This is a genomic window from Winogradskyella sp. A2 (assembly GCF_046762865.1).
Classification (GTDB): Bacteria; Bacteroidota; Bacteroidia; order Flavobacteriales; family Flavobacteriaceae; genus Winogradskyella.
Genome location: NZ_JBKQXM010000005.1, coordinates 173,015 through 230,685 on the forward strand (window position 1 = coordinate 173,015; position 57,671 = coordinate 230,685).

The 57,671-nt window shown below is 33.9% G+C and carries 55 protein-coding genes (2 of these 55 running past the window's edge); 13 read left to right on the forward strand and 42 right to left on the reverse strand.

Translation table 11 applies throughout. From position 1 onward, the window contains the following. From ACFWV9_RS11460 to ACFWV9_RS11520, 13 genes are all read right to left on the reverse strand, one after another. Positions 1-135: the 5' end (the start) of a hypothetical protein gene (locus ACFWV9_RS11460; RefSeq protein ID WP_411895357.1), read on the reverse strand. 270 nt of this gene lie to the left of the window's left edge; the window shows 135 of its 405 coding nt (coding positions 1-135); the start codon lies at positions 133-135; its stop codon lies beyond the left edge, outside the window. A gap of 14 nt (positions 136-149) precedes the next feature. Then, a complete protein-coding gene (locus tag ACFWV9_RS11465) occupies positions 150-1,319 on the reverse strand; it encodes a glycoside hydrolase family 130 protein (protein ID WP_411895358.1) in 1,170 nt (389 codons plus the stop codon). Positions 1,320-1,390: 71 nt separating this feature from the next. Further along, complete coding sequence (locus tag ACFWV9_RS11470) at positions 1,391-1,786, reverse strand: hypothetical protein (RefSeq protein WP_411895359.1); 396 nt, start codon at positions 1,784-1,786, stop codon at positions 1,391-1,393. Positions 1,787-1,937: 151 nt separating this feature from the next. Continuing rightward, complete coding sequence (locus ACFWV9_RS11475) at positions 1,938-2,366, reverse strand: VOC family protein (protein WP_411895360.1); 429 nt, start codon at positions 2,364-2,366, stop codon at positions 1,938-1,940. A 4-nt stretch (positions 2,367-2,370) separates the two neighbouring features. Continuing rightward, the gene (locus ACFWV9_RS11480) at positions 2,371-2,748 is read right to left on the reverse strand and encodes a DUF2200 domain-containing protein (RefSeq protein WP_411895361.1); all 378 of its coding nucleotides are present in this window, start codon (positions 2,746-2,748) and stop codon (positions 2,371-2,373) included. A 58-nt stretch (positions 2,749-2,806) separates the two neighbouring features. Then, a complete protein-coding gene (locus ACFWV9_RS11485) occupies positions 2,807-3,253 on the reverse strand; it encodes a hypothetical protein (RefSeq protein WP_411895362.1) in 447 nt (148 codons plus the stop codon). 183 nt (positions 3,254-3,436) lie between these two features. Further along, complete coding sequence (locus tag ACFWV9_RS11490) at positions 3,437-5,806, reverse strand: restriction endonuclease (protein ID WP_411895363.1); 2,370 nt, start codon at positions 5,804-5,806, stop codon at positions 3,437-3,439. A 136-nt stretch (positions 5,807-5,942) separates the two neighbouring features. Further along, complete coding sequence (locus ACFWV9_RS11495; RefSeq protein ID WP_411895364.1) at positions 5,943-6,515, reverse strand: NADAR family protein; 573 nt, start codon at positions 6,513-6,515, stop codon at positions 5,943-5,945. Between the two features lie 7 nt (positions 6,516-6,522). Further along, entirely contained in the window at positions 6,523-7,581 is a 1,059-nt protein-coding gene (locus tag ACFWV9_RS11500; protein ID WP_411895365.1) for a hypothetical protein, read from the reverse strand. Between the two features lie 472 nt (positions 7,582-8,053). Next, the gene (locus ACFWV9_RS11505) at positions 8,054-9,229 is read right to left on the reverse strand and encodes a tetratricopeptide repeat protein (RefSeq protein ID WP_411895366.1); all 1,176 of its coding nucleotides are present in this window, start codon (positions 9,227-9,229) and stop codon (positions 8,054-8,056) included. Between the two features lie 217 nt (positions 9,230-9,446). Beyond that, the gene (locus tag ACFWV9_RS11510; RefSeq protein ID WP_411895367.1) at positions 9,447-10,292 is read right to left on the reverse strand and encodes a T9SS type A sorting domain-containing protein; all 846 of its coding nucleotides are present in this window, start codon (positions 10,290-10,292) and stop codon (positions 9,447-9,449) included. A gap of 189 nt (positions 10,293-10,481) precedes the next feature. Continuing rightward, entirely contained in the window at positions 10,482-10,988 is a 507-nt protein-coding gene (locus ACFWV9_RS11515; protein ID WP_411895368.1) for a hypothetical protein, read from the reverse strand. Then, complete coding sequence (locus ACFWV9_RS11520; RefSeq protein ID WP_411895369.1) at positions 10,989-12,074, reverse strand: LytR/AlgR family response regulator transcription factor; 1,086 nt, start codon at positions 12,072-12,074, stop codon at positions 10,989-10,991. It abuts the gene before it with no gap. Between the two features lie 222 nt (positions 12,075-12,296). Here ACFWV9_RS11520 and ACFWV9_RS11525 point away from each other — a divergent pair, with 222 nt between their 5' ends. The 4 genes from ACFWV9_RS11525 to ACFWV9_RS11540 all read left to right on the forward strand — a co-directional run bounded on the left by ACFWV9_RS11525 (position 12,297) and on the right by ACFWV9_RS11540 (position 15,456). Continuing rightward, entirely contained in the window at positions 12,297-13,487 is a 1,191-nt protein-coding gene (locus ACFWV9_RS11525; protein ID WP_411895370.1) for a CHRD domain-containing protein, read from the forward strand. An 89-nt stretch (positions 13,488-13,576) separates the two neighbouring features. Then, complete coding sequence (locus tag ACFWV9_RS11530; protein WP_411895371.1) at positions 13,577-14,029, forward strand: OB-fold protein; 453 nt, start codon at positions 13,577-13,579, stop codon at positions 14,027-14,029. Beyond that, complete coding sequence (locus ACFWV9_RS11535; RefSeq protein WP_411895372.1) at positions 14,022-14,573, forward strand: YceI family protein; 552 nt, start codon at positions 14,022-14,024, stop codon at positions 14,571-14,573. Before ACFWV9_RS11530 ends, ACFWV9_RS11535 begins: the two co-directional genes overlap by 8 nt. Beyond that, positions 14,560-15,456, forward strand: a complete 897-nt coding sequence (locus ACFWV9_RS11540; RefSeq protein WP_411895373.1) for a DUF5777 family beta-barrel protein — start codon at positions 14,560-14,562, stop codon at positions 15,454-15,456. The genes ACFWV9_RS11535 and ACFWV9_RS11540 overlap by 14 nt, the downstream gene beginning before the upstream one ends. Before the next feature lie 45 nt (positions 15,457-15,501). On the opposite strand, the gene ACFWV9_RS11545 is transcribed toward ACFWV9_RS11540, so the two are convergent. The 6 genes from ACFWV9_RS11545 to ACFWV9_RS11570 form a co-directional block, all read right to left on the reverse strand. Further along, positions 15,502-17,586 (reverse strand): adenylate/guanylate cyclase domain-containing protein, encoded by a 2,085-nt coding sequence (locus ACFWV9_RS11545; RefSeq protein ID WP_411895374.1) that lies wholly within the window; start codon positions 17,584-17,586, stop codon positions 15,502-15,504. Positions 17,587-17,723: 137 nt separating this feature from the next. Then, positions 17,724-18,665 (reverse strand): NAD(P)H-dependent flavin oxidoreductase, encoded by a 942-nt coding sequence (locus ACFWV9_RS11550; protein WP_411895375.1) that lies wholly within the window; start codon positions 18,663-18,665, stop codon positions 17,724-17,726. Between the two features lie 229 nt (positions 18,666-18,894). Then, the gene (locus ACFWV9_RS11555; RefSeq protein ID WP_411895376.1) at positions 18,895-20,511 is read right to left on the reverse strand and encodes a S8 family serine peptidase; all 1,617 of its coding nucleotides are present in this window, start codon (positions 20,509-20,511) and stop codon (positions 18,895-18,897) included. Between the two features lie 21 nt (positions 20,512-20,532). Continuing rightward, entirely contained in the window at positions 20,533-21,720 is a 1,188-nt protein-coding gene (mnmA, locus tag ACFWV9_RS11560; RefSeq protein WP_411895377.1) for a tRNA 2-thiouridine(34) synthase MnmA, read from the reverse strand. Between the two features lie 142 nt (positions 21,721-21,862). Then, positions 21,863-22,828: a DUF6438 domain-containing protein gene (locus ACFWV9_RS11565; protein ID WP_411895378.1), complete on the reverse strand. Its 966-nt coding sequence runs from the start codon at positions 22,826-22,828 to the stop codon at positions 21,863-21,865. A gap of 8 nt (positions 22,829-22,836) precedes the next feature. Continuing rightward, positions 22,837-23,547 (reverse strand): toxin-antitoxin system YwqK family antitoxin, encoded by a 711-nt coding sequence (locus ACFWV9_RS11570; RefSeq protein ID WP_411895379.1) that lies wholly within the window; start codon positions 23,545-23,547, stop codon positions 22,837-22,839. Between the two features lie 67 nt (positions 23,548-23,614). Between ACFWV9_RS11570 and ACFWV9_RS11575 the strand changes: the two genes are divergently transcribed. Further along, positions 23,615-24,613, forward strand: coding sequence for a fasciclin domain-containing protein (locus ACFWV9_RS11575; RefSeq protein ID WP_411895380.1), 999 nt, complete (start codon positions 23,615-23,617; stop codon positions 24,611-24,613). Positions 24,614-24,735: 122 nt separating this feature from the next. On the opposite strand, the gene ACFWV9_RS11580 is transcribed toward ACFWV9_RS11575, so the two are convergent. The 9 genes from ACFWV9_RS11580 to bshC all read right to left on the reverse strand — a co-directional run bounded on the left by ACFWV9_RS11580 (position 24,736) and on the right by bshC (position 35,623). Next, positions 24,736-25,494 carry a flavodoxin family protein gene (locus ACFWV9_RS11580; RefSeq protein WP_411895381.1) on the reverse strand — a complete coding sequence of 253 codons (759 nt, stop codon included), beginning with the start codon at positions 25,492-25,494 and terminating at the stop codon, positions 24,736-24,738. A gap of 99 nt (positions 25,495-25,593) precedes the next feature. Then, positions 25,594-27,501 carry a membrane protein insertase YidC gene (yidC, locus tag ACFWV9_RS11585; RefSeq protein ID WP_411895382.1) on the reverse strand — a complete coding sequence of 636 codons (1,908 nt, stop codon included), beginning with the start codon at positions 27,499-27,501 and terminating at the stop codon, positions 25,594-25,596. Positions 27,502-27,590: 89 nt separating this feature from the next. Further along, positions 27,591-29,207 carry a CTP synthase gene (locus ACFWV9_RS11590; RefSeq protein WP_411895383.1) on the reverse strand — a complete coding sequence of 539 codons (1,617 nt, stop codon included), beginning with the start codon at positions 29,205-29,207 and terminating at the stop codon, positions 27,591-27,593. A 93-nt stretch (positions 29,208-29,300) separates the two neighbouring features. Further along, on the reverse strand, positions 29,301-29,528 hold the full coding sequence (locus tag ACFWV9_RS11595; protein ID WP_411895384.1) for a DUF3820 family protein: 228 nt from the start codon (positions 29,526-29,528) through the stop codon (positions 29,301-29,303). A gap of 2 nt (positions 29,529-29,530) precedes the next feature. Continuing rightward, on the reverse strand, positions 29,531-30,076 hold the full coding sequence (locus tag ACFWV9_RS11600; RefSeq protein WP_411895385.1) for a DUF922 domain-containing protein: 546 nt from the start codon (positions 30,074-30,076) through the stop codon (positions 29,531-29,533). Further along, a complete protein-coding gene (locus ACFWV9_RS11605) occupies positions 30,077-30,478 on the reverse strand; it encodes an OsmC family protein (protein ID WP_411895386.1) in 402 nt (133 codons plus the stop codon). Continuing rightward, a complete protein-coding gene (locus tag ACFWV9_RS11610; protein ID WP_411895387.1) occupies positions 30,478-32,382 on the reverse strand; it encodes a LysM peptidoglycan-binding domain-containing protein in 1,905 nt (634 codons plus the stop codon). The genes ACFWV9_RS11605 and ACFWV9_RS11610 overlap by 1 nt, the downstream gene beginning before the upstream one ends. 54 nt (positions 32,383-32,436) lie before the next feature. Continuing rightward, a complete protein-coding gene (gene guaA, locus ACFWV9_RS11615; protein WP_411895388.1) occupies positions 32,437-33,972 on the reverse strand; it encodes a glutamine-hydrolyzing GMP synthase in 1,536 nt (511 codons plus the stop codon). Between the two features lie 55 nt (positions 33,973-34,027). Next, entirely contained in the window at positions 34,028-35,623 is a 1,596-nt protein-coding gene (gene bshC / locus ACFWV9_RS11620) for a bacillithiol biosynthesis cysteine-adding enzyme BshC (protein WP_411895389.1), read from the reverse strand. A 137-nt stretch (positions 35,624-35,760) separates the two neighbouring features. Here bshC and ACFWV9_RS11625 point away from each other — a divergent pair, with 137 nt between their 5' ends. From ACFWV9_RS11625 to ACFWV9_RS11645, 5 genes are all read left to right on the forward strand, one after another. Then, positions 35,761-38,241: a M14 metallopeptidase family protein gene (locus tag ACFWV9_RS11625; RefSeq protein WP_411895390.1), complete on the forward strand. Its 2,481-nt coding sequence runs from the start codon at positions 35,761-35,763 to the stop codon at positions 38,239-38,241. A 21-nt stretch (positions 38,242-38,262) separates the two neighbouring features. Beyond that, positions 38,263-41,082 (forward strand): M16 family metallopeptidase, encoded by a 2,820-nt coding sequence (locus tag ACFWV9_RS11630; RefSeq protein ID WP_411895391.1) that lies wholly within the window; start codon positions 38,263-38,265, stop codon positions 41,080-41,082. Between the two features lie 69 nt (positions 41,083-41,151). Next, complete coding sequence (locus tag ACFWV9_RS11635; protein ID WP_411895392.1) at positions 41,152-41,523, forward strand: VOC family protein; 372 nt, start codon at positions 41,152-41,154, stop codon at positions 41,521-41,523. 2 nt (positions 41,524-41,525) lie between these two features. Beyond that, positions 41,526-41,852, forward strand: coding sequence for a hypothetical protein (locus ACFWV9_RS11640; RefSeq protein WP_411895393.1), 327 nt, complete (start codon positions 41,526-41,528; stop codon positions 41,850-41,852). Between the two features lie 254 nt (positions 41,853-42,106). After that, on the forward strand, positions 42,107-42,793 hold the full coding sequence (locus tag ACFWV9_RS11645; protein WP_411895394.1) for a hypothetical protein: 687 nt from the start codon (positions 42,107-42,109) through the stop codon (positions 42,791-42,793). Here the strand turns inward: ACFWV9_RS11645 and rimO are convergent. Further along, positions 42,790-44,091, reverse strand: coding sequence for a 30S ribosomal protein S12 methylthiotransferase RimO (rimO, locus tag ACFWV9_RS11650; RefSeq protein ID WP_411895456.1), 1,302 nt, complete (start codon positions 44,089-44,091; stop codon positions 42,790-42,792). The genes ACFWV9_RS11645 and rimO overlap by 4 nt on opposite strands. 163 nt (positions 44,092-44,254) lie before the next feature. On the opposite strand from rimO, the gene ACFWV9_RS11655 reads away from it, so the two are divergent. After that, positions 44,255-45,298 carry a serine hydrolase domain-containing protein gene (locus tag ACFWV9_RS11655; RefSeq protein WP_411895395.1) on the forward strand — a complete coding sequence of 348 codons (1,044 nt, stop codon included), beginning with the start codon at positions 44,255-44,257 and terminating at the stop codon, positions 45,296-45,298. On the opposite strand, the gene ACFWV9_RS11660 is transcribed toward ACFWV9_RS11655, so the two are convergent. From ACFWV9_RS11660 to ACFWV9_RS11685, 6 genes are all read right to left on the reverse strand, one after another. Continuing rightward, the gene (locus tag ACFWV9_RS11660; protein ID WP_411895396.1) at positions 45,299-46,963 is read right to left on the reverse strand and encodes an amidase family protein; all 1,665 of its coding nucleotides are present in this window, start codon (positions 46,961-46,963) and stop codon (positions 45,299-45,301) included. A gap of 106 nt (positions 46,964-47,069) precedes the next feature. After that, positions 47,070-48,023 carry a signal recognition particle-docking protein FtsY gene (gene ftsY, locus ACFWV9_RS11665; protein WP_411895397.1) on the reverse strand — a complete coding sequence of 318 codons (954 nt, stop codon included), beginning with the start codon at positions 48,021-48,023 and terminating at the stop codon, positions 47,070-47,072. A gap of 139 nt (positions 48,024-48,162) precedes the next feature. Beyond that, a complete protein-coding gene (locus tag ACFWV9_RS11670) occupies positions 48,163-48,315 on the reverse strand; it encodes a DUF4295 domain-containing protein (protein WP_411895398.1) in 153 nt (50 codons plus the stop codon). A gap of 7 nt (positions 48,316-48,322) precedes the next feature. Next, positions 48,323-48,505 (reverse strand): 50S ribosomal protein L33, encoded by a 183-nt coding sequence (gene rpmG / locus ACFWV9_RS11675; protein WP_076616981.1) that lies wholly within the window; start codon positions 48,503-48,505, stop codon positions 48,323-48,325. A gap of 25 nt (positions 48,506-48,530) precedes the next feature. Beyond that, entirely contained in the window at positions 48,531-48,767 is a 237-nt protein-coding gene (gene rpmB, locus ACFWV9_RS11680) for a 50S ribosomal protein L28 (protein WP_411895399.1), read from the reverse strand. Positions 48,768-48,846: 79 nt separating this feature from the next. Next, on the reverse strand, positions 48,847-50,094 hold the full coding sequence (locus ACFWV9_RS11685) for a competence/damage-inducible protein A (RefSeq protein WP_411895400.1): 1,248 nt from the start codon (positions 50,092-50,094) through the stop codon (positions 48,847-48,849). A 112-nt stretch (positions 50,095-50,206) separates the two neighbouring features. Here ACFWV9_RS11685 and ACFWV9_RS11690 point away from each other — a divergent pair, with 112 nt between their 5' ends. Next, on the forward strand, positions 50,207-51,220 hold the full coding sequence (locus tag ACFWV9_RS11690) for an acetamidase/formamidase family protein (protein WP_411895401.1): 1,014 nt from the start codon (positions 50,207-50,209) through the stop codon (positions 51,218-51,220). Here ACFWV9_RS11690 and ACFWV9_RS11695 read toward each other — a convergent pair whose 3' ends face one another. Genes ACFWV9_RS11695 through ACFWV9_RS11705 form a run of 3 tightly spaced genes read right to left on the reverse strand, consistent with a single transcriptional unit; the run spans position 51,221 to position 52,950 of the window. After that, positions 51,221-51,562, reverse strand: coding sequence for an Hpt domain-containing protein (locus ACFWV9_RS11695; RefSeq protein WP_411895402.1), 342 nt, complete (start codon positions 51,560-51,562; stop codon positions 51,221-51,223). Further along, entirely contained in the window at positions 51,563-52,174 is a 612-nt protein-coding gene (locus ACFWV9_RS11700) for a fumarylacetoacetate hydrolase family protein (RefSeq protein ID WP_411895403.1), read from the reverse strand. After that, the gene (locus tag ACFWV9_RS11705; protein ID WP_411895404.1) at positions 52,174-52,950 is read right to left on the reverse strand and encodes an exonuclease domain-containing protein; all 777 of its coding nucleotides are present in this window, start codon (positions 52,948-52,950) and stop codon (positions 52,174-52,176) included. The genes ACFWV9_RS11700 and ACFWV9_RS11705 overlap by 1 nt, the downstream gene beginning before the upstream one ends. Before the next feature lie 109 nt (positions 52,951-53,059). Here ACFWV9_RS11705 and ACFWV9_RS11710 point away from each other — a divergent pair, with 109 nt between their 5' ends. After that, a complete protein-coding gene (locus tag ACFWV9_RS11710; protein ID WP_411895405.1) occupies positions 53,060-54,136 on the forward strand; it encodes an NADH:flavin oxidoreductase in 1,077 nt (358 codons plus the stop codon). 54 nt (positions 54,137-54,190) lie between these two features. Here ACFWV9_RS11710 and ACFWV9_RS11715 read toward each other — a convergent pair whose 3' ends face one another. From ACFWV9_RS11715 to ACFWV9_RS11730, 4 genes are all read right to left on the reverse strand, one after another. Further along, positions 54,191-55,531 carry a dihydrolipoamide acetyltransferase family protein gene (locus tag ACFWV9_RS11715; protein WP_411895406.1) on the reverse strand — a complete coding sequence of 447 codons (1,341 nt, stop codon included), beginning with the start codon at positions 55,529-55,531 and terminating at the stop codon, positions 54,191-54,193. Between the two features lie 92 nt (positions 55,532-55,623). Continuing rightward, positions 55,624-56,724 (reverse strand): glycosyltransferase family 2 protein, encoded by a 1,101-nt coding sequence (locus ACFWV9_RS11720; protein WP_411895407.1) that lies wholly within the window; start codon positions 56,722-56,724, stop codon positions 55,624-55,626. Between the two features lie 6 nt (positions 56,725-56,730). Next, positions 56,731-57,348, reverse strand: coding sequence for a recombination mediator RecR (gene recR / locus ACFWV9_RS11725; protein WP_411895408.1), 618 nt, complete (start codon positions 57,346-57,348; stop codon positions 56,731-56,733). 96 nt (positions 57,349-57,444) lie between these two features. Next, positions 57,445-57,671: the 3' end of a VPS10 domain-containing protein gene (locus ACFWV9_RS11730; RefSeq protein WP_411895409.1), read on the reverse strand. It continues 2,767 nt past the right edge of the window; the window shows 227 of its 2,994 coding nt (coding positions 2,768-2,994); the start codon falls outside the window, past its right edge — the gene reads right to left on this strand; the stop codon is at positions 57,445-57,447.

Consider the following 57,671-nt stretch of genomic DNA (forward strand, 5'->3'; position numbering starts at 1 on the left):
AATATCAGCTTCAGATTTATTTTGGTCACCAATAATAAAAATCTCATTACTAATTGAATCTAGATTTTCAATAGTTAGTTCTTCTTGAATCGTTTTTTCTTGTGTCTTTAAATTAATAAATCGAAAAAATTCCATACTGTAATTTATTGTTATTTAGCGTTAGCTGAGTCATCGTAGACCGCAACAGCAATTTTAGAATCTGCTGTACCATAATACAAAAACCATTGGTCCTTAAAATAAACCAAGCCTTCAACAAAGCAAACTTCGTTGACCTCACCTACCTTTTCATAGTCCTTATCTGGATGGATAAAGTAACTCTCTGTTCTGTCAATTAACTTATAGGGTTTGTCCTTATCAAATAAGGCTTGTCCGGCTGCATAGGTAAAATCTGGTAAGGCGCTGTCATTATTGCTATTGGCATTACTGGCATTGTAGATTAGCAAAATACCACTATCCTTGTAAAGTGCAAACGGTCCTGGTTCTACCAATCTGCTATCAAAATATCCAGGTCTTGGGTGTAACACCGAAATCCGTTTTTTGTATTCTTCATTCTCCACCACTTCCCAGTTAATGAGGTCATCAGAATTGGCCATAAAAATACTAGTATCGCCAAAGTACATCCAATACTTTCCATTAATTTTTTTAGCGACTATTTTGTTGCCTTTAAGTTCACCGATTATGGCTCCGGCTTTAGACCACACATCTTTGTATGTATCTGATTTCATTACCAAACCGTGTTTGGTCCAGGTTTTTAAATCTTTGGAGGACGCTATAGATAATCTTGCCGTTTTACCATCATAAGACGTGTAGGTCATAAAATAGGTACCATCCTCGCTTTCTACAATTCTTGGATCTTCTACACCATCAAAATAACAGAAATAGCAGTCTTCTGTATTGGTTTGTTGGCTAGCGTCCTTTTTGTAATTCCACTCATAGACTTTCATATCATCCTTGTCTGGGTAAAACACAGGTTCTGGCATTTTTGTAAAGTTGAGACCATCTGTACTCACTGCCATGCCTATTCTTGAAGTACCTTGCTTGTCTTGGGCTCTATACATTAAAAACACCGTGTCATTTTTAACTACAGCAGTAGGATTAAGCACATTGCGCTCTTCCCAATTTACGGTTTCCAAGCTTATTGGGTCTTTAAATTGTAAGGATTCCGTAGGTTTTAAAATGGGATTTAAGCTATCTACTTTTTTAAAATAGGGAAATGCCCAGCTATCAGACTTTTCAGAAGGCAAGGCCTTTGAGGATTCCTTGGGTTGGCATCCTAAAACTAAAAGTAGTATAATACTCAGTGATATAAAAAGTCTCATTTTGTTTAGGTTTTAATTAATAATTATAGCCATTATTAGCATTTCTTTTTTTCTTTCATTGTGTACCGCTGTCACTTAGTTAATTTATAGCCTAAGTAACTTCCAAGAAATTTTGCTGTATTGGCAATAGCAAATATTAAAATGAAGTCAGACCATTTCACGCCTGCTGCTGTTATTATGACAATGTCTAACAGAACATAAACGAGTGGAAAAAGAATAGCTAATTTCAATACATTAGGATATTTTTTTTTCTTCCAATATCGTACAATTAAAAAGAAAACGATAAACCCAAAGATACCTGAAATATATGGTGCAGAAGAATTTGCATGTGCTTCATATACACTTTGTTCTTGTCCTGGGTTTATGAGATAAGAATACACTGCAACTTCAAGAAATGAAATAATAACTAAGGTTATCATTGTCAGTATTGCAAGTCCAATTAATTTTAAGATGACATATTTTTTCATGGTCTATTTTTTTAAGTTGGTTTCATATATAGTTATCAATTTTTTCATGTTCATTTTTTCATTAATTCACCAATAGTTGCGTGATGGTTTTCAAGAAACATTCTGCTATTGGCAGTAGTAATTTTAATAAGCTTATATGGAGCCTCAACATCTATTCTGTAACAACAAATTGCCACGATATGCCATATTTATCCTCACACCATCCAAATTTCTTACCAAAGCCATAGTCCCCTTCTCCTTTGTAGTCCTCTAATGGAACCATTATCTGGCCACCATTTGCAGAAAGCTTATCAAAAAGAATTTGTATGAAACTATCAGAATTGTCGCTTACAAAAATTGAGACTCCTGGTGTAAATGACCAACTATGATTATAATTACTTTCAGAACACATATAGTCAGTGCCATTCAAGGTGAATATTCCATATTTAATTAGTTCAGGTGTACCTCCAGCTTCTCCTTCCGAATACTTTGTAATACTTTTTATTTCTGAATTTGGAAATATAGAAGTATAAAATTTTATGGCTTCTTCTGCCTTACCGCATTGATCGCCTACGAATGTTAAAAATATTGTTGTACTCATATTTTCACTTTTTTTCAGCCCTTAATATTTTTTCCATTTTACGACCCCTTGCCAATTCATCAATCAGCTTTTCCATTTGTCTACATTGCTTATACAATTCAAATTCATCCTCTATTTCTTCAATGCGATAACCACAAACAACGCCTTTAATCATGTGTGCATTGGGATGTATTTTTGCTTTTTGAAAAAAAGTTCTAAAAGTTACTTTCTCGTCAATCAGCGATTGTAATTTTTCTTCATCAAAACCGGTGAACCATTCTATTACCTTGTGGAATTCTTCTCTAGTTCTCCCATTTTTCTCTAGTCTATTCCAGTAAAGTGGATATATGGTTGCAAATATCATATTGGCAACCTTTTCTTCCTTTTCAGTTGTAACTTTCATATCTGATCTTTTTATAATTACTGCCGTAATGCACTATAGCGATTGTTGGCAACTAGTTTTATTGATTTGCGCGCTGTTCTACTACATTCCATGTTTCAAAGATTTCATTTAATCTCGATTTAAATTCTATAGAATCTTTGCTTTTTTCGATGGTAGAAAAAATATCATGCAATTCGCCGCGAAGCGATGGGTATTTATCTGATAGATTCCTAAAATCTAACCAAGCGTCTATATGCTTATGAAATGCCAATTCAAAATCTTCAGGGCAATTAGAAAAATCTAATGACTTTAAGTTCTTCGCGTAATTATTAATTGCGTCACTTAATGACGCTTTTTCAGAAGCGTGATTTCTGATATCACCAAAGATGCTGTCTTTTTCAAATATGTGCTTTACACAATTGACATTTTTTTGTTTCATATTTGATGCGGCACTATGTTCTTTTTTATTGGCACCATTACAGCCCAAAAGCAGAAGCGTTAATATGAAGAAGACTGGTTTTATCATATCTTATTGAAATTGTATTCTAGCTTATTGCCAACGTGTTCGTGTATGGTTTCGTTGCATTAGCACTAAGTTAGCAAATAAAGAGAAATCCATTGTTGAGAAGCGACAGAAATTCCTAATAGGAATTTCCGAGCACACAGATTAAGCTATTAAATATACACGTTGTTGTACACTGTGAATTTTTCAATTAGACCACCATCCTTTATCTACGTTAAAAATGTGTCTGTTTTTAGCGTAATCAGAAATCTGTTTAATTTCATCATATGGAAGAATAAGAGGGTTCAGAATTTTAAATCCAATTTTCAAACCTTTGATTTCTTTCAAAACACTTATTCTATCGTTAACGTTGATATATCTTGGATACCATGAATTGTTAGGTTTTGATTTCCTTTTTTGAGGATTTTTTTTCTCCAATACTTCAGCTTTATATTTATTGAATTCAGGAAAATCATTGCCAAATAATTCATAGCCCAATTCAAAAATATCATCTTTTAATTTTTTGTAGAAATCATTTAACCAAATTTTTCCGACCTCTTTCAAAATCACTTCTTCAGTTGTATAATTTGCAAGTCGAAAAACTAATTTCCAATAATATTTCTCTTCTCTTTTATATTTCAAGATTTCACTTATGTATTCAATATTATTTTCATCGATATTATATCCATAATACATAGAATTGGATTTAACTGTTAAGAATAAATCTGCCCAATTAGAAGATGGATTATCTTTATGATAGAAGTAGAACTCTTTTTTATGTATTGATTTGTAAATCTCATGGACAATTCCCTTTATGGAATTGAATAAAGGTGCATCATTAATTCTTAAATCTAGAGTATGATTCCTATGTTCAAACCATTTAAAAATATATACTGCGTTATTAATTGATAAATCAGAATTGTTAATTAATCTTTTGATTCCTATTTCTAGTTTTGAAACATCATGTTTATTTAACTCAATAATTTTTCCTACATCAGTTACAAACATCGAATTTTCAGCAGGTTTAAATAAGCTCATTTCCAAGAGTTGCTGATTTGGGTTTTTAATTACAATCTCTCTTAACTTCCCCGTATCATTAGCAATTAATTGACTAATTAAAAAATCCTGCATAGATGGATGATAAAAGCTTATTTCTTGAATCTTATCAGTTTTAAGTACTCTTAACATACTATCTTCAAGTTCATCAAATTCTATCTTAGAATCTAAAATTTGATTTATACTTAAGTCTGAACAAATAGTTGAGAACTTTGTAATTATCGAATTTTCATCGTTCTTAGGTGAGCACAAGACTGATAGTAAAGCAGCTTGTTTAATTTCATTTAGTTTTGAAAATACTACAGACAAGTATGCATCGGGTTTTTTAATGTGTTCTCGAAGTAGCTCTAACTGTTCATCATTATTATTTGTGTCAATATTTGCAAAAAAAGCTCTTACCGTTTCTGGAGAAAAGTTCTTGTGACTAGTAATTTCTTTTTCCCAGTTTTTTATACTGGCTTTGTCAAATTCTGAAATTTTAGAGGTTTCAGTATATCTATGTAGAATAGATAATTTTTCTTGTGTAGAATAATTGTGTGATTCTACAATAATTTTTTCTAGTAGTTTTTTTGCATCTTCATTTCCAAAGTTTATAAACGCACGAAAAATATACTCTCTACTCGTAAATATAAAAAGATGTGAACTATCTGCTAAACTAAAAATTCTCTCAAGCTTTTGAAACCAATCTTCTATTCTATACGATAATGAATGTTTTCCAAAGGCGTCATCACAGATAAAAATTTGTTTTCTATCCTTTTCATGTGCTACTTCAATATCCTCAGCATTGTCAATAAGAATAGGTTGGTAGCCTTTAAAAATGCTATAATTTAATGCAAGAATCTCTGCGTTGAATGTTTTTCCACTTTTTGGTGGTCCTGATAGAATAATTGCAGGATAATCATAAAGCTTATCATATGCTTGTTGAAAAAAGTTGGTGTAAACAAACTTTTCTCTATGCTTTTCGATATTATTTAACCAAGCTCTTTTCCTTGTTTCTAGGTTATAATTTGTTGCTTCTCTGATTAGAACTTCAAAATCGGGATGGCTTATAATATTGGGATATGTCCATTTTAATTCATTACTATTATCGATACAGGATTCTAGTTGGCGATAACTTAAAATGCCAAAATTATTACATGGAATTTCATTTTCAGATTTAAATTCTTGAAATGTAATATTCAATTGATCAAATAAATTTCCATCAATGGTCTTATTTGTTACTAAAACATAATTGTTGTAATCAAGTTCATTTTTTATAAAAACCTTTTCAAGTTCATTCCTTAAGTCTGAAACTAATGAATTTGCAAACTTATTTTTCTTTGACTTATGTTTTGCTTGGAATATCCATTTTCCAGCCCAATCACTTTTAAAATCAATTGATGAACCTTCATGGACAAAGTCTCTACCTTTGTCACTTCCTCCTTCAATAAATTGGACATCAGATGAAACCATTTTCTGAACAACTTTAAATGATAACACTTCAAATTCTTGCCAATGTAATTCATCTAAGTTATATCTCATTGTAGTTGGTTATCATTGTGCATAACGGTAATGTCTTGGAATAGTAGCGAATTTCTATACACCTTCTTTTCGGATTGTTACTGTCTTTCGATTTATATATTTTACTTTCGTCTAAGCAATTAAACCGCTATTATTTTTATACAATGTTAGGCACTGAATATTTGTCGATAGTTTTGTCTAAAAATTTAAAGTTCTCAATTTGTGGTATGGTAAATTCAAAAGTTTCTGACTTGACTTTTTCTCTTAATTCCATAAGCAATCTTCCTAACGCATTTGTTCCTACATAATAGTCTCCTTCTAAAGATGCTCCCCAAACTTTATCCTTATCTGTAAATTCAACAATTGGTAAATCTTTAGTGGCTAATAACATTTGAGAAAATTTGTCATAATTCTGATGAAGTTTAATTTCAATGCAGAATTTCATAACTATAAATCTAATTTTATTCCAATCTGGTCTTGTTTTATGAATATGAGTTCGTCCATATTTTTTAGCTGAAATAGGACTGGCATATTGAATAATTTCTTTTTGAATATCCGGATTGCTTGGGAATCTCAAAGCTTGATAAAGAGCCTCTGTAGTGCGAAGTCTTGTCCCATTAATTGTAATAGGAAAATTTGGTGCCATATTAGACAAAGAGCCGTGATGTCCTTTCGTACTTTTGAAAGTAATACATTTACCCTTTTCATATTTTCTAATACTTAACGCCATATTTTTATTAATGTTTTCTTGGCAATAAAGGTATCCAGCCATTTGTTTCCCACCAAAAAACTAATGGACAAGTATTAGAAATATTTCTCCAACTAAAAAAATGACTACCTGTACCCAAGGTTTTATGAGATGGTGGTGCTAACCCTAAAGGTCTTATACTTGGAACAGTTAATTTATCGATATCATTAATAATATCAATTCCTTTTTTTAATAAAATATTCTCGTATCGTATTCTATTTTCTTTACTTGAATAAAACATTTCTTCTCTTGGATATTCTGAATTTCTAAAAGCGTGCTTTTCGTTTTTCATATCATATTCTCTATCAAAAGCATTCTCAATAAAATCTAAAAACTCTTTTCCAATATCAGATTCTATTGGATAAACATGGTTAAATTCTGGGTTTTGATGATACCAATTTATATGTGGGTTATTATCAATAGTTTTTACTCTGTAATAGTGTATTCTATTTTCTACTGAATATCCTAACCTTTGTCTTAAAACATATGTTGCGTTATTTTTTCCCCAGTTATGTAAGATAAAAGATGTTGAAATTATTCTAATTGATGACTCTTTAAACTTATCGATGCCAAAGTTTTCAATTTCGTTATAAATTTCATTTCTAAATGTACCACCTGAAGCAATAACATCATCTACGTACATCCAATTTTGTATTTCATCTTTACCGCAATCATCTAATGACATTCCATAAAGCTCTTGAATAATTTCATTAGTAAATTCAAGTAATTTAGTTTGACTCTTTCCAGCTCCTTGACACTTAATAAATTTAGTAACTTTTAAAAAATCTTGTACGGATTTGTATTTGAAATCCGTTTTGTAAACTTCAAATTCCTTTCCTATTATATCCAAGGTGTTATCTTTTGATAAATAACTATTTGGTAGAAGATGTAGTAGTTCGGTCAATAAGAATTCTCTGTCGTTTTCGTCAAATTGATTAATCCAATTTTCGATATGTGTTTCCGTAATTTCTTGTCTGTAAAGAAAATTTAAATCTTCCCTTCGATAATCTTTAATGATTTCGTGTATTTGTTTAATCAGCTCTTTCATTCGAAGGTTCTTTCAATTTTGTGCCTAACAATAAAAAAAATAATTTTATTCCCTTTATGTTTTATGCCTTAAAATTAGGATAAAAGTATAATACTTTCAATACGTAACCTTACGTATTTTCATAATTGTAAAAGTAAGATGTGGCTTACAACCTTTTTATGATATAAGTCATTTAAAATTAATTATCTAATTACTTTTTAGATAATTAAATAACCGTATGTGAAGCGCATTAAGAGGTGTTGTTATACTACTAAGATAAGCTCTATACTTTTTAATAGGTTTTCCTTTTTTAAAATACTGAGCCGTATTGTTTTGGTCAAAAGGTTTCCAACCCATATCGTATTTGCTATTGAGTTTTAGGTCTATAGTTTTGTAGTGGAATCATCTGCAAGACTATTCCGCCGAAATCCAGCCGTTTGATTTACACTTTTATTTTGGTGTGGCACAAAACCGCAATGAATTATATCCATTATTAGGCATAGTTTTTAAAGGCAGAATTACTTGAAAAAACATTTAGCGCTTTCATTAATTTAAGTTTAGTTTCATCTTGTTTTGTATCAATCCAATTTTCTATATCCCTGTAGCTTTCATCCCAAGCAACCGATTTATATTTGATCTTCCAACTTTCAAGTTCTGACTCTAATTTAATATCTTCTTCACTTATTATTCGTTTGTAGATAATAAGCATATCATAAGAAGCCATTGCTTCTGTATTGTCGTTAAATTTCTCTTCAAATACGGTTACAAGTTTTTTATCGAAACGAACTTCATTAACCAAACAGGATTCAAAATAGTTTGTATAAGCAAAGCAATTGTTTGGGTTAAGTCTTATAGATTTTAGAAAGTATCTTTCAGCTTCTTTAAATTTCCCAATAGCTATATGTTCAATTCCTAAATTATTAAAAGCAACATCATTATTAGGGTTTATATCTATAACTTTATTAAATGCGTCAATAGCTTTGTCAAATTTGGAATCCTTATCGTATGCATTTCCTAGGTGTTTCCATGCTATTTCATATTCAGGATTTATTTTCGTGGCTTCCTCAAATGCAGAAATCGATTCCTTAATTTTTATTTTTCTAAATGCTGATAACCCAATAAAAATCCAATCATTAGCCGTTCTCTTTCCAGCTACAACTTCCTTGGCTTTATTAGCATAGACTTCGACTAAACTCCAATCGTTTTCTGTGTAATTGTATAAACTTTTATTATTTAAAATAAATATCGATTCCTGATGTTCGTATTGAAAGTCTAGTCTTTGTAATAAAAACTTGGCTTCTTGTATTATCTCTTTAGATTGATTTTCACTATCCTTAATTTTTTTGAGAATCTCATCAGGTCTTTTAAATAAATATGTGAATAACACAAAAGCTCCTCCTAAGATACCTATAAATATACTTACCATCCAGAAAATTGTTGATTGGTTTTCTTTGTAAAAATCTAATTGTTGGGAATTATTATCTTTTATAGAATCTAGTTTGGATTCTAAAAGTTTTATTTGAAACTCTAGCTCTTGATTAGTTTTAAAACTTGTCTGCGTCTGAATTTTCTGGTTTTCTTTTTCTTCCAGAATTGAATCATTATTTTGCTGAGCAACCAGATTTAAGCATAAACTAATCAATAATATATACAATAGAGATTTTTTCATAATATTCAGTTCATTATTCAAATTATGCCTAACAAGGGAATAAAAACGTTGTTTTATTCCCAGATTGTTTTATGCCTTAAAATTAGGATAAACGCATAGTGCTTTCAATTTCTTCTAATCCTTTCATTATAGAGGTTATTATTGCCAACGGTTTCGGCTATAAGCAGTTGCGCGCTAAACCACGCCATTACTCATAGCCAATGTTAGCAAATGTTTTTTATTCTTTTATGAATTTAACCGTATTTCCATTTTCAAGTTTCAAGAAATACATGCCATTAGTTAGGTTTTGAATATTTATTATATCGTTATTAGAAAGTATTCCTTTTTTAATTTCTTTTCCTAGAATATCATAAAGTCCAAAAGTATGTGTTTGATCGAGTCCATAAATTTCAATAAAATCAGAAGACGGATTTGGAAATATTTTGGCTTTAATTTGCTGCGCTTCAACATCATTTATTGACAATACTTGAGCATCCCAAGTGAAGGCATCTAATGCTAAGTAATCAGCATTGTTAGTAGATGAAATTATTAATTCATCAATGTTTTCATTAGAATTGTCCGTACCACCTTCTGATGCTAAATCAATAAACGTAAAACCATTATTAGGTGTAAATGTTGAGCCATCAACAATGCCAGAACTCTTATTTATCGTAAAAACACTTCCACCATCTTTTCTTCCTTCAATAGTAATAGTTGTTGGTGTACCAGGTCCGGATAAAAACCTATTAGATACAAATAGGTAAAAACTTTTGACAGTAATATCTGTTCCGTCTGTTGTAGTAATAGCGAAAGAACTTCCATCTCCAGTAGTTGGATTACCGGATGAATTATCTATAAATTGACTATCAGCACCTGTTCCATTCCAACCACCAGATGTAAAAAACTCTATATCATAAGTAGTTTCTCCAGCACCATTTGCTATTGTAAAATTTTGTCCATTATCAGTAAATGTAGTCGCACCTGTTGTTTCTGATTCAAAATCCTCTGTAGACTGAGCTATAAGGTGGTTGCCATTCAATAAGGTTGCTAAAAATAATAATAGAAATAAGTAATTTGTTTTCATAATAAATTTGGTTTTAATGTTTGCTATAAATGGGCTAAAAACATTGTTCTTATACCCAATTTGTTTTATGCCTAAAAATTAAGATAAAAGCATAATGATTTCAATACGTAACCTTACGTATATTTACAAAAATATAAGTAATATTTGTCTTACAAAATTTTTAAGGTATAAATCATTCTATGTAATTATCTAATTGTTTTTTAGATAATTAGCTAACTTTAAGTGAAGTGCATTAAGAGTAGCTGTAATACTACTAAGATAAGCTCTATACTTTTTTATGGGTTTTCCTTTTTTAAAATACTGAGCCGTATTGTTTTGGTCAAACGGTTTCCAACCCATATCGTATTTGCTATTGAGTTTTAAGTCTATAGTTTTCGTTTCAAAGCTATATTGATTATCTGTAAAACTTAAGCTAATGGTATATCTTATATTGTAGTATTGCTTGTCTAAACTCACCGCATTGCCTTTGGTACTTGTAAATTGGATACTTTCATTTTCAACGGTCTCTAAAACTTCAAGGTTGTAGGTTTTGGTATGGTCTGTAATCCATTGTAGTGCCTTTGTATACAGATCTGTCTTTTCAAACTGTACCGTTATCGTTTTAGGCGTTAAGCCTTCTTCAGTAATTGCAAATTGCTCTTGGCTAAAAACCAAAGTGCTACATAGTATACTTATACAAAGAAGACCTTTTTTCATTTACTGTTTATTTAACCAGCGCTTAAAGTCGGCCGCCTTGTTTTTACTAATTATAATATCAGATGAAGATTCTGGGTTGGTGACAATCTTAAGCTGGCTGTTACCATACTTTAATATTTTGTCTATTGAGGACAACTCAATAATGGTCTTACGGTTGGCCCTAAAGAATACACCTTCATCCAAATTCTTGTAAATCTCCTCTAAACTTTCATTAATGGTTGATTTTTGACCGTCCTTACACACTATATAGGTTATGGTGTTTTCTGTAAAAATGTAGGCAATGTCGTTTACAGATATAGGTACAATTTCATTGCGCCTATTGGTTAGTAAGCGCTTATTGTCATTGTCTTCGGTAGTTACCTTTGTTGTACTTTGCTGCTCTGAGCGCCTTACCTTATAATCTGCCAAATCCATATTGAGCTTGGTTAAACTAATGAGCTCGCTCTGCAATTCTAGGTTTTTTAACTCTAAAGCTTTCTCGTAACGTACGCCAATCATCCTCACCAAAAAGAAAGACAACAAGATGATGCTCAACGCCATTAAAAATAGGGACAAATAAAAACGGTTTTTTATGGCATCATAATGGCTTGTAACTTGGTTGAGATTAATATTTGAGGCCACAATCCAATCGATATTCTTCACTGGTACAATGTGCATAATTTTTGTGTCGCTCTCTGTACCACCATTATATAGCATGTCATAGTAATCCGCATTCTCTACATCAGCACTCGGTTCTCCAAAAATAGGTTCTGAACTTGCCACAGAACTATTAAGTTGTGTAATATCTGGATGGCATATGGTTTTACCAGACCAATCAAAAACACTAACAAAACTGGTTTGGGTATCTGTATCTTTTAGTATTTGCTGTATTTGGTTCTTGGCCTTATCTGCAGAAATACCCGAGTCTATCATGGTATTAATAAAGCTTGCGATTTCCTTAGACTCCCTTATACCAGATTCAAACTGGGTTTCAATAAGTTTATTGGTACTGAGTTTAGAAAAATAGCCTACACTGAGAAAGGCTATAATGCATACCACTACAAATATGGAAATAAAGGTTAAAAAGTAAAGCGTGTCCTTTTTCATGTTTTGTGATTGGCCTATAAGAGGCACTAGCAATCTTTAATATTAAAGCCCTCAAAAGTAATAATTATTTCATTCTTCTAATGCGAAAAGCTGGGTTTGGTGAAGCGAATTCAAGGATTTTTTTTCCCTTTTAGGTACTTTTTTTCCCTTTCACTATCATTTTTTATAATAAACGCCAGTCATTATAAATATTTGCCTCGTTAAACAAATAAAACAAACACAATGAAAGCTTTAAGACATTATTTTACATTTATGGTTACTTTATTTATCGCCACAACACTAGTGAGTTGTAGCACTGATGATGATAACAACACTGAAGGGCCAACAGGACCAAACCCAACAGGTAACGCAAAGACGTACACCTTAAACCAAGTGGCTAATTCTACAGTTTCGGGTACTGCTACCTTTATTGAATTTGATGACAATACCGTAACGGTAGAACTTGACCTTCAAAATACACCAGCAGGTGGTGAGCATCCTGCACACATACATTTTAATACAGCTGCCGAAGGAGGTGGAATTGCCGTAAGTCTAACACCAGTTAATGGCGGTACTGGTGAGAGTTCAACAAATTTTTCAACATTAGATGATGGGACGGCAATCTCCTTTGACCAGCTGTTAAATTTTAATGGCTACATTAATATTCACCTAAGCCCTACCGAACTAACTACAATTGTTGCTCAAGGTGATATTGGCCAAAATGAACTAACTGGAGAATCTGTAGTCTATAACTTAGATGAAGCTGATGTTGCAGGTATTAGCGGTACAGCAGAATTTGCAAAACGTGCTAACAATACAACATTGGTTAGAATTTCATTGACAGGTACACCTGCAGGAGGATCACATCCTGCACATATCCATGAGAACGATGCGGCAACAGGTGGCACAGTTATAGTAGGTCTTAATCCTGTTGATGGTGATACTGGGTACAGTGCAACACAGGTAACTGAATTAGTAGGTGGTACAGCAGTTACTTACGATGATTTACTTACTATTGACGCCTACATCAATGTACACCTTAGCGATACTGATTTAGCTACAATCGTTGCCCAAGGAAATATTGGTGCTAATGATGGTGTACCTAATGGTGGCACAACAAATTTTGATGTTACCAACAGTGGTGCTTCAGCCTATATTTTTAACGATGGTGGTTTTGACAATGCAAGTAATCCAAACTTAACCTTACAAAGAGGTGAAACCTACACATTTACTGTAAATGCACCAGGTCATCCGTTTTTCATAAACTCGACTCAAGGCACAGGAACAGGAAATGCCTATAATGATGGTGTTTCTAATAATGGTGCAGTTAACGGAACTATAACGTTCACGGTACCTTCTAATGCACCTGATACTTTATTTTACAATTGCGAATTTCACGGTTCTATGACAGGAACCATTACGATAGTTGATTAATGTCGATGGGAGAAGATTGCTAGATGCAAAGAGGCACCTACGCTTTAGTAGGTCCTCTTTGTTATTTGAAAAGGTGGTTAATAAGCCAAGTGAAAAATTATCAATACATTAGAGTAATGCGAAAGGGATATAAAATAATAATAAGTGTTGTTATACTTTTAGTATTAGCCATTTCCTACAGTTTACATGTGTATAATAAACCACATGTAAATGTAGAAAAGGCACCAACTGATGTTAAGATTGAGGCATCAGATCTTATAGCGTCTTTTATTCATAATGAAGACAAGGCTAATGATGATTTTGTAGAGAAAGTGATTGAAGTAGAAGGAACGGTTAAAGACATAAAATTTAAGAACAACACAAAAACTATTTACTTAGAAACCATGTTAGATTCCTCTCATGTAATTTGCGAAATGCAGAAAGATCAATTTCAACTTATTTCTACCTTAAAGAAAAATGAAAAAGTTAGGATTAAAGGTATCTGTAAAGGATTCTTATTAGATGCCATAGTATTAAATTGTATTTTAGTATCCAATGAATAGACACAACTACTTTACCTTTTTACTACTATTAATTATTGGGTTACAGGCACAGGCGCAACAAGTCATTGAGCGTCAGGGCCAAGTGTCGTATTTCTCATACACCTCCGTAGAGAATATTGAAGCTAGTAACAACCAAGTTCTTAGTGTTATTGATTTTACGAATAACGAAATTGCCATAAGTATGCTTATGAAGGCTTTTACTTTTAAAAAAGCCTTGATGCAAGAACATTTTAATGAAAGTTATATTGAATCTGATCTCTACCCTAAGGCAACCTTTAGCGGTTATATTTTAGATTATGATCCATCGAATCTTGATACCCAAACAAAAATGGTTGAAGGCATATTGACCATTCATGGTGTATCTAAGGAAGTGAAAATACCAGCGAAAATAGAAAAGCAAAACAATCGTATAATTTTATCTGGTGATTTTGAGGTTAAGGTGAATGATTTTGAGATTAAAATACCACCAATTCTAAGAAGTAATATTGCAAAAATTATTTCCATTACATTTAAATTTGAATATAGACCTTATGAAAAAGAATAGCATCATATTAGTCATACTGTCTGTAGTTTTTTCATTGGGCACAACACAGGCCCAATCATTACTAGATAGCCTAGAAAAGGAAATGCCTAAGGATATGTCTTATACAGCAGCAACTTTTAAAACCACCCGAATTTCAATTGGTCACTCTGTAGAAACCAGAAAAAAGGGAACGATGGAAGTATCTGCATTTAGCAGTTTTTGGAATATACCTAATGCAGATATTCAGAGCTTTGTTGCCGATAAAGTCAATACACGTTTCGGTATAGATTATGCTTTTTCTGATCGTTTTACTTTTGGAGCAGGCGCCTCTACTTGGGATGGTATCTTAGATGCCTTTGGAAAATATAGATTAATGCGCCAAGGTGGTGAGCACAACAATTTCTTAAACATTACCTTATTGCAAACACTGTCTTATAGAACCAAGAAAATTGGATATTATTCGCAGTTCGATGATTTTAGTGATAAAGCTGCTACGACTAGTCAGGTTTTAATTGCGCGGAAGTTTAATCCTAAGTTGTCACTACAAATTGCACCAACTTTTGTACATAGAAGTGGCTCTGGATTTGATATTGATCCAAATAATCAGTTTGCTTTAGGTTTTGGAGGACGTTATAAAGTAGGCCAACATGTTTCCATAGTTTCAGAATATTATTATGTGGCTAATGAATTGGAATCTACCGATACGTATGGTGCTTTTGCACTTGGTGTAAATTGGGAAATGAGCGACTTAATGTTGCAGTTTAATTTTACCAATGCACGAAACTTGGTTGATGATATGTTTATTACTCAAACCACAAATAATTTTAACTTTAATGATGGGAATTTCCACTTTGGTTTTAAAGCAACATATATCATCCACTTTAAGGACAATAGTATAGATTAATTAAATCTATTCTCAATATTTAAACAATCAGTCTGAATATATATTTTACAATAAAGGTGCTGTATTTCTATCTATAAAATACATGTCTATGTCGCCTTTACCTTTAGCCTTTATTTTACCACGACTAGTAAAGGTAAAATCTCCATCATCCTTTAGTAGCTGATAGGATGCTTCACTTATATTCACTTTACCAACCTCACCTGAGGACTCCATGCGGCTCGCTGTATTTACGGTATCTCCCCAAATGTCATATTGGAATTTTTTAACGCCTACAATACCTGCTACCACTGGACCAGTATGGATTCCAACACGCATTTCAAAGGCTGGCTTGCCTTTGGCATCCATTTCTGCCTTGCGGTTTACAATAAAATCTCGCATGTCTAGAGCGGCCAGAACCGTATTCTTAATAGCTGTATCATCTGGCACAGGTAAACCACCAGCTGCCATATAGGCATCACCTATGGTTTTTATTTTTTCTATATCGTAGGTTTCCATAATACCATCGAAAGCCTCGAAACATACATTTATTTCATTTACCAAGTCTGCTGCACTCAGTGCCTCACTTTGCTCCGTAAACCCTTTAAAATCGGTAAAAATTATAGAGACCATATCAAAATCCCGTGCATCCGCCTTACCCTTTTCTTTTAATTCTTCTGCAATTTCTGCTGGTAGGATATTAAGCAACAGATTTTCTGAGCGGTCTTTTTCTTTTTCAATAATATTTTTTGCCTTTTTCGTATAGCGTAAACGGCTATATACACCTATTCCTAAAATTAGTACAATCAAACCTCCTCCTGCTAGCATGTTACGTGTTTGGTTTTTTTGTCGTACCTCTTCTTGGTGTGCCATTTCTACTTTGCGCTCTTTCTCAACAGTGGCCAAACTATCTGCTGTTACCTGCTTGGCAAATTCTATTTGTTGTATTTTTTTTACAGTTTCATTAGAATTCAAACTGGTTTCTGCCTTATTAGAAATTTCGAAGTATTCTAATGCTTTAGTACCATTTCCTAATGCTTTATAAGCTAAATACAACAAATTACTAGCACTTTTTTGTTCTGCTACCATGTTGGCTTTAAGGGCAATATCGTAAGCTCTTTTACCTGAGATCAAGGCCTTGGTGTAATTACTTTGTTTTAGATAAATATTAGTAATTAAAGCTAAATTTTGACACAATGCTCTTGTAGCTCCAATTTCTTCGTCTATAGCAATAGCCTTATTATAAAACTCTAGTGCCTTCAAAAAATCACCAGAGGTTTCATAAACACTAGCGATACGCATAAATGAAGTTGAAATTCCAGCTTGTCTTCCCATTTTCTCGTTTAATTGCAGAGCTTGTTTAGCATATTCTAAAGATTTTTCAATTTCATTGGTTATTAAGTGAACACGACTTAACTCACTCAATGTGCCTGATTTAACTTGTAAATCGCTGAACTCTTCACTTAGATTTAAACTTTGATTATAATAGGTTATTGCCGTTTCATATTCTCCTTGGCCCGTATAAATACTTCCTATATTCATATAGCTACCTGCAAGGCCGTCTCTAGAATTTAAGTTTTCTAAAATCTTAATAGAGCGATTGTAATTATCCAAAGCTTTTCGGACATCGCCTTTAGCATAGTATATAGACCCAATATTTCCAACGATAGTCGACATTGTTAATGAATCGTTTATTTTTTCTACACTTTTCAAACTTTTTTTGAACCTATTAAGGCCTTCTGCGTATTTACCTTGATAAACCAGCATTGTTGCAATAGCAACGTCTGTTTGTCCAATTGCTTTAAAATCTTCAGTTTCTACATAGACTGCTCGCGCATTATTAAAATATTCGATAGCTTTAGGATAATCACCTTTAACAGAATGTGATACACCCTGGTAATAAAATCCTCTAGAAACAGCTGGTTTGTAATCTTGCTCTATACCAAATTTGTGTAATTCTTGTGACAAAACAATTGCAGAATCGGGTTTTGAATACGCATAACCTTTAGCAATGTAATCTCTAAATGCCATTGTTCGTGTAGAGTCTGTTTTAGTATTGTCTTTCCAAACTCCATAAAGTGAATCTAAATTGACTTGGGCATTGAGGGAAAGTCCTAATACTATAATTAGGACCGTTAGAATGTTTCTTTTCATGAGGTTGGTTTTAGAATCACAAAATGGTTTAGACCATTGGTATTACTATAAGTTATACCAATAGATAGCCTAAGTTAGGTTTTTATCAGCAAAGAACAATACCTAATGGTTTCTAATTACGGAAATGTTACAATTCATTAAAGCACTGTGATGCTCTGTTTGGCTTCTTGAAACTCAGCTAGTATATCCTTTACAATGGTTGCTACAGGTTTGATATCGTGGATGAGTCCTGAGATTTGGCCAATCTCTAGTTCACCATCATCTAGATCACCTTCAAACATACCTCGTTTAGCACGTGCACGTCCTAGAAGTTCCTTTAGCTGTTCTGGTGTTGGTGCCGTTTTATAAAGTTCTTGTAACTCGTTATAGAATTTGTTTTTTATGAGTCTTACGGGTGCCAATTCTTTTAAAGTTAACTGCGTATCTCCTTCTTTAGCATCGACTACTACTTTTTTAAATGCCTGATGTGCAGAGGATTCTTCACTGGCTACAAATCGGCTACCTACCTGTACACCGTCTGCACCTAATACCATACAGGCCAACATGGCTCTACCTGTTGCTATACCTCCTGCAGCAATTAGAGGAATTCTAAGATGTTCCTTAACCATTGGGATTAAGGTTAAGGTCGTAGTTTCATCGCGTCCGTTATGGCCTCCAGCTTCAAAACCTTCAGCTACTATGGCATCTACACCTGCATCTTGAGCTTTTAGCGCAAATTTTACACTACTTACTACATGCACTACCGTAATACCTTTATCCTGTAACCATTTGGTCCAGGTTTTTGGATTTCCGGCAGAGGTAAATACAATTTTTACACCTTCCTCAACAATGATATCCATGATTTCCTCTATATTGGGATAAAGCATGGGTACATTAACACCAAAGGGTTTGTCCGTCGCTTTTTTACACTTCTGTATATGCTCGCGCAACACTTCTGGATACATAGAACCTGCACCTATAAGTCCAAGAATACCTGCGTTACTTGCAGCAGATGCTAAGCGCCAGCCACTGTTCCAGATCATTCCGGCTTGAATGATTGGGTGGTCTATATTAAAGAGTTCAGTTATTCTGTTTGGCATAGTTATGAATTAGTATATAAAATTCGTCAATTCGAGTGAATTTCACGAATGTAAATGAGAGAAAATTTTATCGAGAATTAGAATCAAAGTGTAAAAGGTTCTTGATACATCCCAATAGCAATTGGGACACTCGAACAGACGGCAATCTCAATTCATTTTTCACGAAAAATGGTCTTAGGTCATTTAAAAAGTAGAGCGGAAAAACACCTGCCACACATTTAAAGCTATCCTATTTCTTGATGAACTTGTAAGTTTTGATGTTGCCTTCAGAATTAAGTTCTAAAATAAAGATTCCTGGAGACATAAACGAAACATCAACTGTATTAATAGCATTGGTAACTATTGTGTTTAAAATGCGTTGTCCTAGTTGGTTGTAGATAACGAGTTGAGCATTAACGTTTTCCTCTGGGAATTGAATATTTAATTCATTTCCAACTGGATTGGGATAAAAAGAAAACTCAGTTCTTAAATCTTCATCGATACTTAAGGCAATGGTTTTAGCCAAGTCTAAGTCTGGAATACCATGACCCAATAAATCATCTGGTGTGCTATATTGTGAAGCAGACTGCCTTACGTAATCCATAACCTCTGTTGGTGAGGCATCTGGTATAGCCTGCCACAAAGACGCAATACCTCCACAAAGAATAGGACTACTAAAGGACGTTCCGTTATTCTGGATAATATTATTATTCTGGTCAATAACATAAGATGTGCCTCCTCTAGCCACAACATCTGGTTTTTGATAACCTACTTGTGCGGCACCGCCTTGGCTACTAAACGCAACATAGTTTCCATTAGCATCAACAGCACCAACAGAAAGTACATCTGAAGAATCACCAGGAGCACCAACCGTTTGCCATGTTGTTGCACCAGCATTACCAGCACTAACCACCACCAAGATTCCTTTTTCAACTGCTATAGAGGCACCTTTAGATATAAAGGCTACTTGACCGTTCATATCAGCAGGTGTATAATCGTAATTGCTATTATCAAATACGCGATAACCTAATGAGGTATTAATCATATCTACACCAAGACTATCAGCACGTTCTGCGGCTTCCACCCAAAAACTCTCCTCCACCGGATTTTCACTCGATACATCTTCAGTTAAGAACAAATAGTAGGATGCATCAGGAGCAGTACCCACAAATTGATCTTGTACAAAACCTGCCATATCACTGAGCACACGTGTACCATGCGAACTTGCGGTATTGGCATAAACATCTGCATTTCTGGTTACAAAATCATAGCCATCTAGTAAATCGCCATTATCTCGTAAACGTTGAAAGGCTCCCATGGTATTTACATTTGGAAAACCAGAGTCCATTACCGCAATGGTAATCCCTTCGCCTGTAAAATCATCTACATGGAGATTATCAGCATTAATCATTTCTACTTGGTTCTGCGTATTACCATAGTTGAAAACGGTCTGCTGTTCGAAATTGTCATATTTATCTTGAGCATAGAATTCTCTAGAGCCTGCATTGAGGCTTTTATCGGCAAAATCTATGACATCCACATAAGTCAAGACATCGAGTGCATTAATAGCAGCTTCTGTTCCTCTAACATGAACCGCATTAAACCATTTGGATTTGGCCATAACGGTAATACCAATTTGTGATTTTAAATCTGAAATATAAGCTTCGTTAACAGGTACATCGCGCTCATCAATAACAATGCTGTGCTGTTGCTTACGGTCTATGGCCTTCTGGGTTAGGATGGTAATGGGATTAGCCAAGGATGTTGCAACATCGGCTTTGTCTGTAAGGTACACCCAAGCATCTTGTTGGGCAGTTGCAGTTATTGAAATTTGGAGCAATAAAAGCATGCATATATTTCTAAACATGGCTTTTCTTTTTATTGCAAGTTAAGAAATTACGCCAGAACCTACTAATTCGTCATTGATGTACCAGGCTACAAACTGTCCTTCGGTAATGGCAGATTGCTTGTTTTTAAACTCAACATATAGACCAGATTGTACCTTATGTAAAGTGGCTTCCTCTAAGGGTTGTCTATATCTAATACGTGCTTTTACAGACATAGTTTCACCTTCAGATAAGGCCAAGTCTTCACGTACCCAATGCAATTCGTCATTAGTAACAAACAAAACATTACGAAGCAAACCTGGATGGTTTTTCCCTTGTCCTGTATAAATCACGTTTTCATCGACATCAGTTTCAATAACAAACAGAGGTTCCTTGGTACCACCAACCGCAAGTCCTTTACGTTGACCTTTCGTAAAATAATGCGCACCTTGGTGCTTACCAACTACTTTTCCGTCTTCTAAAGTATATGCTGGTTTAGTTGAATAATAAGCTAGCTCGTTTTCCTTGGTTTCAAACTGTGGCGTTTCCTTATTGTAGCTTGGCAAGGACTCATTTACCTCAACAATAAGGCCTTCTTTTGGCTTTAACTGTTGTTGCAGAAATTCTGGCAGTCTTACCTTACCAATAAAGCATAAGCCTTGAGAGTCTTTCTTTTCTGCAGTAATTAAATCTTGTGCCTTAGCGATTTCCCTAACTTCCGGTTTAGTTAATTCACCAATTGGGAATAACGCTTTTGCCAATTGTACTTGTGATAATTGACATAGAAAATACGATTGGTCCTTATTACTGTCTAATCCAGACAACAATTGGTAAACCGTTTCACCATCTTTTTCAATGCTTCCCTTTCTGCAATAATGACCAGTAGCGACATAGTCTGCACCAAGCTCTAAAGCGATATCCATAAAGACATCGAATTTTATTTCACGATTGCATAGTACATCAGGATTTGGTGTACGTCCTTTCTCATATTCGCTAAACATATAGTCTACAATACGCTCTTTATATTGTACGCTAAGATCTACTGTTTGAAATGGGATACCTAACTTATCTGCCACCAACATAGCATCGTTGCTGTCCTCTAACCAAGGGCATTCATCTGAAATGGTTACAGAATCATCGTGCCAGTTTTTCATAAACAGGCCTATCACCTCATAGCCTTGCTCCTTTAATAAGTAAGCTGCAACACTAGAATCTACACCACCAGAAAGTCCTACAATGACACGTTTCATATTAATTATTTATACTGCATTGGTCTGAAAAACCGAGGCAAAATTACAAATAAAAAAAGCAATCTTATAAGATTGCCATACCGAAAACCTATGGAATTAATAGTTAAAAATTATGGTTGAAACTTAGCTATTGAACAACAATCTAAAGGCGCACCCATTCTTGATTAAAGCGCAGTTCTAAAAGTACTTCATAAAGCAATTCTAGACCTCTTGTGCCTTGCATGCCATAGTCTTGGACATACTTAAAGGAACCATCTGCAAAATACACCTTTAGTTTTGAAGTTTGGTCGTCTGTCCAACCCACAGTATAACTAGTTTCGAGATCCTTAATATTTATCTCATTCATCATCTTTACGATGGTTTCAAAATCTGTTGGCTTTATAACAGCTTCAAATTTTCCTTCTTCTTTTTCTCTATCTCCAAGTTGCTGACTGAAATTATAATACTTCGCATCAAATAACGATTTTCCGTTTGGAACAATAGTCATATCAAAAACAGGACAGGTCCCAAAACAACCTGTGGTACCAAATTCTATTTTCGTGATATTATAATCTGAAATTTTATCCTGGTACTCTACAAATGCGCCGTTTTTATATACCAAGGTCGTTTTTTTGATATCCATTTTTTTAAAATCTGAACCTTTCTCATACATTTCTATAGTGGGTACATCATTTTGCATCACAAGTTTAGTATAGATAGGAAACTGATTATAGTTACGTGCAGAACTTAATTGAATGACATTATAATTATCATCTCCTAAGCTCATAAGTGCCATAGCATGAAAGGAGAACTGAGACTTAACTGTTATAACTAAGTCTTGCAAACCGTTACCATCTAGATCTGCTTTAATATAATCTGCCTTAGGAATCATGGAATCTAGCTTTTGCTTAATCGGTGATGTAGCTAATTCTTCACTTTTATAGGTATGAGGTACCATACAGGTAAAATCACGAAGTGTGGAATCTGCATTTTTCACAAATTCTCGTAACGAGTTTAAATCCGTAATACTATCCATCGTAGTTTTTTTAGACTGTTGTGCGCTGACGTTTTTCTTAGCGCAAGAAACAAACATTGAAACACAAATAATAAAAGGTAGAATTCTCGTCATAGTATATTTTAATCTTTATTAAAGATAACCTTTTGATTGGTATGGTCAATTTTTTTGACTAGAGTTCCCTCTTTATAATATTTCCAAACTCCAGTTTTTTTGTCCCCTTTATATAGACCTTCTGAAGCTTTGTTGCCTTTGCCATCGTAATTTGTGGTTTGCCCGTTACGCTCGCCATTTAGATAAAAGGTTGTTCTTATAAATTGATTGGCCTTTGTATACCATTTGGCCTCACCATTTAACTTACCATTTTTATAAGGCGTCTCCTCTGCAACCTTACCATTTTCATAATACACCGTTTTGACACCGTCTAACTCTCCTTGATTATTATAATGTTCTTCAATCATTACTTTGTCAGAGTTTTTATGATAGTAAATCCATTTACCTATAAACTTCTTTTGGTTCATTTGGCCTTTACTCACTATTTTCTTAGCAGACGTATAAAAGGTAACATTGGCTATATTATTAGTTTCATTAAAAACCTTAGTGGCACTCAAGACACTTTTACCATTTTTAAGTTTGTAATAGTTAAAAGTGCCAATTTCTTTTCCATGGTTAAATTGTCCCTCATATCTTTTTTGATCGGTCCCGTCGTAGTCTTTCGTCCATATACCGTGACGTTCGCCGTTTTTATCATACTGATTAACTGACTTTTGAGCATGGCCAGTTGTTAAAATTATTGTAAAAATTAACCCTAGAAAAACTTTTTGTTTAATCATTTCGTAGTTTTGTTAAACAAATGTATAAAACGTTTGTGCAATGTTGAACAAATTAAAACTCAAAAAAATGAAATTTATTTCAAAAACTTTCAAACTATTACCAGTATTATTTTTGGTTTTCGGTCTTACTGCATGTAGTGACGACGATGACAACAACGACGGACCAGTTGCAATGGAGACAACTGTAATAGATGTTGCTTTAGAAAACAACTTAACATCATTAGCAGCAGCTTTAGAAGCTACTGGATTAGTAAGTACTTTACAAGGACCTGGGCCATTTACAGTATTTGCGCCATCAAATGATGCATTCACTACATTTTTAAACGCCGCAGGTGTAGATTTAAATAACATGTCAGCAGCTGAAGAAGCTTTAGTAACAAACATTTTATTAAATCACGTAATCATCGGCAATAACTTAATGGCTGCAGATCTTGTAGCTGCAGGATCAGGTTATACAAACACAGCAGCAACAGGACCAAATGATGAAAACTTAAGTTTATATTTTTCAACATCAAATGGTGTTATGATTAATGGTGTTTCAACTGTGTCAGATGCTGATAAGACTGCAACAAACGGAACAATCCATATCGTAGATACGGTAATTGATTTACCAACTTTAGCAACATTTGCAACTTCAAACCCAGCATTATCAATTTTAGTTGATGCATTAGCTTATGCTGATACAGGTAGCCCAACGGTACCTTATATCGCTACTGTTTCTGACAACACAGCTGGACCATTCACTGTATTTGCACCATCAAATGATGCATTTGTTTCATTATTAGATGAGTTAAACTTAACTGCTTTAACAGATTTAGATACAGATACAGTAAACTCAGTATTATTATACCACATTGTTGGTGCAAACGTTCAGTCTGATGAATTATCAACAGGAGCTGTTGGAACATTAGGTGGTTCTATTGACGCTGACGTGAGCAACTTTACGCTTACAGATCAAAATGGTCGTATCAGTAACATTGTTACGTCTTTAGTTGATATTCAGTCTATAAACGGTGTGGTTCACGTAATAGACAATGTAATCTTGCCTCCACCAGCGGCAGATTAATATTTAGGAAAGTCGAGGCTGATTACCTCATTTTTATATTGATTGATTTAGTTAGTAGTGAAACCCAGGCAAAGTGCCTGGGTTTACTCATTTTATATACTTCTTTACGTAACTATTTTTTGTTATCTTTTATGCTCAGGACTATCAAACCCAGCTCTACAACCTGCTTGCCAGTCATCTGGCATATTACCATAAGCTGGTACGCCTCCATTATCTTTGAGCATCCTTGCCAAATGCAAACAATTCCAAACCAAAAACGTTGTGTTTCTATTAGTGAAATCATTTTCAGGACCACCTGAACCTTCATCTCTATATGACGGACCAGGACCAGCCTCTCCCATCCAACCGGCATCTGCCTGAGGTGGTACAGTATAACCAATATGAGATAATGAAAATAAGATATTCATGGCACAATGTTTTACTCCGTCTTCGTTACCTGTTATTAAAGTAGCACCTACTTTGTCATAATCCCTATACTGTCCTTTTTTATTGAATTGATGTGTATAACCGTACATGCGTTCTAAAGTTCTATTACAAACCGATGATTTTTCTCCCAACCATACAGAAGTACACAGAATAAGAATATCACAGGCATCCACTTCTTTTTGAATTATTGGCCAATCGTCCTTATCCCATTCTGGTGTTTTTGACATATCTAATCCTAATCCTGCTGGGATAACATAATCTACTGGTCTAATTATTTTGGTAGAGGCACCAACAGATTCAAAAATTCTTTGAGCTACTTTAATCAATCCTTCCGTGTGTGATAAAACTGGTGTTCTATTTAATGTACAGTTAAGAAAGAGGACTTTTAAGTCATTATATTTTGCTGGTGGTTCTTGACAATGCTTGTCAATCATTTCATTTAATTGCGTACTCATGTTTAAATTTTTTTTTACTTGGTTATATTTTTTTTAAGGTACAAAAAAAGGCCTCAACAATTCTGTTAAGGCCTTTATCCAAATACTTATAATTCTTTTTTACTTCTTTCTCTTCTGTTGTGATTGCTTTTGCTGCTCTGCTTGCTCCATCATTTCAGACATTTTCTTCTGAAATCTGTTTTGTTTCTTAGGCTTGCTTTTGCTCACTTCTATTTTTGCCAACACTTTTTCTTCATCAATGATGTAATTCTTAATTACTAACATAATTCCGATACTAATTAAGTTGGAAATGAAGTAATACAAACTTAAACCTGATGCATAGTTATTAAAGAATACCAACATTAATAATGGCGAGAAGTAAATCATATACTTCATCATTTTACTCATATCTGGCATACCTTCTTGCTGCGGTGCCTGTGTCGCCATTTGTTGACCTGTTGTCATTTTCATGTAGAAGAAAATCGCTACTGCGGCTAAGATTGGAAACAAACTTACGTGGTCACCATAAAATGGAATATTGAATGGTAATTCGAAAATTGAATCGTAAGAACTTAAATCGTCTGCCCAAAGGAAACTCTTTTGACGTAAATCGAAAGCCGTTGGGAAAAACATAAATAAAGCGTAGAATACAGGAATCTGCATCAAGCCAGGCAAACAACCACTCAATGGGCTAGCACCAGCTTTATTTTGTAAGGCCATTGTTTCTTGTTGCGACTTTAATTTGTTGTCTTTGTACTTCTTTCTAATCGCATCTAATTCTGGCTTTAAAATCTTCATCTTTGCTTGAGACAAGAATTGCTTGTACTGCACAAATGACAACATTATTTTAACCAAAATCGTCATTACTATAATAGCAATCCCATATGGCAAGAATCCACTTAACCAACCAAATAGTGGTATAAACAAGGCCTTGTTAATCCAACCAAAAATTCCCCAACCAAACGGTATACTACCTTCTAAGTTTTTACCATATGATTTTAAGGTTTTACTATCAGTAGGTCCGTAATATAAACCCAAATTCTCATTAAGTTCGCCACCTTTAAATGTTAAAGGCATTTTTGCGGTGTATTTCTTGGTGAAGAGCGTATCTACTTCTTCGTCCTCAACCAAATCAGTTGATGTAATTGCTACATCTTTAAACGTAGTTTCACCCGCAACTAATATTGTACTGAAGAAATGTTGTCTATAGGATAACCAATTAACATCATCTACGGTTTCCTTATCATCATTCATTTGTGATAGCTTATCAACCTTATCACCATCGTGCATATAGGTTAATCTGGTATATCTATTTTCATAGCTTATACTCTTGGCATGACGAATGTTCTTTTGTCTCCAATCTAAATTTATTGGCTGTGATGTATTAAAGACATTACTTAATCCTTGTGATTTAATCGAGAAATCAATCATGTAATCATCAGGCTTCAACTCGTAACGGTATTCTAAATATGCTGATTCTGAAACTTTAAGTTTCATTGAAACAACAGTATTATTGCCACTTTTTGTAACTGAAGGTTGAAATGGTAAGTCTTGTGTGTTGAAAATTCGGTTATCTGTTGTACCGAAAGTTATGTTGAAACTACTGTTCTTGTCCTGCACCAAATAAATTGGAACAGAATCATAGTCCACAAAATTCTTGAGCTTCACCTCAGCTAAGTGACCACCTGTATTATTGAATGTTAATTTAAAAACATCTGTTTCAACCTCAGTTTGTTCACTAGATGTTGGTTGTGATAAAGCATATGAAAATGCACCCAATTTATTTTGAAGTGCAACACGCTGTGTAGAATCTAAAACCTGAGTATTGGAATAATCCTCAGCAGTTGTTACGACCGCTTCATTTTGTTTACTCGCTTTTTGCTCAGCTTCGACCTGCTCCTGCTCTGCTTTCTTTTGAGCCTCAATTTCTTCAGGCGTAGGTTGATTTTGATACATGATATATAATAGTATACCAAATATTAAAATGAATCCTATTATTGAATTGATATCGAATTTCTTTTCTTCCATACTAGTTCCGCTATTTACGGTAATCTGATTAGTTAAATGGATAACCCAAAAAGCTATCCAAATTCCACTTTACGTCAAAGTGGCAGATATTATTTCTTTTTTTTATACTGTAATGATGCATTAACAAAGGCTACAAATAAGGGATGCGGATTTGATACCGTACTTTTATATTCTGGGTGATATTGTACACCCACAAACCAATTATGGCTTGGTATCTCTACAATTTCAACGAGACCAGTATCTGGATTGTATCCTGTGGCCTTCATACCAGCTGCTTCAATCTGATCTTTATAATCATTATTGAATTCAAAGCGATGTCTATGTCTTTCCTTTATGCTATCTTGATTGTAAACACTATACGCGATACTATCTTTTACCAGGTCACAATCCCAAGCTCCCAAACGCATTGTACCACCTTTGTTTACCACATTTTTTTGTGATTCCATTAAACTAATTACAGGATGCTCAGCGTTTTCGTCCATTTCAATAGAATTGGCATTTTCTATACCGAGTACATTTCTGGCATATTCAATTACTGCCATTTGCATACCCAAACATATACCTAAAAAAGGAATATTGTTATCACGTACATAATGCACAGCTTCAATCTTACCTTCCAGACCACGCTCACCAAAACCAGGTGCCACTAACACACCATCTAAGTGTTTCAGTTTAAATTCAATATTTTCTGGCGTCAAATATTCTGAATGAATTGGCTCAACCTTTACTCTAACTTCATTCTCTGCTCCAGCATGAATAAAGGCTTCAAGAATAGATTTATAAGAATCTTGTAATTCTACGTACTTACCAATTAATCCAATAGTTACTTCGCTTTTTGGGTTTTTATGACGATTTAAGAATTCGTTCCATTGTATCAAATCTGGTACGTCACTCTTTAGATTTAGTTTATCTAAAACAACCTTGTCCAATCCTTCCTCTAGCATTAGGTTTGGTACATCGTAAATAGTTGAAGCATCTATAGACTGAATAACCGCTTCTTGTTTTACATTACAAAAGCGAGCTAATTTAGCCTTTATACTTTCACTTATCTCATGTTCTGTTCTACAAACCAATATATCTGCATGTACTCCACTTTCCATAAGTGTTTTTACACTGTGCTGTGTTGGTTTGGTTTTTAACTCTCCTGCAGCAGATAAATATGGAATTAGCGTTAGGTGGATTACTAATGCATTGTGATCACCTAGTTCCCATTGTAATTGACGGACTGCCTCCACATACGGTAATGATTCAATATCACCTACAGTACCACCTATTTCAGTTATCACAATATCATAATCTCCAGAATTTCCAAGTATCTGAATTCTGTGTTTAATTTCATCTGTGATATGAGGAATAACTTGTACAGTTTTACCAAGGAATTCGCCACGTCTTTCCTTATCAATTACACTTTGATAAATTCTACCCGTGGTTACATTATTGGCTTGTGAGGTTGGTACATTTAAAAAACGTTCGTAATGACCTAAATCTAAATCTGTCTCTGCACCATCATCTGTAACATAGCATTCTCCATGCTCATATGGGTTTAATGTTCCAGGATCAATATTAATATATGGATCTAATTTTTGAATGGTTGTTCTGTAACCTTGCGCTTGTAGAAGTTTAGCTAAAGAAGCTGCGATGATGCCTTTTCCTAGGGAAGAAGACACACCACCAGTTACAAAAATATACTTAGGGTTTGTGGTCATGTTACGCTTTTAAACGCTGGCAAATTTACAAAATAAAACGAGTATTCTAAGTATTGTTCATGGTTTGTTAATATGTTATTTAAAAGAAATGTTTTAGCGACTATAATCGCGTCTTATCTTTTGAATAATGTCTTCTAAACCATTGATTTTAATCTCATGCATTTGAGTCATCATCATACCCAACTTACCATCTGGGAATCCTTTTTGGCTAAACCACGTATAATAGTATTCGGGAATATCGATCAAATAATCACCTTTATATTTCCCAAAAGGCATCTTATAATTTGCAAGTTCTATGAGCGCCTCTTTTTTAGCTTCCAAAATTAACGTGACTTAAATTGCTCAATTTTTGCAAGCTCTGCACTGATGTATTCTCTCCACTCATTTTGAACCTCAACATTAATAGAATGCAAACTTTGTTCATCATAACGCTTCTGAGTGGTATTCAGCTCTTCATTTATGTTAGCATGTAGTTGTTTTAGCTGCTTCCTAATATTCTGATTGACTCTTAATTTAGTTAACCTCTGTCTAAAAAGTCTTGTATAAAGCTCTGTGATATCGAAATGAAGTTGCTCATGTCCTAGAATGTAGTCATCTGCTTTATCTTTATTGTACCAGGATTTATTAGGATAAAAATGAGCTTCAACTGAAGTACTATAATCCACAATTCTAGAACCTGATGTTGAAACCGAAAAGCCAAAAGTAATACCAGAAGCCGTTAGAGCAACAGCATCAGAATTTGGGTTAACCTCGCCTTTAAAGTCTGCCCATGTAAGTTTACGAGACTCATTCCACGTCATAGATTCTTCATCAGGGTTTTGCCCAATGAAAAGAAAGGTTAAACAGATTATGAGGTGTTTTATTTGCATTTATTGCCAATTAAAGCGAATGTCTTTTTCTATTTCGGGATGTAAACTATAATGTACAGGACAGGTTTTTGCGGTATGCTCTAAAATTTTCCTAGTTTTTACATTTGTCTCAAAAGGAAAATGAATTACTATTTCAATTTTAGATATTCGTCTAGGTTCACTTGCCATAGTCTTGGTGACCTCAGCTGTAGTTCCAGACATATCAACATCCATATCTCTAGCTTTTATACCCATTACCGTAAGCATACAACTAGCAAACCCTGTAGCAACAGTATCTGTAGGAGAAAACGCTTCTCCTTTACCATTATTGTCTAAAGGTGCATCGGTAATAAATGAATTATTGGATTTAATATGTGTACTCTCAGCTCTAAGATTGCCTATATATGTAACTTTAGAAGTCATTATTCAGCTCTCACAATTCTTAATTCATCATATTTTACAATGTAAATAGCCTCATTTACATATCCACCAAACATAGCTTTATTATATCTGAATTTGTTTTCGATGTATTCGGTTTCAACATCTTCTTTTGAAGCTTCATAAAGGTCCCTTTCTGTCGCTAAACGAAATAATAAATCTAAAGTAATATCAAATCCTCTTGAAGCATATTTGCTTGGTGAAATACCATAAGTTTTTCTATAGCCTTTTACAAAACTTGAATTACGATTTTCTTCAAAACTTTTATTTACTGATGGATAATGAAATTTTAAGTTTGAAAGGTTGAAATTATCAATATTCTTGCCTTCAAACGCTTTATTCTTATCGAGTGTAACAAGAACAATTTCTTCATTCTCGTTATTTAATCCATTTAGCATGCTAATTACGCTTGAAGCTAAAGGGTTACTTGTTGTTTCTAAAAATACAATTGACTTCCCAGTTGGGAACACATTCTCCAAATCAGTTGGGTAAATGTAATAACCGTCTTTACCTGTTTTGCTGTTTTTACGAGAAAAAATAAGCTTAGCATCAGGAAATTCACTTTTTAACATTTCTGATCTCGGACGATTTGCTAAGTCAGATATAACTACAACTTGTCGCTTTAAACTATCCGCCTTAATGAAGTCTATCATCGCTTTTTTCAATAACTTATCTTGTGGAATAGTCTGAAAAACATTTGAATACACCTCGTTTGGTTTATTTAAAGCTGCAATAACCGGAACACCGTCTCTTCTTAAAGTGGTCGCCACTCTATCAAAACACTGTGCCTTCATTGGGCCAATTACAGCATCATATTCTGAAAAATCATGCTCTTCTAATAACTCACGTGTTTTTGAAATTTGATATTGTGTATCAAGCACTTTTAAGTCCGTAGAAATACCTAATTGTTTTGCCGAATCTAATGCCATAAGTACACCAGCATGAAAATCTAAAACCACTGACATTAATCTACTGTTTTTTATCATGTCTTTTGTCTCAGCAACAGAATCAACATCAATTCTGTTTAAGCGATAAGGTAACATTATGGCGATTTTCTTAGTCTCGAAATTTGTCAATTTAGAGTGTAATGCCGTAGTTTCTATTGATCCTAATTCACTTTCAACATCTAATTTTTCTGGCAACTTAAGTACCATACCTGCTTTTAAACCCGTTTCCTTTAATTCCGGATTTAGCTCTTCTAGTTCATCTTGTGATAAACCGGTTTTAATTTTAAGTCTATAGAAACCTTCCGTTGGTAAGACTTCATAATAATTATAAGATTCTTCAATTACCTTTTCTTCATTATCGGCAATATTTGGCACATTCAATTCATCACCTGGTTGAATTACCTCCTTCATATTAGGATTTAAGTCTTGCAACTCATCTACCGTAATACCAAATTTATAAGCTATACGCCATTTGCCTTCTTTTGGCAATACGGTATATTTCTTTATCGTATTATTAAAGGACTTTTTATAGATGACCGTTTTGAATTTTGGAATTCTAAGCTTAACTCCTTTCTTAAGATTTTCAGAATATAAAAAGCGATTGGCCTTTTTAATATCTTCAATGGAAACGTCATATTTTTTTGAAATGCTAAATAGCGTTTCCTTACGTTTTACTTTATGGCTTCTATAACCAATTAATTCATTGGTTTCCTCTTCTTGTGGTTCGTTTTTAACCTTTGAATTTGGTATAATTAAAACCGTATTTCGTTTTAATCGCTTTTTACTATCAGGATTTAAAGCATAAATATCAAAAGGAGTCACCATATACTGCTTCGCAATACTTTCAATAGTTTCACCTTGTTCTACCTTATGGGTCTTATAATTCTGCGCAAACAGATTAAAGGCACAAACAAAAAATAAGAGGGATAAAAATTTCTTCATAATATTCATGTAACTATATGATATTAGAAACATATTTTGACCAGTGGTCACAATCTATTCCCATTCTATCGTCGCAGGTGGTTTAGAACTAATATCATATACAACTCTATTAACACCTTTTACTTTATTTATTATCTCATTAGAAGTTTTTTGCAAAAACTCATAAGGTAAATTAACCCAATCTGCTGTCATACCATCGGTACTTTCTACAGCTCTAAGCGCTACACATTTTTCGTACGTGCGCTCATCTCCCATTACTCCCACACTATTAACTGGTAATAACATTGCACCTGCCTGCCAAACTTTATCGTATAAATTCCAAGAACGCAGGTTATTTATGAAAATTGCATCTACTTCTTGTAATATACGTACTTTCTCACGCGTTAGATCTCCTAGGATACGGATTGCCAATCCTGGACCAGGAAATGGATGTCTACCTAATAAATGGGAATCCATACTCATAGAGGCTCCAACACGTCTTACTTCATCCTTAAATAAGGCCTTCAATGGTTCAACTACTTCAAGTTTCATAAAATCAGGTAAACCACCAACATTATGATGACTTTTTATAGTTGCACTTGGACCACCAGTTGCTGAAACACTTTCAATTACATCTGGGTAAATGGTGCCTTGCGCCAACCACTTTACATCTTTTATGCGATGTGCTTCATCATCAAAAACTTCAATGAACACACGACCAATTATTTTACGCTTTTCTTCTGGTTCGCTCTTTCCAGCTAAAGCATCCAAAAAGCGTGCCGAAGCATCAACACCTCTTACATTTAAACCCATATCAGCATACTGATGCAAAACATCTTCAAACTCATTTTTACGCAACAAACCGTTATTTACAAATATGCAATAGAGGTTTTTACCAATGGCCTTATGCAATAACATTGCAGCAACCGAAGAATCTACACCACCCGATAAACCTAACACTACTTTGTCATTACCAATTTTTTCTTTTAACTCCTCAACAGTTTCTTCAACAAAGGCATTTGGTGTCCAATCTTGATTTACCTTGGCAATTTTGATTAGAAAATTATGTAGGAGTTGATGACCATCTGTAGTATGATAGACTTCTGGATGAAATTGTATAGCATAAGTATCCTCACCTTCAATTTTGTAAGCTGCATTCTTTACATCATGAGTACTTGCTAACAACACACCATTTGTTGGTAGTTTTTTTATAGTATCACTATGACTCATCCAAACTTGACTGTCTTCATGTATATTCTCAAAGAAATCCTCGCCTTCTTTAATGTAGGCCAGTTTTGCCCTTCCATATTCTCTGGTATTGGATTCTGCTACTTCACCACCTGAGAAATGCGCCAAATATTGGGCACCATAACAAACCGCTAATATTGGTTTTTTACCTCTAATTTGAGATAAATCCGGATGTAGTGCATTTTCAGATCTAACCGAAACAGGACTACCAGAAAAAACTACCGCATTGAAGCTTTCAATTTCTTTTGGGATTTTATTAAATGGGTGGATTTCGCAATAGATGTTTAACTCTCTTACTCGACGCGCAATTAGTTGCGTGTATTGCGAACCGAAATCTAAAATAAGGACTTTATTATGTTGCATGTGCAAAAGTAATAATTGCAACTAAAAATTAAAGGGATGGAAAATAAAAATTACCTCAAATTGTTAACACTGTAAATTCTCCTTTTAAAGGCTCTAAAACTTTCATCAATTGAGGTATAAGCTCATCACCAAATTCAAGGTATAGTTCTGAGAAATTTAAATTGCGCTCTTGTAAACTTTGATTTGGGAAAAGCTGTTCTTGTAAATCCGTGCAACGTTCTATCTGATCCGCCAATTTTCTTTTCTGAGCCTTTAATAAACGTTTTTCAAGGTGCTTTAACCCCTTTATTTGCTTGACTTCTTGAGCTTTAACTGCTCCTAAAAAAGACTTATCTGTTTGTTTCGCGAGTTGATGAAGTTCTTTAAATTGGTCTTCTAAATGCTTCAACTGTTTAGTAAAATCAACATCTATATTTGAAATCTGACGGACTCTTTTGTTAATAAATGTATTTCGATTTAAAAACAAATCTTTATCTGTAATTTCTAATTTTTCTAATTTTTCTTTTTGTTTTTTGGTTTTAACCAGAACTGAATTTCTTAATAAAAGTATAGGAAATGTAATACTGTTAGCATTAAAATTTGATTCTAACTGCAACCAGTAAATCATTTCGCCTCCACCACCTATATAACATAGATTTGGTAAAATAACTTCCTGATATAATGGTCTCATAATTACATTTGGTGAAAAACGTTCCGGATGTTCGTTTAAATGTTGTAGTAATTCCTCTTTACTCCAAGTTATATCGGTTTCTAAAACTGTATACCTGCCATCTAATTCTACAATGCGCTCACGTAACCCATTATTGATATAGAAAAGATTAATCTCTCTTGGATTTACCTGAATTTTTAGATCTAGTTCCTCAAGCTTATTATTTGTTCCAGATACATTTTTAAATGAAGTCTGCTCTAATAGTTCAGCTTTCATTTGGGGTATAAATAGCCGTTTTAATTGGTTATGATCTGCATCAATAATAACGAGTCCATGATCTCCAAAAAGTTCATTTGCCAAAAACCTAGTCGCATCAGCTAAATTATTATGATTTAGGTAAGTATTCTTAAACCAATCTTTTAACTGATCAGCATTTTTACCTGGCCCAAATTCTGCAGAGATAACACTTAAAACCTCATCCAAACCCTTGGTGTCAAAATGACCAACTGCTCCTTTTTGATCACTATTCCATTGTACCTTTTTACCTCTAAAATTGAAATAGTTAATTTCTTCGAAATCATGATCTTCAGAAGCCATCCAATAGATTGGCACAAAATTAAAATCAGGATATGCTGCTTTCAGTTGTTTTGTGAGATTTATGGTAGAAATTATTTTATAAAGGAAATACAAAGGTCCTGTGAACAAATTAAGCTGATGTCCAGTGGTTATAGTAAATGTATTATCTTTTTCAAGGGATTCTATATGACTAGCCGTTGCCTTAGACATATTTATTTCAGCATATTGCTGTTTTAAAACATTGGAAAGAACCTTTCTATTATTACTGTCATAATTCCCAGCTTTTTCCTCAATTTGTGCTTTAAAGTTATTTAATGTTGGAAAACGGTTATAGAACTGTGCCAATTCTGATTTTTGATCCAGATAATCACAAATAAACTTAGAGAAATAATTGGTCTCTCTAAAGGGAATATAGTCAGTTGGCATATAAAAATTAATTATGGCATAAATATAAGGCACTTCATTTTTCTAACTGCTAATTTTTAGTTAATTCAAAATAACAAATTATAGAATCTAACTTACAGTCTTTATATTTACTGGCTTTCAGACAAAACCAACTAAACATGCGCCATTTATTCTTCATTTTTCTTATTGTATTGAGTTCATTAAATGCTTTGAGTTCTCAAAATATTAAATCTCCTAGTGATTTTTTAGGTTATAATATCGGCGAACAATTTAGTCGTCATCATCAGGTGATAGACTACTTTGAACATATTGCAAAAGAAATGCCTAATCAAGTAAAATTGGAGCAATATGGACAAACCAATGAAAGACGACCATTATACCTGGCATATGTTTCTAGTGAAGAAAACATAAGAAATCTTGAAACCATTAGACAAAACAACTTAAAGCAGACTGGTATTTTACAAGGCACAGCAAGTACTTCAAAAATTGCAATTGTTTGGTTAAGCTATAACGTACACGGTAATGAAGCATCAAGTTCGGAAGCTTCTATGCTTACTATTTTTAAACTACTTACGGAACATCAAAATCTACTTAAAAACACAGTTGTAATTATAGACCCTTGTATAAACCCAGATGGGAGAGACCGTTATGTAAATTGGTACAACGAAACAGCCAGTAAACCTTATGATATTGATAGACAATCTAGCGAACATAATGAACCTTGGCCAGGTGGACGAGCTAACCACTATCTTTTTGATTTAAATAGAGATTGGGTTTGGGCTACGCAGATTGAAACACAAAACCGATTAAAAGTTTATAACAAATGGATGCCGCATATTCATGTTGATTTTCATGAACAAGGCATGAATGAACCTTACTATTTTGCTCCTGCTGCACAACCATTTCATGAGGTAATTACAGATTGGCAAAGTGATTTTCAGACACAAATCGGTAAGAATCATGCTAAATACTTTGATGCTGAGGGTTGGTTATTTTTTACAAGAGAAAGTTTTGATCTCTTCTATCCAAGTTATGGTGACACCTATCCTACATATATGGGAGCAATTGGTATGACGTATGAACAAGGTGGACATGGCAGGGCAGGTCTTGGAGTTTTGAATGACGAAGGGCATGTATTAACATTAGTGGAGCGTCTTACTCATCACACCACAACAGGAATATCTACGGTAGAAATTGCATCTAAAAATGCAGAGCAACTTAATACTGAGTTTAGCAAGTTTTTTGATAACAATAGCCTAAAATATAAGAGCTATGTTCTTAAAGGTGAAAAGGATAAAATTAACAACCTTAAAAATCTTTTAGATAAGCATGAGATTAAATATGAAAGTCCAACGAGCAGTAAAGTTACAGGTTACCACTACAATAAAGGAAGACAAGGTAGTTTGAGCTTAACCTCAGATGAATTGGTTGTTCACACAGATCAACCAAAGGGTAAAATGGTTAAAGTATTATTTGAACCTAATGCAAAGCTTTCAGATTCACTTACTTATGATATTACTGCATGGTCATTACCTTATGCATATGGATTAGATGCCATCGCCAGTACTTCTAAACTAACAAGCGAAAATGTATCAGAAAGCCAAGTTAATACAACACTTAAGGATGCCTATGGATATGTAAGCAAATGGAATTCATTTAATGATGCACAATTTTTAGCATCCTTATTAAAGAACGATTTTAAGGTGAGATTCACAGAAAAGCCTTTTATGTCAAATGGAAATAAATTTGAGCGTGGTTCTTTAATCATTACAAAAGGAGACAACAAGCATTTAGATAATTTTCAAGAATCACTAGGTAATATTGTAAATAATCACAATCAGCAATTAACCATAATCAAAACAGGTTTTTCTCAAACAACACCAGATATTGGTTCACCCGATATAAAACTAATTAACAACCAAAAGGTTGCTGTACTATCAGGTGAAGGAACATCTTCATTAAGCTTTGGTGAAATTTGGAACTTTTTTGAAAATCAATTGAATTACCCATTAACCAATATCAATACAGATAATTTAAACAGAACAGATTTAGACAATTACAATATACTTATTCTACCAAATGGATATTATAGCAGTGTCCTGAATGAAACTAACTTGAAAAAGGTAAAAGATTGGGTTCGTGCTGGAGGAAAGGTATTAGCTATTGATGGTGCACTTAGAAGTTTTGTTGGAAAAGAAGGATTCAACTTAAAATATAAAGCTTCAGAAACGAGCAATGAATCAAACAACCTTGTTCCTTATGCCGATCGTGATCGCTTATATACTAATAATATGATCACAGGTGCTATTTTTAATACCAAAGTAGACAATACTCATCCCATGGCTTATGGATACGATAAAGATTATTTTACTCTAAAATTGGGAAGCACTACTTACGAGCTTTTAGACAGTGGCTTTAATGTAGCACATGTAGGAGATACTAAAGTGTATTCAGGTTTTGCGGGAAAAAGTGCGGTAGAGAAATTAAATAATACTTTGGTATTTGGAGAAGAACGAATGGGACAAGGCAGTTTTATATATTTGGCTGACAATGTACTATTCAGAAACTTTTGGGAAAATGGAAAGTTATTCTTGGTTAACTCCATCTTTTTTGTAAATAATAACGCATTCAAATTATAAATTTCAATCAATTCATACCTTATGAAAATCTTTAAAAGTTTAGCATTAGTCCTCAGTGTTTTTGTTGTTTTTACAGCATGTGATAATAATGAAACAGAGACTCAAGAATTCTCAGTAGATTTTGAAAAATTCACCTTAGATAACGGATTACAGGTAATTTTGCACATCGACAAGTCAGATCCTGTGGTTGCAGTTGCTCTAACTGCTCATGTTGGATCAGCGCGCGAAAAAGAAGGTAGAACTGGTTTTGCGCATCTTTTTGAGCATCTGTTATTTCTAGAATCTGAAAATCTTGGAAAAGGCGGTTTGGATAAAATGAGCGCACGTATCGGAGGTTCTGGTGCCAACGGTTCTACTAGTAGAGACCGAACAAATTATTTTCAAACAGTCCCAAAAGATGCATTAGAAAAAATGATCTGGGCTGAAGCTGATAAATTGGGATACTTCATTAACACCGTAACCGAGCCTGTTTTAGCTAAGGAAAAACAAGTGGTAAAAAATGAAAAACGTCAACGCGTTGACAATCAGCCATATGGACACAATTCGTATGTAATCAATAGTAATCTTTATCCTGAAGGCCATCCATATAGCTGGGAAGTAATAGGTTCTTTAGAAGATTTACAAAATGCTACTTTAGATGACGTTAAAGAATTTTATAGACGTTGGTATGTACCAAATAATGTCACTTTAACTATAGCTGGAGATATAGACATTGACCAGACTAAAGCTTGGGTCAAAAAATATTTTGATGAAATCCCTGAAGGAGAAGAAATTCCAGAGACTAAAAAACAACCAGTAATATTAAAATCATCTAAGCGATTCTTTTACGAGGATAACTTTGCACGGTTACCTAGACTTACAATGGCTTGGCCAGGAGTATCTCAATACCAGAAAGACTCCTATGCACTTAGCGTTTTAACAGACTATTTATCACAAGGTAAAAAAGCACCATTGAATCAAATCCTAGTTGATCAAGAAAAGTTAACTGATCGCGTTAGTTTTAGACAAAGTAATTCTGAAATTGCTGGTCAAATTATGTTATCTGTAACAGCATTTAACCAAAAAGATTTGAATGCGGTGTCAAAAGCGATTTCAGATGGATTTAAAGATTTTGAATTAAACGGAATTTCAGAAAAAGATCTTAGTAGAATTAAAGCAGGACAAGAAACTTCATTTTATAATAGTTTATCTAGTGTATTAGGCAAAGGTTTTCAATTGGCTCAATATGAAATTTTCGCTGGCGACCCAGGTTATATAAATGAAGATGTGAAAAACATTCTGGCTGTTACGCCAGAAGATGTAATGAATGTGTATAATAAGTACATTAAAGACAAGTACTATGTAGCGACAAGTTTTGTCCCGAAAGGTCAAATAGATTTAGTATTAGACAATTCTCAACTTGCCAGTGTTGTTGAAGAGAAAATTGTAGAAGGTGCTGAAGAATCTTTTGACCCAAGTATAAATGCTACTTATGAGAAAACACCAAGTAGTTTTGACCGTAGTAGTGAACCATCATATGGCCAAAGTCCTGAGCTGAATATACCTAAAGTTTGGAAACAAAATCTAGACTCTGGCATAAAAGTTTTAGGAATTGAAAATACCGAAGTACCTCTAGTACAATTTGAATTACAAATTGAAGGCGGATTGTTATTAGAGAATAAACATAAGGTTGGTGTATCTAATCTTCTCGCGAGTTTAATGACCAAGGGTACAAAAAATAAAACACCAGAAGAGCTAGAAAACGCAATACAGAGTTTGGGTGCCCGTATTAATGCATATGCTACAGATACAAATATCACTGTAGCTGGGACAACCCTCTCAAAGCATTTTGATGCCACAATGGCTCTAGTGAATGAAATCTTACTAGAACCTCGTTGGGACGAAAATGAATTTGAGCTTCTAAAATCAAGTACAATAAACAATATCAGAAGAAGAAAAGGTAATCCAAATAGTATTGCAACAACTGAATTTGCCAAAATTATTTATGGCGAGAATAATATCTTGGCATATAATAATAGCGGTACCGAAGATTCTGTTGAGTCTATAGCACTTGCAGACCTACAAGAGTATTATAAAAAATATCTGACACCTCAATTAGCAAAAATGCATGTTGTAGGTTCAATCTCTCAAAACAAGGTAATGGATGCCTTAACAACAATGGATGAAAATTGGGAATCGAAAACTGTTGAGATTCCTGAATTACCTTTAGTAATAGAACCAGAAGCTTCAAAAGTGTATTTCTATGATGTGCCAGATGCAAAGCAATCTGTAATTAGATTTGGCTATCCTGCACTTAAAGCTACGGATAATGAATACTATCTCGCTTCAGTAATGAACTATCGCTTAGGTGGTGGTGGATTTGCATCACAACTCACACAACAATTAAGAGAAGGCAAAGGCTATACATACGGAATAAGATCTGGGTTTTCAGGCTCTAATTATAACGGAGAATTCGTTATAAGCAGTGGCGTTAGAACAAATGTAACTTTTGAATCTACAGCCCTAGTTAAAGATATATTGGAGAATTACGGTAAAAATTATAGTGAGGAAGATTTAGAGGTTACCAAGGGTTATACTATAAAAAGTACAGCGAGAGCATTTGAAACACTGGGTGCTAAATTAGATATGCTGTCTAATATTAGTAATTACGGTTTGGAGGATGATTATGCTAAGCAACGTGAATCTATTGTGAAGAATTTAAGTGTTGATGAGGTTAAACAATTAATTAGCAATTATATAAAACCAAACAAAATGATTTATCTAATTGTTGGCGATGCAGAAACTCAATTAGATAAACTAGAATCTCTTGGATTTGATAAGCCTGTACTTATAAATGATTAGACAACGACCTAATTCTTAGTCTATTGATTTGATTTTATTACCTTTAGGTGTTAATCAAAATCAATTCATATGAAACTTGGTGCATTTTCAGTAAGCCTTTCAGTTAAAGACATTAAGGCGTCAAAATTATTTTATGAAAATTTAGGGTTTTCCGTATTTGCAGGTGATATTGAAAGTAATTATCTCATAATGAAAAACCAATCAACCTTGATTGGACTATTTCAAGGTATGTTTGAGAATAACATTTTAACCTTTAATCCTGGTTGGGACCAAGAGGCTAAAACCCTAGAAGATTATGATGATGTTAGGGAGATTCAAAAACATCTAAAGGCAAAAAATGCCACATTTGCTAGCGAAATAGATGCACCAGAATCAGGACCTGCAAGTTTTGTAGTATTAGATCCAGATGGCAATGCAATTTTAATAGACCAGCATATTTAGCCATGGACTGGGAAGATGCTCTAAAAGTTTATGATGAAATTGTTGATGCTTGTAACGGGTTTGAACGAAAGGGTAAAAAAATGATATATACCTCATCGAATGGGTATATGTTTACATTGTTAAATAAGGATGCTGAAATAGGTATTCGATTACCTAAAGATAAAGCGGTTAAGTTTATGGAAGATTACAATACTAGTCATTATTACTCTTACGGCGCAAAAATGAAAGACTACGTCTTGGTACCAGAATCGCTTTGGGGTGAGTTAGGGTCAATGGTAGCTTATTTCGAACAAAGCTTTGTTTTTGTTAACAGCCTACCATCAAAGTAGTAGGTAGATTAAAGTATGATATTCCAAATAAACACACTAAATACAGTGTAAATTGAAAGCATAATAATCTTAATTCTGTTTCTTTGAGCTGAATTTTTCATAATTAGTGTGTTTCAGGATATATTATTAAGACACTTCATTTATAGAAAAGTCACATTTTAAATGTTTTGCCTTATAATATTATACAATACGAAGCTTTAAATTCTTACCTAATGGCTTTATCTTCGTATTATATAATTATGGAGTATTATTAAATGCCACAGACTACCGTTATTTCCTTGTTTAAATACAAAGGACTTCGTAATAAATGGAAGGCCTTAGGACGAATGGGACGACCACCACTTTTAGATTCAACCATTAATGGTCTCACATTTTGGAAATCATTTGGAAGCGGCAGTGGAAATGGCTTTTCACTTTGGCCAGACTTTTCAACTTTTGGCTTACTAACAGTATTCAATTCTGAAATTGATGCTGAATCTTTTTTAAGTTCTGACGTTGTTAATTCCTATATTAAAGAATCTACTCAATACAACCATGTACTAATGCATTCTATAAAAGCACATGGCAAGTGGGATAAACAAGAACCGTTTGATGCCTCAATACCATATGACAATACTAAACCATTGGCTGTAATTACAAGGGCAACCATTAAACCTAAACTTGTATTTAAATTTTGGAAATATGTACCATCTGTATCAAAATCTATGGATGGGCATGAGGGATTGGTATACTCTAAAGGTATAGGCGAATGGCCAATTTTTATGCAAGCTACCTTCTCGTTATGGACCAATGGAGAACATATGATGAACTATGCCTACAAGAATAAAAAACATGCTGATATGGTTAAAAAAACCAGGGAATTGGGCTGGTATTCTGAAGAGCTATTCTCTAGGTTCCATCCTTTTGATATAAAAGGCGATTTGATAGATTTTAAGATTTAGACGACCTCTCCATATAAATCAAAATCCTCAGCTTCAACCACTTTAATCGTAGTAAATTCTCCTGTTTTTAAATATGTTTTAGTGGCATCAATTAAAACTTCATTATCTACATCTGGCGAATCAAATTCTGTACGACCAACGAAATAGTTTCCTTCCTTACGGTCTAAAACCACTTTAAACTCCTTACCTATTTTTTCTTGATTCAATTCCCATGAAATCTGAGACTGCAATTCCATAATTTCATTAGCGCGTTGCATTTTTACTTCTTCAGGAACATTATCTTCTAAATTGTAAGCATGTGTATTCTCTTCATGTGAATAGGTAAAACACCCTAATCGTTCAAAACGCATCTCCTTAACCCATTCTTTTAAGGTTTGAAAATCTTCTTCGGTCTCTCCTGGATAGCCTACTATCAAAGTTGTACGAATTGTCATTTCAGGGACTTTTGCTCTAAATTCCTTCAGAAGCTTAGTAGTCTTTTCCTTAGTTGTACCACGACGCATACTCTTTAATATTGCATCTGATATATGCTGTAACGGAATATCTAAATAATTGCAGATCTTGGGTTCGCGTTTCATTACGTCTAACACATCCATCGGAAAACCAGTTGGGAATGCATAATGTAACCTAATCCAATCTATACCTTCTACTTTTACCAAATTTTCCAACAACTCTGATAGATTTCGCTTTTTGTAGAGATCTAAACCGTAATAGGTTAAATCTTGTGCTATCAAAATTAGTTCTTTTACACCATTAGCCGCTAGCTTTTCAGCTTCTACAACTAATTGTTCAATTGGTGTACTTTTATGTTTACCTCGCATTAATGGTATTGCACAAAAGCTACAAGGTCTGTCGCAACCTTCCGCAATTTTTAAATACGCATAATTTTTTGGAGTCGTTGTTAAACGTTCGCCAATAAGCTCATGTTTATAATCAGCACCTAGTGCTTTTAATAATCCTGGTAGCTCCGTAGTACCAAAATACTGATCTACATTTGGGATTTCTTTTTGTAAATCGGGTTTGTAACGCTCGCTCAAGCAACCTGTAACAAATACCTTATCTACTTCTCCTGCCTCTTTTTTCTGTATAAATTCCAATATGGTATTTACACTTTCCTCTTTAGCATTGTTGATAAAGCCACATGTATTTATAACAACAACATTTCCTTCTTGTTCGTGCACCACGTCCTTACCACTAGCCTTTAGCTGACCCATAAGCACCTCACTGTCGTAAACATTTTTACTACAACCAAGTGTTACAACATTAATTCGATTCTTTTTTATTGTTTTCGTACGCATACCTTTATCTAAATCAGTGCGCAAAGATAAGTAATGATTTACGATATTTGATTGTAGATTTGTTATAGATAATTCTATGTAATTAAACGATTCAAAACAATTGAAGTCTAAATACCCAATAGTTGATATGCAATTTAAATTCACTTATATATTAATGTTTTGTATGGTATTTGTAATATCCTGCTCCTCTGATGACAGCAATACAAGCAATAACGACCCACAATCAGAAGGCATCTATTTTCCTCCTATAACATCAGATAATTGGGAAACCAAAACATTAGAAGAATTAAATTGGAATTCATCTGATCTACAAGAGTTATTAGATTATTTAGAATTAAAAAACAGTAAAAGTTTTATGATTTTGCACGATGGTAAAATTGTAGTCGAATCCTATTTTAATGGACATAATGATACTTCACCATGGTACTGGGCGAGCGCCGGAAAAACACTTACAACAGCCCTTACTGGAATTGCGGAAGATGAAGGCTTATTGAATATCAATAATAAAGTATCTGATTATATTGGTCCAGGCTGGACAAGTGCACCTATAGAAAAAGAAGACCTTATTACTTGTGAGAATTTATTATCCATGACTTCTGGATTAGACGATAGTTTAGGAGATGATGTTTCTAGTACAAACCTACAATACATTGCTGATGCGGGAGACCGCTGGGCTTACCATAATGTTTATGTGAAACTTCAAGATGTAGTTGCATCTGCGAGTGGTCTAAATTGGTCATCCTATTTCAACACAAAATTAAGAGACAAAATTGGAATGTCTGGTGCTTGGATTCAAAATGGAGATTTCAGTGTGTATTGGAGCACCACTAGAAGTATGGCACGATTTGGCTTATTAACTTATGCCAATGGTAAATGGAAAGATGATCAAATTATTCCTGAATCTTATTTAAATGACGCTATAAATACTTCACAGAACTTAAATGAAGCATATGGTTATATGTGGTGGTTAAATGGAAAATCAACATTTAGACTTCCTCAAACTCAAATTGAATTTAACGGTGAACTTATTCCAGATGGACCAGCAGACATCTATAGCGCGCTAGGGAAAAATGATCAAAAAATCTACATATCACCTAGTAATAAGCTAGTCGTAATTAGAATGGGTAATGCTGCAGATAACGAAAATTTAGCATTATCAGATTTTGACAATCAGCTATGGATTAGAATAAACGCCTTATTAAATTAATTAGAGTTTAGGGGCTTTCCTTGCTTTTGAAGCTTGTTCATATACATAAGCCCACTCTAACAACATCTTTTCTTGAAGTCGTTTTGCTATAAATGTTAATCCCTTAGGTTTGCCCTCTTTGGTATAACCCATTGGTACTGTAATTGCTGGATATTCAGCAACTGCTGCAAAACCTGCATGGTAATTATTTATAGACAGGAAACCATCTAGATTATGGTTCTTCATGGGTATATCAAAATACTGCTTACCATTAGTTCGTAAGGTGTCTTTTATTCTTTCAAGAAAAAGTGAATCACCCTTATCAGCTACAATACCTTTAAATAAATTTTGGCCGTAAGGCATGGTTGTTATTGAATCATGAAGATTAAATTCAACCATATCTGATACAGTCCTAAGCTCAATATCTTTATTAGCATAGTTTTCCATATATGCAGGTAAATCATTCTTCATATCAAGATTTAGTAGGCGTAAAAAGTTTGGTAAACCAAGCTTTTCTTCCTCTATTTCAACAATTTCTGCACCTTGATCTTTTAATACTTCTATTGCATTTACATATAATGTGTCTTCTAACAAGCGTTTTGGCACACCAAATCTTTTATCCTTTATACTAGCTTGTTTTAATTCGCTTGTATAAAATCCAGAATCCCAAAGAGCATATATAGATTTAGAATCTGACTTGTCTTCGCCAAAAATTGCATCTAAAACAATGGCATTATCAAAAACAGTTCTTGTAATAGGGCCAGCAGTGTCTAATGTTGAAGAAATAGGAACAATTCCCGATCTACTCACCAAACCAATGGAAGGTTTTAAACCTACTGTAGAATTCTGACTCGCTGGTGATAAGATTGATCCAGAAGTTTCACTACCGATTGTCGCTGCTGCAAAATTTGCTGACACAGATACACCACTTCCAGAACTAGAACCGCCTGTGTCAAAAATTCGTCTTCCATAAGGATTAAGGGTTTGACCACCAATGGCACTATAACCACTAGGACAATCTCCACAAAAGAAATAAGCCCATTCACTTAAATTAGCCTTACCTAAAATTAGAGCTCCTTTAGATTTTAATTGCTTTACAATAAAAGCGTCGTCCGCAAAATTATCTTTTAATGCCACAGCACCAGCAGTAGTTGCCATACCTAAAGCATTTACATTATCCTTTAAAAGTATAGGCATTCCATAAATTAGATGTGCATCTTCACTTTTTTGTTGATCCAATTTCTTAGCCTCTTCAATCACATTTGGGTTAACTGCTATCACCGAATTTAATGACATAGGATGCTCTCTGTCATACTTTCTAATTCGATATAAGTAAAATTTAGTCAATTCCTCGTAACTAATTTTACCTTCATTGATAATTTCTTGTAACCCTAAAATATCTTGTTCTATGACCAAAGGCTTTAGCCTTTCATAATCTTCCTCACTAAAATCTTTTAATTGTGGATTTACAGCATTCCAAATTTCTACTTTAGTTAAATTCTTAGAATCTAAAACCTTGAATTCTGTGAAATCTTTTGTAGAAATAGCTTTTAAATCCAAAGTGCTATCAGATTCAGTACTTTTATTTTCGATTATAGATTCTTGAGGTAAGGTAGATTTTGAGTCCTTGTCGTTTTTACAAGAGACTATAAAAAGAAAAAGTAGTAAAGTAATGGTGAATCGCATGGTTAGTTTTTTTATAAAAATACAAAATCCATTGGTTTAGGTAATAATAAAAAACCTTACAAAACTAATTCTTGTAAGGTCCTAAATAATTATTCTATTCTAACTTTTAATTGAAAAAAGAATCTACAAATTCATATTTATTAAATACTTGTAAATCCTCTACACTTTCACCAACTCCTATATATTTTACAGGTACTTTAAACTGATCACTTATACCAATAACCACACCACCTTTAGCAGTACCATCCAATTTCGTAACAGCCAACGAAGTCACCTCGGTCGCTGCTGTAAATTGCTTGGCTTGTTCAAAAGCATTCTGACCAGTTGAACCATCTAATACTAAAAGCACATCGTGAGGTGCTTCCCCCACCACTTTTTGCATTACACGTTTGACCTTTGTCAGCTCATTCATTAAATTTACTTTATTGTGCAATCTTCCTGCAGTGTCTATAATTACAACATCTGCATCTTGATTAACTGCACTTTGTAAAGTATCAAAGGCCACTGAAGCAGGATCACTTCCCATTTTCTGTTTTACTATAGGAACATCTACTCTATCTGCCCAAACTTGTAATTGATCTATTGCTGCGGCTCTAAAGGTGTCTGCAGCACCCAATACAACTTTTAGCCCTTGTTTTTTAAATTGATATGCCAATTTACCAATGGTAGTAGTCTTACCTACACCATTAACACCAACTACCATCATTACAAATGGTTTTTTATCTTGAGGAACGGTGAATTCGGTTGCTTCACCTATATTAGTCTCTGCTAGTAAAGCCGCAATTTCTTCCCTTAAAATTTGATTAAGCTCTGATGTTCCTAAATATTTGTCTCGAGACACACGTTCTTCAATTCGTTCAATAACCTTAAGTGTTGTATCTACACCAACATCGCTTGTTACTAAAACTTCTTCAAGATTGTCTAGCACATCATCATCTACTTTAGATTTACCAGCAACCGCCTTATTTAATTTATTAAAAAAAGATGTTTTAGACTTTTCAAGTCCTTTATCTAAGGTTTCTTTCTTTTCTGAAGAAAATATTTTTTTAAATAAACTCATATAATGTATTTGCTTTGCTAACAGCAACAACCTTGCCTTTTATAAGATTCTGCAAAGTTGTCATATGCGCTCAAATATAGCCATAAAAAAACTGCTTTCAAACGAAAGCAGTTTTATGAATCTATATTGGAAATATTCTTTATTTCTTATTTAAAAAGTCATTAACAAGCTCTGGTGACATCACTGATTCTACAAACATGTAGGCACCAGTTTTTGGTGATTTTACCATTTTAATAGCCTTTGTCAAACGCTTAGATCCTGTCTGTAATGTTGCTACTGATTTCTTTGCCATGATTCTCTTATTTTATCTCTTTATGTACTGTCATACGCTTAAGGATTGGATTAAATTTCTTAATCTCCATTCTGTCTGGCGTATTCTTTTTATTTTTTGTTGTAATATATCTTGAAGTTCCTGGCATACCAGAAGCTTTGTGCTCTGTGCACTCTAAGATTACCTGAATTCTATTTCCTTTTTTTGCCATGGTAAATTGCCTTTAGCGTTTGCTATTATTTATAAAAACCTTTTGCTCTAGCCTCTTTAATTGCTGCAGCGATACCAATTTTATTGATAGTCTTTAATGCAGACGTAGAAACTTTTAATGTTACCCACTTATCTTCCTCTGGAATATAAAAACGCTTCTTAATCAAATTTGCGTTAAACTTGCGCTTTGATTTATTCATGGCGTGAGAAACATTGTTTCCTACCATTGCTTTTTTCCCAGTAAGTTCACAAACTCTTGACATTGTATTCTTTCTTTAGGTACGTTAATTTTTAACAGGGTGCAAATTTAGTAAAACTTTACGTTTCAACAAACATAAAGTGTCACTTTTTTGAAATTTCTTTAAGAAGTAATTCAAAGGCTTTATTAGTTGCCTTCATTATTACTTTTTCTCTATGATTTCCGAAACTAAAAACTTCAGAAATCACCTTATTTTCAGTGGCTATCGAAATCCAAACTGTACCAACTTCAGCATCAGAATCACCTTTTGTTGGTCCGGCATTACCAGTTGTACTTAAACCATAATCGGTATTAAATAGCATTCTAACATTTACGGCCATAGCTTCTGCTACTTCTTTACTTACAACAGAATGCTTTGATATATCGTCTTCAGACACATTCAAAATATCTACTTTAGATTCTGTTGCATATGCTACAATACTTCCTTTAAAATATTTCGAAGCTCCTGCTTTAGCTGTAAATGATTGGGCAATCTTGCCTCCAGTACAGCTTTCTGCTATAGCTAGTGTCTTCGTATTATCTGTTAATCTCTTGCCAATAATAGTTTCAATAGAACTATTGTCTTCAAAACCTACAAAAATATCTTTAACAAATGGCAATAAGCGCTGTACCTGCCTTTCCATTTCTTCTTCAACTTTAACTTTGTCAAATGCTTTGGCAGATAACCTCAATCTCACTCTACCTAAACTTGGTAAGTAAGCTAGTTTAATAAAATCTGGTAATTGTTGTTCAAATTCCTCAATTCTTCCAGCTATGGCACTTTCACCTAATCCATACGTTAATAGTGTTTTATGCAGTATAAATGGAAATTTAAATTTGTTTCTTAACCGTGGGATAACTTCATTAGTGATTAGTGCCTTCATTTCATAAGGCACTCCTGGTAAGGATACAAACACTTTGCCCTTCTTCTCTAACCACATGCCAGGAGCCGTACCATACTTATTCATTAATACTTTAGACTTTGACGGTACCAATGCCTGATGACGGTTTATTTCTGAAATAGGTGTTTTTATATATTTCGAAAATAAATGCTCTACATTAGCCAACACATCTTTATTTTCGATTAACTCATCATTGAAATATTCGCATAAGGTAAGCTTAGTGATGTCGTCTTTTGTAGGGCCCAAACCACCAGTAATAATGATAATATCTGCATTGCCTTCAGCCTCTTCTAGAGCTTTTAAAATATGAGCTTTTTCATCTTGTACCGAAGTAATTTGGTATATGGAAATACCAATTTTATTGAATTCTTTTGCTAGAAATGCGGAGTTTGTATCTATAATTTGTCCGATAAGGATTTCATCCCCAATTGTAATAATTTCTGCTGTCAAAAGTTGATTTTTTAAATGATTGTGGCAAAGGTAATGCTATTAAAAAGTTAATTCATTAATTTTAAACAACCTTTAATAAAATTCTGAACCAATCATGATTAATAAAAACATTTTGACAACACTACTTTATTGTACTATATCTTGTTCTTTATTTTATCAATGTGAAGAAAAAAAGGAAACGAAAACCGAAGACACATTAGAAGTAAAAAACAACTTAAAACCAGATTATTCACTTACCAAAGATCAAACTCATAATAAATTCAGTAGTTCAATTCCATCAATTCTTACAGTAAAATCTGGTGCCATCATTGAAGCTTATACAGAAGATGCTAGTGACGAACAGTTTAATTTAAATTCTACGGTTGAGGATATAGGGAGACTAGACTTTGAACCTATCCACCCATTAACAGGTCCTGTTTTTGTTGAAGGAGCTGAACCAGGTGACGTCTTAAAAGTAACACTTCATGAGATTGAGTTAGGAGATTGGGGCTGGAATGCTATCTATCCAGGCTTTAGCTTTGTTGCTGACTCTATTAAGGGTGAATATCTTAGGATATACGATTTAAAAGATGATAAAACTAAAGTTAATTTTAATGATTCCATTCAATTAAAACTTAATCCATTTCCTGGAGTAATGGGAGTGGCTCCAGCTACTCAAGAGTTATTAAGTACTATTCCACCAAGAGCAAATGGCGGAAATATGGATGACCCCAACATGACGGTTGGAACTTCAGTGTATTTCCCTGTTTTTGTCGAAGGAGGATTATTCTCGATTGGTGATGGACATGCTGTACAAGGCTTAGGTGAAGTTTGTGGTACGGCTATAGAAGTTCCGTTAAGAATCGTCTACGAAATTGAGCTAATAAAACATAAATCAATAGAAGAACCACAGTACGAAACCAAAGATTACTATGCAACTACAGGGTATGGAACTACGATTGATATTGCAGCAAAAAAAGCAACGCTCTACATGATAGATTATTTAATGAAAGAACACAATCTTAGTGAACTCGAAGCTTATGCCTTATGCTCTTTAGCTGGTGATCTTAAAATAGCCGAAACTGTAGATTTACCACATATGCTAGTAACGATGCATATGTCTAAAAAAGTTTTAGGAATAAAATAATTATAAATTAAAATCAGACTTAATCTCAGCAGTTGCCTTATCAACGCCATCTAATACAGTTTGGAGCTGGGTAGATATATCTTTATCAGCTTGCTCATATTTCCCCCAATCTTGCACTTCGATTAAGGCATGGTACGATGTCATACCAAACAATTCTAGAGTTGGTTTCATTTTATGAGCAGCTTGATATGTTTCATAAAAATCATTTTCAGGAACCGCCTTTCTTAATCTATCTGCATCTACTGGTACTTCTTCTATAAATGCTGCGGCTAGTGCCATAACGAAGTCTTCATCGTTATCTGCCATTTCTCTTACTCGATCTAATTTATAATGTTCTGCCATTTATTTAATTTTAATTGAAAACATTTCTTGGTCTTCAATGTATCCTTTTAATTCATCATTTGCAAAAACCTTACCAACTCCTGCTGGTGTTCCTGTAAATATAATATCTCCAATTTTTAAAGTAAAATATTTTGAGACATATTCTATGAGTTCATCAATTTTCCACAACATCAATTCAGTACTCGCAGACTGTACAATTTCATCATTCTTTAGTAAACTAAAGCTTATATTATCTACATTTTGGAATTGGGTTTTAGGCAACCACTTGCCTATTACTGCCGCACCATCAAATGCTTTGGCTTTTTCCCAAGGTAATCCTTTAGATTTTAGTTGAGCTTGTAGATCTCTTGCCGTGAAATCTATACCTAGCCCAATATCGTCATAATATTTATGAGCAAACTTCTTACTAATATGTTTACCTACTTTTTTGATTTTTACCAATACCTCCACCTCATGATGTACCTCATCCGAAAAATCTGGAATAAAAAACGGTTGTTTTTTCAACAAAATAGCCGTGTCTGGTTTTAAAAAGACAACAGGATCCGATGGTTTTTCGTTCTCCAATTCTTTAATGTGATCAGTGTAGTTGCGACCAATACAAATGAGTTTCATTAGCCTAATTTATTATTAAACTGACGTAATTTAATTGAGGTTAACACTTTTTTAGTATACAAGGGGAAATCAGCATTTAGTAACCAACCAAAATATCCAGGTTCTTTTTCCATGACATCTACAACACGCTTATTTTTGTGTTTACCAAAAGAAAAACATTCTTCACCTTCTTTATTGTAGATTAAAAAGCCTGCAAAATCAGCAAACTTTCTACGTGAACTAAATTCTGCTAAGAATTTTGTGTCGTTTTCTAATTCATCGTATTTACCTAATTGCGCCTTTAAAACTTCGTAGGTAGCCTTAGTATCTGCCTCTGCACTATGTGCATCATCTAAATTTTTATCACAATAAAACTTGTAGGCTGCACTTAATGTACGTTGTTCCATTTTATGAAATATTGTCTGTACATCAACAGAAACACGATTTTTCATATCAAAATCTACTTCCGCACGTAACATTTCTTCCGCTAAAAGTGGAATATCAAATCGGTTTGAATTAAAGCCTCCTAAATCCGAGTCCTTAATAAGATTATGAACCTCTTTTGCTATATCTTTAAAAGTTGGTGCATCTACAACATCAGCATCCGAAATTCCATGAACTTTAGTGACTTCCGCTGGAATTGGAATTGTTGGGTTGACCAATTTGGTATAAGTTTCTTCCTTACCGTCAGGAAACACTTTTAAAATGGATATCTCAACGACTCTGTCTTTTGAAATATTGATTCCTGTAGTTTCTAAATCAAAAAAACAGATGGGTTTATTAAGACTGAGTTGCATTTGTTATAACTTTTGCACAAAGGTAGGGAGATTTAATAAAACTGATTAAAGAAAATCACGATTTGAGATTATAAATAAATAGTCGAAATTCGTATAGAAAAAATATGCTATGAATAAAAATCTTGACACTCCATTGACATTTAATTGTGGTACAATCATGAAAAATCGTTTTATGTTAGCGCCACTTACAAATCAGCAAAGTCATGAAGACGGAAAACTTTCGGATGCGGAATATAAATGGTTAACCATGCGCGCTGAAGGTGGTTTTGGATTAGTAATGACCTGTGCATCCCATGTACAAGAGGTGGGAAAAGGATTTTCTGGACAATTAGGCATATTCTCTGATGATCTTATTGATGGTCATACCAAACTTGCTTCAAAAATTAAGTCGCATGGCAGTTTAGCTGTTATTCAATTGCATCATGCTGGTATGCGATCACCGTTTGATGTTATTAAACAAAAAGCCGTTTGCCCATCGGATAGCGAAAAACACAATGCCAGAGCGTTGACCTTAGAAGAAGTGTATCGGCTACGAGATGATTTTATTGCCGCAGCTGTTCGAGCAAAAAACTGTGGCTATGATGGTGTTGAAGTGCATGGAGCGCATGGTTATATCCTTACCCAGTTTTTAAGCTCAAAAATCAATCAGCGACTAGACCAATATGGTGGTTCTTTAGAAAACAGAGCACGATTACTTGCTGAAATTACTGATGGAATTAGAGGAATCTGTGGTAACGATTTTTTATTAGGTGTACGATTGTCACCTGAGCGTTTTGGCATGCAGCTTTCTGAAATTAAAATCATCAGCCAACAGTTAATTGATACTGGTAATATTGACTTCTTAGATTTATCACTTTGGGACTGCTTTAAACAACCAGAAGAGTTTCCTGAAAGTAAACTAAACCTTTTAGAGCACATACTGCAACTCTATTATAAAGACGTAAAACTCACTGTTGCTGGTAATATCAGAACTGGTAAAGATGTACAAAACATACTTAACGCTGGTGTTGACTTTGTCACTATTGGTCGCTCTGCCATATTACATCACGATTTTCCTAAACAAGTTATGACTAATCCTGATTTTGAACCTATTGAAAATCCTGTTTCTGAGAATTATTTGCAAGCTGAGGGATTGAGCAAGACCTTTATAAACTATATGAAACGTTGGGAGGGTTTTGTAAAATAGAGAAGCACAGCGTTTAAACTGTACCTCTAAATAAATATAATATTTGAGTAAAAATTAAATTTCTCTATCCATATCCCAAGCTTCGAAATAATCTTTAACCGCCTGTACAAATTGTCCTCCTAATGCACCATTTACTACTCTATGATCGTAAGAGTGAGATAAGAACATTCTGTAACGGATTCCTATAAAATCACCTTCCGAAGTTTCGATAACTGCTGGAACTTTTCTTATTGCACCTAAAGCTAAAATACCTACTTGAGGTTGATTTATAATAGGTGTGCCCATAATACTTCCAAAAGTACCAACATTGGTAACTGTATATGTACCGTCTTGAATCTCATCTGGTTTTAATTGACCTATTCTGGCTCTGTTGGCTAAATCGTTTACTTTCTTGGCCATACCAAGTAAATTCAATTGATCAGCATCTTTAATTACAGGTACAATCAAATTACCATCTGGTAAAGCAGCTGCCATACCTAAGTTTATATTCTTCTTCTTTATAATGCTATCTCCTTGAACGGAAATGTTAAGCATTGGGAAATCTCTCAATGCTTTGGCAACTGCCTCTAAAAAGATTGGCGTAAATGTTAGGTTTTCACCCTCACGTTTTTTGAAAATGTCTTTATGCTTGTTTCTCCAATTCCAAATATTTGTTACATCTGCCTCTATGAACGATTGCACATGAGCTGAAGTTTGAACCGATTCGACCATATGCTTAGAAATGAGTTTACCCATTCTAGTCATTTCAATGATTTCATCACCTCCAGAAGCAATAACAGGAGTAGATTCTTGATTCTGTACAACAGGTGCCGATTCAGTTTTCATCTCAACTTTTTGTTCTACTACTGGTTGTGCTTGAGTCACTTCAGTAGGTTTGGACCCTCTGTTTTCAAGATAGGCCTTCATGTCATTTTTTGTAACTCGGCCATCTTTACCAGTTCCAGGAATTGTATCTAACTCGTTTTGTGATACTCCTTCTTGCTTCGCTATGTTTCTTACCAACGGAGAATAAAAACGATCACCAGATGATATAACAGGATCAACTGATTGTTGAGCTGCAACTACAGTTTGAGACACCTCTTCAACAAGCTTTTCTTGCTTTGGTTCTTCTTTTGTTTCCTCAGTAGGTGTAGATTTTTCATCTTGTTCGTCACCTTCTATTTCAATTACAGCTATGGTTTGACCAACTTGTACAACATCATCAATATTGAATAACTTTTCAACTAAAACACCATCAACCTCACTAGGAACTTCACTATCTACCTTATCTGTTGCAATTTCTAAAACTGCTTCATCTGCTTCAATAGTATCACCAACTTCCTTTAACCACGAAGTAATTGTTGCTTCTGCAACACTTTCTCCCATTTTAGGTAACTTAAGTTCAAACTTTGCCATATCTATAATTTGAAGGTCTTTATTCGCTAATTGAATGCAAAATTAATAAAAAAACAGATATTTTGTTGATTTTTATTCATTATAAAATCTGTTTAAAATTTTTCAACAACACCTCTACTAGACGAGGAATCGCTTCCTATGATAAAATTACTGCTTTTCAGTAAAAATCTAAAGACACAATTAACTTGTTTTGATTTTTGTTTCATATCGCTAATAATCGTCTTGAAATCAATAATATCGCAATCATAAACAAGCATACTATTTTGTGATAATTGTGTTTTTAAATCTAGATAAGAATGAATCGGTTGATTCAATTTTTCAGCAACACTATTATCTAACTTTTCGGTGAACACATAAGTGCTTTCAATAAGTGGTACTTTGTCTTCCTTAGTGTTTTTTGTTAACTGTAAGACTTTTATACCTAACCAAACAACAGCATTGAATATTACATTGCTTTTAAAGTGTTTTTTATAAAAGATTTGCATGGCGTTATGGAAACGCTTAGCATAGACACTATTTTTCATAGTACTTTCACCTTTAAAATGAACTAAGCTGGTTTTACCATAATAATAGTTGGTGTAGCCTGCTTTTTTGATTTTATAGGATAAATCAATATCCTCACCATACATAAAATAGTCCTCGTCAAATCCTCCTACTTCATTATATGTTTTTGACTTCAAAAACATAAATGCACCTACAAAAACATCTACTATGCCCACCTCGTCTTTGTCAAGATAATTGGCATAGTAAGACTTATCCATACCCAACATTTTCTTAAGAGATATAATTGGTGTTGGAATGTTGCGTTTACTTTCTGGTAAATAATTTCCTTTACCATCTATAAGTTGACAACCAACTATACCAGTATTTTTAGTCTGAGCATAAAACTCAATTAACTCAATAAACGTATCTTCAGCAACAACAGTATCTGGATTTAGAATACAAAGATATTCTCCCTTTGCCATGGCAACACCAATATTATTACCTTTTGAAAATCCTAAATTATCATGGTTCTCAATCAATTTTACTTTTGGAAATTTTGACCTAACCATTTCGCAACTATCATCGTTTGATGCATTATCAACAACGATGATTTCTCCGTCGATTGTCCTTATTGCCTTTTCAACACTTTTTAGACATAGCTCTAAAAAATACTTCACATTATAATTAAGTATGATGACTGAAAGTTTCACGAATCCTTAGGATTTTAAAGAGGCCTCGAACGGTACTCTGTCAATAATACTTCTACCTAAAGTAATCTCATCCGTATACTCCAATTCATTCCCAGCAGCAACACCTCTTGCTATTGTTGAAGTGGCAACTTCAGATCCTTGAATTTGCCTAAAAATGTAAAAATTGGTTGTATCACCTTCCATTGTAGGACTCATAGCAAAAATAAGCTCTTTAACTACGCCGCTCTTTACTTTTTCTACTAAAGAGTTTATATTTAGATCTTGTGGCCCAATTCCATCCATTGGTGAAATTTTGCCACCCAAAACATGATACAAACCCTTAAACGAACTTGTATTTTCAATGGCCATAACATCCCTTATATCCTCAACAACACAAATGACATCTTCTTGCCTATTTGGATTAGAACATATTTCACATAACTCCTTATCACTAATATTATGGCAAGATTTACAAAGTTTTATTTCTGATCTAACTTTTGTAAGTGCATCAGCTAATTGAAAGGTTTGGGAATCTGGCTGTCTTAGCATATGCAATACTAATCTTAGAGCTGTACGTTTACCTATGCCAGGTAATTGAGACATCTCATTGACAGCGTTTTCAAGAAGTTTTGACGAAAATTCCATAAGTGCGAAGGTACAGCTTTTAAGGCCAAAGAAAAAGCATAAAAAAGTCCAATTACCACCATATGACAATTGGACTTTTAGTTATTATAAGTAAAATTATTTTAAGATCAACTTTTTAGTTGCTTCACCATATGTACTACTTAATTTTACAAAGTAAACACCTTCTTGGAAATTTGAAACATCAATACTATGACCATTGAAAGTATCTAAATTTTTAGAATAGAATACTATTTTTCCTAGACTATTGTATATTCTTACAGTTACAGCCTCAGGTTTCGCCCATTTAATATTAATTTCTTTATTAGCCGGATTTGGATATAAAC

Bases quoted from the DNA above. Each gene is read 5' to 3' on its own strand.
- ACFWV9_RS11495 (WP_411895364.1), bottom strand. From the start codon at position 6,515: ATGGCGTTAAGTATTAGAAAATATGAAAAGGGTAAATGTATTACTTTC.
- ACFWV9_RS11625 (WP_411895390.1), top strand. From the start codon at position 35,761: ATGCGCCATTTATTCTTCATTTTTCTTATTGTATTGAGTTCATTAAAT.
- ACFWV9_RS11485 (WP_411895362.1), bottom strand. From the start codon at position 3,253: ATGATAAAACCAGTCTTCTTCATATTAACGCTTCTGCTTTTGGGCTGT.
- ACFWV9_RS11465 (WP_411895358.1), bottom strand. From the start codon at position 1,319: ATGAGACTTTTTATATCACTGAGTATTATACTACTTTTAGTTTTAGGA.
- ACFWV9_RS11600 (WP_411895385.1), bottom strand. From the start codon at position 30,076: ATGCAAATAAAACACCTCATAATCTGTTTAACCTTTCTTTTCATTGGG.
- ACFWV9_RS11655 (WP_411895395.1), top strand. From the start codon at position 44,255: ATGGTATTTGTAATATCCTGCTCCTCTGATGACAGCAATACAAGCAAT.
- recR (WP_411895408.1), bottom strand. From the start codon at position 57,348: ATGGAATTTTCGTCAAAACTTCTTGAAAACGCTGTCAATGAGATGTCT.
- mnmA (WP_411895377.1), bottom strand. From the start codon at position 21,720: ATGAAACGTGTCATTGTAGGACTTTCTGGTGGTGTAGATTCTAGTGTT.
- ACFWV9_RS11610 (WP_411895387.1), bottom strand. From the start codon at position 32,382: ATGAAGAAATTTTTATCCCTCTTATTTTTTGTTTGTGCCTTTAATCTG.
- ACFWV9_RS11705 (WP_411895404.1), bottom strand. From the start codon at position 52,950: ATGCAACTCAGTCTTAATAAACCCATCTGTTTTTTTGATTTAGAAACT.
- ACFWV9_RS11575 (WP_411895380.1), top strand. From the start codon at position 23,615: ATGAAATTTATTTCAAAAACTTTCAAACTATTACCAGTATTATTTTTG.
- ACFWV9_RS11565 (WP_411895378.1), bottom strand. From the start codon at position 22,828: ATGACGAGAATTCTACCTTTTATTATTTGTGTTTCAATGTTTGTTTCT.
- rpmG (WP_076616981.1), bottom strand. From the start codon at position 48,505: ATGGCAAAAAAAGGAAATAGAATTCAGGTAATCTTAGAGTGCACAGAG.
- ACFWV9_RS11550 (WP_411895375.1), bottom strand. From the start codon at position 18,665: ATGCCAAACAGAATAACTGAACTCTTTAATATAGACCACCCAATCATT.
- ACFWV9_RS11480 (WP_411895361.1), bottom strand. From the start codon at position 2,748: ATGAAAGTTACAACTGAAAAGGAAGAAAAGGTTGCCAATATGATATTT.
- yidC (WP_411895382.1), bottom strand. From the start codon at position 27,501: ATGGAAGAAAAGAAATTCGATATCAATTCAATAATAGGATTCATTTTA.
- ACFWV9_RS11635 (WP_411895392.1), top strand. From the start codon at position 41,152: ATGAAACTTGGTGCATTTTCAGTAAGCCTTTCAGTTAAAGACATTAAG.
- ACFWV9_RS11475 (WP_411895360.1), bottom strand. From the start codon at position 2,366: ATGAGTACAACAATATTTTTAACATTCGTAGGCGATCAATGCGGTAAG.
- ACFWV9_RS11540 (WP_411895373.1), top strand. From the start codon at position 14,560: ATGAAAAAGAATAGCATCATATTAGTCATACTGTCTGTAGTTTTTTCA.
- ACFWV9_RS11545 (WP_411895374.1), bottom strand. From the start codon at position 17,586: ATGAAAAGAAACATTCTAACGGTCCTAATTATAGTATTAGGACTTTCC.
- ACFWV9_RS11500 (WP_411895365.1), bottom strand. From the start codon at position 7,581: ATGAAAGAGCTGATTAAACAAATACACGAAATCATTAAAGATTATCGA.
- ACFWV9_RS11520 (WP_411895369.1), bottom strand. From the start codon at position 12,074: ATGAAAAAGGACACGCTTTACTTTTTAACCTTTATTTCCATATTTGTA.
- ACFWV9_RS11700 (WP_411895403.1), bottom strand. From the start codon at position 52,174: ATGAAACTCATTTGTATTGGTCGCAACTACACTGATCACATTAAAGAA.
- ACFWV9_RS11640 (WP_411895393.1), top strand. From the start codon at position 41,526: ATGGACTGGGAAGATGCTCTAAAAGTTTATGATGAAATTGTTGATGCT.
- ACFWV9_RS11660 (WP_411895396.1), bottom strand. From the start codon at position 46,963: ATGCGATTCACCATTACTTTACTACTTTTTCTTTTTATAGTCTCTTGT.
- ACFWV9_RS11670 (WP_411895398.1), bottom strand. From the start codon at position 48,315: ATGGCAAAGAAATCAGTAGCAACATTACAGACAGGATCTAAGCGTTTG.
- ACFWV9_RS11570 (WP_411895379.1), bottom strand. From the start codon at position 23,547: ATGATTAAACAAAAAGTTTTTCTAGGGTTAATTTTTACAATAATTTTA.
- ACFWV9_RS11645 (WP_411895394.1), top strand. From the start codon at position 42,107: ATGCCACAGACTACCGTTATTTCCTTGTTTAAATACAAAGGACTTCGT.
- rpmB (WP_411895399.1), bottom strand. From the start codon at position 48,767: ATGTCAAGAGTTTGTGAACTTACTGGGAAAAAAGCAATGGTAGGAAAC.
- guaA (WP_411895388.1), bottom strand. From the start codon at position 33,972: ATGCAACATAATAAAGTCCTTATTTTAGATTTCGGTTCGCAATACACG.
- ACFWV9_RS11535 (WP_411895372.1), top strand. From the start codon at position 14,022: ATGAATAGACACAACTACTTTACCTTTTTACTACTATTAATTATTGGG.
- ACFWV9_RS11470 (WP_411895359.1), bottom strand. From the start codon at position 1,786: ATGAAAAAATATGTCATCTTAAAATTAATTGGACTTGCAATACTGACA.
- ACFWV9_RS11555 (WP_411895376.1), bottom strand. From the start codon at position 20,511: ATGTTTAGAAATATATGCATGCTTTTATTGCTCCAAATTTCAATAACT.
- ftsY (WP_411895397.1), bottom strand. From the start codon at position 48,023: ATGAGTTTATTTAAAAAAATATTTTCTTCAGAAAAGAAAGAAACCTTA.
- ACFWV9_RS11590 (WP_411895383.1), bottom strand. From the start codon at position 29,207: ATGACCACAAACCCTAAGTATATTTTTGTAACTGGTGGTGTGTCTTCT.
- ACFWV9_RS11630 (WP_411895391.1), top strand. From the start codon at position 38,263: ATGAAAATCTTTAAAAGTTTAGCATTAGTCCTCAGTGTTTTTGTTGTT.
- ACFWV9_RS11505 (WP_411895366.1), bottom strand. From the start codon at position 9,229: ATGAAAAAATCTCTATTGTATATATTATTGATTAGTTTATGCTTAAAT.
- ACFWV9_RS11490 (WP_411895363.1), bottom strand. From the start codon at position 5,806: ATGAGATATAACTTAGATGAATTACATTGGCAAGAATTTGAAGTGTTA.
- ACFWV9_RS11715 (WP_411895406.1), bottom strand. From the start codon at position 55,531: ATGGCAAAGTTTGAACTTAAGTTACCTAAAATGGGAGAAAGTGTTGCA.
- rimO (WP_411895456.1), bottom strand. From the start codon at position 44,091: ATGCGTACGAAAACAATAAAAAAGAATCGAATTAATGTTGTAACACTT.
- ACFWV9_RS11710 (WP_411895405.1), top strand. From the start codon at position 53,060: ATGAATAAAAATCTTGACACTCCATTGACATTTAATTGTGGTACAATC.
- ACFWV9_RS11605 (WP_411895386.1), bottom strand. From the start codon at position 30,478: ATGACTTCTAAAGTTACATATATAGGCAATCTTAGAGCTGAGAGTACA.
- ACFWV9_RS11525 (WP_411895370.1), top strand. From the start codon at position 12,297: ATGAAAGCTTTAAGACATTATTTTACATTTATGGTTACTTTATTTATC.
- ACFWV9_RS11510 (WP_411895367.1), bottom strand. From the start codon at position 10,292: ATGAAAACAAATTACTTATTTCTATTATTATTTTTAGCAACCTTATTG.
- ACFWV9_RS11695 (WP_411895402.1), bottom strand. From the start codon at position 51,562: ATGGCAGAACATTATAAATTAGATCGAGTAAGAGAAATGGCAGATAAC.
- ACFWV9_RS11580 (WP_411895381.1), bottom strand. From the start codon at position 25,494: ATGAGTACGCAATTAAATGAAATGATTGACAAGCATTGTCAAGAACCA.
- ACFWV9_RS11515 (WP_411895368.1), bottom strand. From the start codon at position 10,988: ATGAAAAAAGGTCTTCTTTGTATAAGTATACTATGTAGCACTTTGGTT.
- bshC (WP_411895389.1), bottom strand. From the start codon at position 35,623: ATGCCAACTGACTATATTCCCTTTAGAGAGACCAATTATTTCTCTAAG.